Below are 57,671 nucleotides of genomic sequence, written 5' to 3'. Positions count from 1 at the left end.
GCGCGCCGCGCCGGTGAAGTAGCCGCCGGTCCGGGTATAGGTGGCGTTGCCGAGCACGTGGCCCCAGTCGCCGAGTGGCTGGCGGACATCCAGCAGCAGGCTGTACTTCACCTTGGGCGACGAGCCGAGGCGGTTGCCGGTGTTGTTGGCGCCGCCCGGAATGACGAAATCGTCGTAACGCGTGTCGAGGTAGCCGTAGTTCACCCCAAGGTCGACGCCCGGCAAGGGCGTGGCCGAGAGCTCGACCTCGAACCCCTTCGACGTGGCCTCGCTGGCGTTGACGATCGTCAGGATGCGCGTCAGGCCGTTGAACAGCAGCTCCTGCTTGTCGTCGTACTTCATGCGGAAGACCGATGCGTTCAACCGCAGGCGGCGGTCGAACCACTGCGACTTCAGCCCCGCCTCATAGTTGACCACCGTCTCCGGCGCGAACGGCGTCCGGAAGGCTGCGGCCGTCGCCGCCTCGGTGTTGAAACCGCCCGAGGTGAAGCCCTTGGCGAGGCTCGCATAGACCATGACGTCGGTCGTGGGGGTCCAGCTCAGCACGGCGCGCGGGGTGAACTCGCTCCAGCTCTCCTCGGCGCCTGCGACGTTGAAGCTGCCGACGGCGTTGATGCGGTCCAGCCGGTTGAGCGAGGCCTCCTTCTTGTCATGCGTATAGCGGCCGCCCACCGTCAGGCGCAGGTTGGCGGGCAGGTTGAGGTTGCCGTCCACGAAGACGCCCAGGCTGGTCGCCTCCACGGCCTGGGTCAGGAACAGGTTGCTGACCACGGCGCCCGTGGGGGCCGCCAGACCCACCTGGGACAGGCGGCGCGACGCCTCCTCGTCGAGGTAGTAGAGGCCGGCGACGAAATCCCCGAAGGCCCACTTGGGCGAGGCGTAGCGCACCTCCTGGCTGAACGTTTTCAGGGCGTCGGAGTCGTCGTTGACCTGCTGGCTGCCGCTCGTGAGGAAGGCGAAGTTTGCGCCCACGCCTGAATACAGCTCGCCCGACTGCGACTCCCGATAGGCGGTGATCGAGGTGATCTGGCCGAAGGGCGCATCCCAGGTCCCGCGCACCGAGGCGCCCCAGAGGGTGCGGTCGAAGCGCTGGCGCACCCCCAGCTCGGCGGTGCGGCGGTCGCCGTCGGAGCCCAGGGTCTTGGACGACAGGGTGCGACCGTTGGTGTGGTCCTCGGCGTAGTCGGCGCTGACCAGAAGATCGAGGCTCTCGGTCGGGACCAGCCGGACCTGGCCGCGGGCGTTGCGGCTCTCCAGGTCGTCCAGGGTCTGGCCGGTGAGGCGGTCGCGGCCGTAGCCATCGCGGTCGCGGATCGAGACGGTCAGGCGCGCGGCGGCGCGGTCGCCCAGCGGCGACGAAACCGAACCGCGCAGCTGCACTGCGTTGTGATTGCCGTAGCCGACCTGCGCCACGGCCGAGCGCTGGGTGAGGCTGGGGCTGCCCGTGTCGATGACGATCACGCCGCCGGTGACGTTGCGGCCGAAGAGCGTGCCCTGCGGCCCCTTGAGCACCTGCACCGACGCCAGGTCGAACAGCTCGGTGTCCGCCACCGTGTTGCGCGGCAGGAAGACGTCGTCGACAACGATGGACACCGGCTTGTTCACGCCGATCTGCTGGAAGGTGTTGCTGGCGCCGCGGATCGCGATCACCGGACTGTTGGCGCTGAACGTGGAGACCAGCAGGCCGGGCGTCACGCGCGAGACGTCACGCAGGCTGTCCAGCCGCAGGGCGTCGATCGAGGCGCCGTCGATGACGGTCATGGGGATCGGCACGTCCTGCGCCCGCTGGGCCCGCTTCTGCACGGTGACGATCACCTCGCCGATCACGCCCTCGTCCGTGGCGGCGACCGGGCCCGCAGCGGGACGCGGCGCGGCTGGCGCGGGCCGCGCCGGGACCGCCTCCGTCCGGCGCACGATGGTCACCGCGCCGCCGTCGCCCAGGCGATAGGTAAGCCCCGAGCCCTGCAGCATCTGGCCGAGCGCGGCTTCGACGCTGGCCGCCCCGCGGACGGGTGCGGAACGCCGCCCGGCGACCATCTCGGGCGTGAAGGCCACGTTGCGGTCGGCCTCCCGCGCGAGCTGCAACAGCGCCGCGTCCAGCGGCTGGCTGGCGATGGTGAAGGCGCGCGCCTGGGCGACGGCGGCGACCGGCGCCGACAGCGCGACCGCCAAAGTCGTGGCGGCGATGGTGCGGATCCTCATGAAACTCCCCCTGCGAGCGGTGCTGCTCTACGGGGGATGACGCGGAACAGGCGCGGCTTCCCCGCCCGTCGCGAAAATTTCACGGACGGGCCAGCCGCCAGGTGTCGCCCGACGGGCGTTCGAGCCCCAGGTCGTTGAGGTCGGCGACCGAGCGCAGGAAGGCCTCCCGGTCGGTGGTGCGGAACGAGCCCGACACGCGCAGGCTCTCCATCCACCGATCGCCGAAGACCACCGTCCCCGGCGCGTACGGCGCGAACCGTCCGACCGCGTCGGCCAGGCGGACGTCGCGCAGGACGATGCGGCCGCGGGTCCAGGCGAGGCTGGCTTCCGCGTCGGTCTTCGCCCGGATCAGGCCGCCGACGCCGGCCGATGCGCCTTCGCCGGGCGCAAGCTCGACCTTGCGGCCGCTGGCGCGATGCAGCACCTCGACGCGGCCCTGCAGCAGGTCGGTCTGGTCCCGCAGCGGCTGCTCGGAGACCGTGAAGCGGGTGCCGAGCGCGGTCACCTGCATCTGGTCCGTCTTCACCCGAAACGGCCGCCAGCGCGCCTTCGCCACATCGAAGACGGCCTGACCGGCCGACAGCTCGACGTCACGCGCCAGCAGCGTCTGCCGCACCCGGATCCGGGACATGGCGTCGAGGCGCACGGTGGAGCCGTCGGCAAGCGCGACTGTCCGCACCTCGCCGATCCCGGTGGCGTAGCTCTTCGTCTCGATCGAGCCGAACCATGCCCACGATCCAACCGCGACGCAGAGGGCGGCGGCCATGGGCGCGGCTGTGCGGCCGGCAACGGCGCCCGCCGCCGAGCGGCGCGTGCGCCGGGCGAGGGCGGGATCGGCGTCGAGGGCCGACCAGGCTTCGAGCGCGGCGTCCAGCGCTACGGGGTTCTCGGGCGCCGCCGTCAGCCAGCGGCGGAGCTGGGCCTGCGCCTCGGCGTCCAGGCCCCCGGACTGGCGGCGCACCAGCCAGGCCGAGGCCTCGGCGAGCGCTTCTGAGGTGGGCCGGGGGCCGTCAGCGTTCATCGTCGTCCACCTCCCGCGCCAGTGCAGCCAGGGCGCGCTCGAGCTGCCGCGTCACCGCCTTTTCCGTGAGACCGAGCCGCGCGGCGGCCTGGCGCGGCGTCAGGCCCTCGAAGCGGACGAGGTGGACACAGGCGCGCGCCTTCGGCGTGAGGTCGGCCAGGGCGCGTTCCAGGCGCTCCAGCCGCCCACGACCGATCAATCGCCGCTCGGGCGAGCCGACTCCATCGTCGCTCAGCACGGGGGCGAGCGGCCCGTCCCATCCGGCGTCCTCCTGCCGCGTCCGGCGTTTGCGGAACATGTCGGCTATCAGGTTAGACGCGATCCGGAACAGGAATCCCCGCGGGTTGCGTACGGCGCCGGTGTCGGGGCCGGCGCGCAGCAGGCGCAGGTAGGTGTCCTGCACCAGGTCCTCGGCCTGTGTCCGGTCCGCCACGCGCCGCGAGACGAACGCGCGCAGCGCCGCGTCGTGCTCGCCGACCCACCCGGCAAGCTCCTCCTTCCGCGTCTCACCGTCGGCCATGACGGCTATCTAGGACCGAACGATGACAGGACGCGCGCTCGATCTCGCGATCTTCCGTCGCCGCCGCGGCGAACCTGCGGTTTGCCGCAAGTTTGGCCTGAGGCGCGCGCGCTCAGCCCACGCCATCTCCAGGGACGCCTCGACCCAGGCCGGCGCCGGGCTGCAGGGCGGCCAGATCTTCGGGCGTATTGGCGTTGGCGAACGGGTCGCCGTCGGGACCTGGCTCCCACTCTACCTGGATCATGCCGCAATCGGCTGCAAAGCCCCGCAGGGACGCGCCCGTCGCCAGGTAGGCGGGCAGTCGGCGGGCGCAGTCGGTCCGCCAGAGCGCGCAGGTAGGGTGCAGCCAGCCCAGGCTGCTCGCCACCGCCACGCCTTCATCGCCGAGCGCCGCATCCAGGCGCTCCAGAAGGTCGTCCGGCAGCCACGGCGCGTCGCACGGCAGCGTGAGGAAGCGCGCCGTGTTCGCACCGGCGGCGAAGGCGAAGGCCGAGGCGAGGCCGGCCGCCGGGCCGGGGATCGAGGGATCGTCCAGCAGAACCGGTGCGTCGATATCGCCGGCGATCTGATCCCTGGCGCGCACGGCGACGGCGACGATGGGCGACCAGCGCCGGGCGCGGGCGATGGCCTGGCCCAGGAGGGTGGTCTGGCCGAAGGTCCGCAGCGGCTTGCCGCCGCCCATGCGGCGCCCCTCACCGCCCGCCAGGACCACCACGGCGACGGGGCCCCTCATCGCTTGCGTCCAGGCGAACGGCGGCGGACGGCGACGCGAGGCGCGATCAGCGCCTCCGGGGCGATTGGCAGGACCATCAATGTCGTTGTCGGGGCTCAGCCCACGAGGCGCAAGAGGACTTCGCCCCCACGGCGGACTTCGACGAACTCGGCGTTCTCCTGCGCCAGCATCTCGCGGGCGCGGCGCATGAGCTCGAGCTCCGACGCGCAGAGGACGGGCACGAAGCGCGGCGGCGAGTCTTTCTGGGCGATGTAGAACTCGTAGGTCGTCAGCATTGGCGCAGGTTGCGCGCCCGAGCCGGCCTCGCCATGACCTGTGTCAATCCGCGGCGGCGCCGAGCCGTCCAGGTCTCAGCGGGCGCGGCGGACGGCCAGGATCAGCAGGCCGCCGGTCGCGGCCGCCACGCCGGCGGCGAGGTAGAGCCACGCGTAGCCGGCGGTGATCTGCAGCAGCAGCGCGCCGAGGATCGGGGCGAACATCTGCGGCAGGGTGTTGGCCAGGTTGCTCACGCCCAGGTCGCGGCCGGCGTCGCGGTCCGACGGCAGCACCTCGGTGATCAGCGCCGCATCGACGGCGGTGAAGATCCCGTAGCCGGCGCCGAAGATGGCGAAGGCGACCGCCATCAGACGCCAATCGGCGCTGAAGGCGAGGAGCACGGCGGCGGCGGCCACCATCAAACCGGCCATGAGCACGAACGCCTTGCGACGCCGAAGGTGGTCCGACAGGAAGCCGCCGGCCAGGCTTGCGGCGATCTGGACTAGGCTTGCCCCGATCACGAGCAGGCCGAGCAGCGCCTCGGGCGCGAGGCCGCCGGGGGGCGCGGCGCGATCCTGGATGTTGAAGAGCGTGAACAGCGACACGATGGTGATCCCCGCCTGGATCAGCAGTCGCGAGAGCCACGCCACGGAGAAGTCGCGGGTCAGCCGGAGAGGCCGCCATTTCCCGGCGCGGTGAGGGCGGGCCAGACGAAAGACGTTGGGGCCGGTGGGCGTCTCGTGGGCCAGAAGCAGCACTGGGACCATGGCGACGAGCAGCAGGCCCGCGACGACGCCGTATCGGACGCTCTCCTGCGGCAAGGCCACGCCGACGAGCAGGGCGCCGGTCAACGCGCCGGCGGGCGGGGCGAGGCCGATGAATGCGGCCGCGCGGCCGCGCTGCGCCGGCGGGACTTCGTCCGCGAGCAGGGCCACCAGCGGCCCGAACATCAGGTTCAGGCAAAACTGGAACAGCAGGACCCCCGCCACCAGCTCGAACGCCGTATCTGCCCGCATGATGACGAAGCAGGACGCGGCCGTGCCCAAGCCGCCGACGATCAGCCAAGGCCGCCGTCGGCCGAAGCGCGAGCGGGTGCCGTCGCTGAGCGCGCCGGCCAGGATATTGGCCCCGCCCGCCACGAGCGCGCCCCAAAAGCCCACCTGCGCCAGGATCCAGGCCTTGCCGGCCGGGTCTATGGCGGCGGCCTTGAGCGGCGCGAGGATCGTGAGCAGGGGCATGAACGCCAGGAAGGCGCCCATCTGCGCGATCGCCAGCGCAGCCAGGAAGGCGCCGCTGGCGGCTTGCGGTCGTGGCGGGACATCTGCAAGGAAAGCGCTGGACACGAAGGGCATCCTGGTGCGGTCTGCGGCGCGGCGCAATCGCCGCGAGACGGCGCCGGCGGGCCTCCATTCTCACCCGGCGCGGGAGACCCGATGAGCGCGGTCACGATCTACGACGTTGCGGAGCGCGCCGGCGTCTCCATCAAGTCGGTCTCACGGGTCCTGAACGGCAAGCCCAATGTCACCGAGGCGTTGCGCCGGAAGGTGGAAGAGGCCGCCGAATCCCTGGGCTATCGCCCGAGCCTCTCGGCGCGCGGGCTGGCGGGGGCCAGATCCTACATCATCGCTGCGCTGGTCGACGCGGAGCTGACCATCGAACACTGGCGCTCGGGACGCGGCAACGACTACCTCAGCCGGATGGAGCTCGGGGCGCTGATGGAGTGTCGCCAGGCCGGCTGCCATCTGCTGATCGAGCTTGTGGACGTGGGCTCGGCCACGCTCAAGCGGGACATCCTGGCGATGGTGTCGTCGCTGCGTCCGGACGGGCTGATCCTAACGCCGCCGGTGTCGGACAGCGCCGTGGTCCTGAACGCTCTCGACAGCCGCGGTGTGGCCTATGTGCGTCTCGGCGCCGAGACGGAGCCGTCGCGCGGCCGGCGCGTGTACATGGACGACCACCGCGCGGCCTACGACATGACGGCCTATCTTGCGCGCATGGGGCACCGGGACATCGGCTTCGTCGTCGGCAGCCCGCGTTATGCGGCGAGCCGCGCGCGGCGCGAGGGCTTCGAGGCCGCGATGGCGCAGCACGGTCTGCAGATGCGACAAGAGTGGGTCGCCGAGGGTGACTTCGCCTTCCCATCGGGCCTGGAATGCGGCCTGCGGATCCTTTCGGCCGATCCGCGGCCCACGGCCATCTTCGCGAGCAACGACGACATGGCCTTCGGCGTGATCCAGGCGGCCAGGCGGCTGGGCCTGTCGATACCTGGCGACGTGTCGGTGGCGGGGTTCGACGATGCGCCCGGCGCCCAGTTCTCGGCGCCGCAGCTGACCACGGTACGGCAGCCCGTGGCCGAGATGGCCGAGGCTGCGGCGCGGATGATCATCGCCCATGCGCAGGATTCGACCCACGACGCTCCGCGAGTCCGCGAAGTGGCCTATGTCGTGATCGGGCGGGAATCGACCGCCCCGCCGCCGCCCGTGCGCCACGATCGCCCCTGAAAGACCGCTCCGTCGTCGGCGGTGACGCCGGCTTGCGATGTTAGCGTTATCGAAATTCATTGACAGCGCTGTCATTGCACGTAACGGTTTCAATATTGCAACGGCCGCGACCTGAGACGGCCGGGAGGAAACATCCATGGTCCCGCCTGGCATTCGCCTGGGCGCGCGGGCGTATGCCGCGGCCTTGTTCGTCCCCACCTGGCGCGGCGGCCAGACCGCCGCGCCGTCCTTTTCCCGCGGCTGAACGGGCGTCGGATGGGGCAGCGATTCCTTCGCGGCGCTTGCGTGGCCACCGTGGCCGCGCTGGGCTTCGCCGACGCACGGGCCGCAGCGCCCGCCGAGGCGGTGCATCCCGAGATCTGGCCGGCGTCCCAAAGCCGGGGTCTCAAGGACCCGCGCACCGAAGCCTTCGTCGACGAACTGATGGCGCGCATGAGCGTGGAGGAGAAGGTCGGCCAGTTGATCCAAGCCGACATCGGCTCGATCCGGCCCGAAGACCTACGCGAGTTCCCGCTGGGCTCAATCCTGGCCGGCGGCGACAGCCCGCCGCTGGGCGCGCCCGATCGTTCCGCCGCGGAGGCCTGGCTCGCCACGGCCCGCGCCTTCCGGGCGGCCGCGGCGGAGGCGCGCCCCGGCCGCCCGTCGATCCCCCTCATCTTCGGCATCGACGCCGTGCACGGGAACAACAACGTGGTGAGGGCCACGATCTTTCCGCACAACATCGGCCTGGGCGCGGCGCGCGATCCGGAGCTGATCCGGCGGATCGGCGCTGCGACCGCGCGCGAGACCGCCGCCGTGGGTATCGACTGGGCGTTCGGCCCGACCGTCGCCGTCGTCCGCGACGATCGTTGGGGACGGACCTACGAGGGGTATTCCGAGGACCCGGAGATCGTGGCCGCCTACGCCCGGGCCCTGGTGACGGGCCTGCAGGGGGCGCCTGCCGAATGGCCCGCGCTGCAGGGCGGACACGTGGCCGGTTCGGCCAAGCACTTTCTGGGCGACGGCGGCGCGGCGGACGGCCGCGACCAGGGCGACAACCGCGCGAGCGAGGCCGACCTCGCCCGCCTGAACGCCCCTGGCTACGCCTCGGCCATCGACGCCGGGGTCATGACGGTCATGGCGTCCTTCTCCAGCTGGCAGGGCGAGAAGCTGCACGGCCACCGGGGCCTGCTGACCGATGTGCTCAAGGGCCGGATGGGCTTCGACGGCTTCGTCGTCGGCGACTGGAACGCGCATGGGCAGGTGCCCGGCTGCGCCAACGAGAGCTGTCCCCAGGCCGTTAACGCGGGCGTCGACATGCTCATGGCTCCCGACAGCTGGAAGGGCCTCTACCGCAACACGCTGGCGCAGGTCCGGACGGGCGAGATCCCGATGAGCCGGCTGGACGACGCCGTGCGGCGCATCCTGCGGGTCAAGGCGAAGGCAGGCGTGTTCGGGCCGCGGCCTCTGGAAGGCCGGGTCGAGCTGATCGGGGCGTCGGAGCACCGCGCCCTGGCGCGTCGCGCCGTGGCCCAGTCCCTGGTGCTCCTGAAGAACAACGGCGGGGTGCTGCCCATCTCCGCGAAGGCGCGGGTCCTGGTGGCCGGCGACGGGGCGGACAATATCGGCAAGCAGACCGGCGGCTGGACCCTGAGCTGGCAGGGGACCGGCAACGGGCCCGCGGACTTCCCGAACGCCCAGTCCATCTGGACCGGCATCCGCGACGCCGTCGCCGCGGGCGGCGGCCAGGCTGAGCTCAGCCCGGACGGCCGGTTCGAGGTCCGTCCCGACGTGGCGATCGTGGTGTTCGGCGAGAACCCCTATGCCGAGTTCCAGGGCGACCGCGCCACGCTGGAGTACCAGCCGGGCGCGAAGGCGGACCTGGCTCTGCTACGGAAGCTGAAGGCGCAGGGGGTCCCGGTGGTGGCGGTCTTCCTGTCCGGCCGTCCGCTGTGGGTGAACCCGGAGATCAACGCCGCGGACGCCTTCGTCGCCGCCTGGCTGCCGGGCAGCGAAGGCGCCGGGGTGGCCGACGTCCTAGTCGGCGATGCGCGCGGCCGTCCGCGGACGGACTTCCGCGGCAAGCTCTCCTTCTCCTGGCCCAAGCGCGCCGACCAATTCAGCCTCAATCGCGGCGATCCGGGCTACGATCCCCTGTTCGCCTACGGCTATGGCCTGACCTATCGCACCGGCCGCGAGGTTCCGCGCCTTTCGGAGGTCTCCGGCGTCGCGGCCGTCGCCGAAAACGTCGATCGATACCTCGTGGGCGGACGGGTGGCGGAGCCCTGGCGGCTCGTGCTGCGGGACTCCGGCGGCGATGCGGTCGCGCCAGGAGCCGAGGCGGGCGCCTCGCCGGCCGGCGCCCTGGCCGTGCGCGTCGTGGACGCGGCGGGTCTGCAGGGGTCCGGGCGCGCCTTTGCCTGGGCCGGCGCAGGCCGAGCCGTTTTCGCCGGCCCCGCCGTCGACCTCCGGCGCCAGGCCAATGGGGACATGACCTTGCTGGCGACCTACCGGGTGGACCGGCGGCCCACAGGCGCCGTCCGCCTGGGAATAGGTGCGGCCAGCGTTCCCCTCCAGGACGTTCTTGGCGCGGCCCCGGCCGGCGCGTGGCGAACGATCAAGGTCAGGCTGTCGTGCTTCCGGGCGAATGGCGAGGACCTGGCTGCGGTGACCGCGCCGGCCTGGATCGAGGCCTCGGGCGGACTGGAGCTCGCCCTGGCCGAACTGCGGCTGGCGCCAAACCAGAACGACGCGGTCTGCCCATGAGACCAGGGGTCGACATGGCTGAATTTGACGTTTGCGCCGAATTCGCCGGCCGGTCGCCGCGCAATTGTGACGGCGGCGTGAAAAATCGTGATCTTCCGATTGACGGTCTTGGATGAGTAATGATAACGCTACCATAGATAGACGGTAAGTGTTCTGAGTTCCGCGATAGATGCGGAGCAGAAAGAATGCTGCGCTGCAATAATAACCAGGATCACATAGATCCTACAGATACGGGGGAATATCCATGAAACGGCGTAGTTTCCTGCGTACATCTTCATCTGCTCTTGCCATCTCGACGTCATTGTTTGCGGGTGTGGCCGTCGCTCAGCCCAGGGATCCAGCGCCGGGCGAGGTCGAAGAAATCGTCGTCACCGGCTTCCGCGCCTCCATCGAGCAAGCGATGGGCATCAAGCGCAACAGCAGCGGGGTGGTGGACGCGATCGTGGCCGAGGACATCGGCAAGTTCCCCGACACGAACCTGGCGGAGTCGCTGCAGCGGATCACCGGCGTGTCCATCGACCGCACCAACGGCGAAGGGTCGCGGGTGACCGTCCGGGGCTTCGGCAGCGGTTTCAACCTGGTGACCCTGAACGGACGTACGATGCCGACCGCCGACGTCCAGACGGTGGGCGGCGACCAGGACTCCGACAACTCGCGCGGCACCAGCCGCTCGTTCGATTTCTCGAATCTCGCCTCGGAAGGCGTGAGCGCGCTGGAGGTCTACAAGACCGGGCGGGCGGCCATCCCGTCCGGCGGCATCGGCGCCGCCATCAACGTGCGCACGCGTCGGCCGCTCGACGGCGACGAGGGCCTCACAGGCAGCGTAAGCCTCAAGGGGCTCTACGACACGGGCGTCGAGAAGAGCCTCGAGGATGCCGACAAGATCACGCCGGAGGTCTCAGGCCTGCTGAACTGGGCCGACCAGGACGACCGGTTCGGCGTTTCCATCTTCGGCAGCTACCAGAAGCGAAACTTCACGAGCAGGAGTGCGACCTCGAACGACTGGAACATCCGCACCTATGCGGACTTCCTCAATCCGTCCAACGGCTTCGTGAGAAACGACGGCACGACGCGGATCACCAACGCGCCGTCCAGTCCCAGCACCCTGGTCGCGATCCCCAACGACAGCCGCTATCACTTCTCCGAAGGCGAGCGGGAGCGTCTCAATGGCCAGGTCACCCTGCAATTCCGGCCGACCGAGAACTTCACCCTGACGGCCGATGCGCTGTACGCGCGCAACAAGGCGCACGAGGAGCGGAACGACCAGACCAACTGGTTCAACCGGCCGTTCAACCAGGTGACCTTCGACGACAATCCCACCGTCGCGACCGCGATCTTCCTGCAGGAGACGCTGAGCGGGGTGAAGGACGTCGGCTTCGAGCAGCAGTACCGGGCCAACACCGACAGCCTGCAGTCCTTCGGCCTGAACGGCGCCTGGCAGGCGACCGACCGGCTTTCGATCTCGGTGGACGGCCATCTGTCGCGCGCCCAGAGCAAGCCCGGCGGCTCGAACGGGGCGAGCGCAACCCTGGTGGCCATCGGCGCGCCGGTGATCGCCGCCCACTCGGTGGACTACAGCGGCCGGATTCCGGTCCAGAGCACGACGATCAACGACGCCGCCCCCCGCGGCAATGGCAACGGCGCGCTGGACGTGGGCGACCTGGGCAGCCAGGTGGCGCGGACCTTCGCCCACCGGCAGAGCCAGGACATCAAGGAAATCCGGGCCGACGTGACCTGGGACCTGGACGACGCCGGCAGCCGGCTGGACTTCGGCGCAAACTTCCGCGCGTCCCGCATGCGACAGTCGAACGTCAACACGCAGCAGGACCTCGGTAGCTGGGGCATCTCCAACCCGGGCGATGTGTCCAGGGTCGCGGGCAATCTGGTCAGCGAATTCTGCCTGGCCTGCAAGTTCGACGAGTTCGATCCCCAGCAGACCGGCCCCGGGCTGGTAGCCTTCCGCGCCAACGCCATCGACCTCTACGACGCCCTGTCGTCGTTCTACGCCCAGCGCGGCAACGCCGTCGGCATCACCGAACAGGGCGACAACCGCGTCGATGAGGACATCTTCTCGGTCTACGGCCAACTCACCTGGAAGGGTGAGGTTGCGGGACGGCCGGCGTCGATGGTGGCCGGCGTGCGCTACGAGCGGACCAAGGTGGAGTCCATCTCGCAGGTCCGTGTTCCCACGGGCATCGTGTGGACAGCCGACAACGACTTCCGCATCGACACCTCCAGCCAGTACCAGCCGATCGACGGAAAGGGGAAATACAACAACCTGCTGCCGGCGCTCGACTTCCAGATCGACCTGCGGGACGACCTGGTCGCCCGGGCCTCGTTCAGCCGCACGATCGCTCGGCCCGACTATGCGGACCTGTTCGCCGCGCTTGCGGCCGAGGCGCCGAACCGGCCCATCGCCAACGGCGCGATCCCGCTCGGGCGCTCCGGCAACCCCGACCTCTTGCCGCTGATCTCGGACAATTTCGACGTCTCGATCGAGTGGTACTACAAGCCGGGCAGCTTCGTTTCGGCGGGCGTGTTCGAGAAGCGGGTGAACAACTTCGTCGGCGTCGGCACCTTCGACCGGCCGCTTTTCGATCTGCGCGATCCCAGCTCCGGCGCCGCCGGGACCCGGTCGGGCCAGGCGCGGGACCTGCTCAATTCCGTCGGCGCCAACCAGACCGACGTGAACCTGTTCACCGCCACGGCGCTCATCGCCACGACCGGCTCGGTGGACGCGGCGAGGGCGCAGTTCCAGGCCAACCGGATCGCCGGCCCGGGCGGGACGCTGGGCGACCTGAACCAGGCCTTCGTCGACCAGATCCTGGCGGCCGTGGACATCAGCGCCAACGCCAGCGATCCGCTCCTGAGCTTCCAGGTGTCCCAGCCGATCAACAACCGGTCGGCGAAGATCTGGGGCTTCGAGGTGGCGGGCGCGCACTTCTTCGGGGAGACGGGCCTCGGCATCGCCGGCGCCTACACCTTCGTGGACGGCGACATCGGCTTCGATATCGGCGCGGACCCCGGGCAGGACCAATTCGCCCTCGTGGGGCTCAGCGACACGGCCAACGTGACGCTGATCTACGAGAAGTATGGCATCTCGGCGCGCTTGTCCTGGAACTGGCGCGACAAGTACCTCGCCCGGCTGAACCGCCAGGGATCGCGCAATCCCGTCTTCGTGGAGCCCTTCTCCCAGGTGGACTTCGCGATCAGCTACGACGTCAACGAACGCCTCGCCGTGACCTTCGAAGGGATCAATATCTTCGAGGAGAACCTGCGGACCTATGCCCGCGACAAGGACGAACCCTATTTCGCCCAGGAGCTGGACACGCGCTATCTGCTCGGCGCGCGGTACAAGTTCTGACCCGGGCAGCCGGGGTCGGAAAGGCCGCTGTTCGCAGCGGCCTTCTTCGCCCTAACCTGCGGCAGGCGAGGGCCGCCGGGGCCGACATGACGAACAAGGTGCTGCTCAACAATGTCGACCATGCCGACCTACGGGTGATCACCCGGCACGGGTCGGAGTTCGGCGACGGCGTCAACCAGGTGCTGGTCTTCCCGACCGAGTTCGAGGACCTGCAGCGCGAGTACCCGATCTTCTTCCGCAAGGACGCGAACGGGGACTACCAGGCGGTCGCCCTGCTGGGGCTCGACAAGGACGAGAATCTGTTTCTCGGCGCGGACGGCTGGAACGCCCGCTACGTGCCCGCCGCCCAGCAACGGGGGCCGTTCTCCATCGTCCTGCAGGCGCCGCGACCGGGGACCACGGGCGAGCCGGAGGCCATGATCCATATCGATCTCGACCACCCGCGCGTCAGCTGGACGGACGGCGAGCCGTTGTTCCTGCCGGCCGGGGGGAACACGCCCTACCTGCAGCACGTCTCGCGGCTGCTCGGGACGCTCTTCGACGGGCTGGAGGCCAGCGGCCCCTTCTTCGAGTCGCTGGACGGGCTCGGGCTCATCGAGCCGGTCGAGGTGGAAGCGACGCTGATGGACGGCACGGCCTACGTGATCCCTGGGCTTTTCACCGTCTCCGAGGCCCGGCTCGCGGCGGTGGCGGGCGAGAACCTGGAGCGCTTGCACCGGTCAGGGACGCTGCGGGCGGCCTACGCGGTCCTCGCTTCGCTCGGCAACGTCTCGTTCCTCATCGACGCCAAGCTGCGCAAGTCGGCGGGACGCTGATGGAGCCGGTCCGGTCGACGCAGGAGCTGGAGGGAGTACGGCCGGGCGATGTGCGGCTGAGCGAACTTCTCGACGCCCAGCGCCCGACGATCTTCCGGGGCATGGCGCGCCACTGGCCCCTGGTGCGGACGGGCCTGGAGTCGCCGCGCGGGTTGATTGCGGATTTGAAGGCCCGGGACAGCGGCCGCCCGGTGGTGGGTTTTACGGGCCCCCCTGAGATCCACGGCCGGTTCTTCTACGACGAGGGCCTGACCAGCCTGAACTTTCGGGCCGAGCCGGTCCGCCTGGACGCCTTCCTGGACCGGATTGCCGAGGGCCTGGACGATTCGACGGGGCCTTCGCTCTACATCGGCTCCACCGACATCGACACCTACCTGCCGGGCCTGCGGGCGGAGAACGACCTCGGCCTCGATGCGGCGGCGTTCGGCGGCGTCGCGCCGACGGTGAGCATCTGGATCGGCAACCGCACGGTGGCGGCCGCGCACTACGACATGTCGAACAACATCGCCTGCTGCGTCGCCGGCCGCCGGCGCTTCACGCTTTTCCCGCCGGACCAGGCGGCCAACCTCTATCCCGGCCCGCTGGAGCCGACGCCGGGCGGCCAGGTGGTGAGCCTGGTGGATATTCGCGCGCCCGACTTCGATCGGTTCCCCCGGTTCCGGGAGGCCCTCGCCGCGGCGCAGACCGCGGAGTTGGAGCCAGGCGACGTCCTGGTCTATCCCGCGCTCTGGTGGCATCAGGTCGAGGCGCTGGAGGCGTTCAACGTCCTGGTGAACTACTGGTGGAACCCCTCGCCGCGGTTCATCGACACGCCGCAGACCACACTGCTGCACGCCCTGCTCAGCCTGCGCGAGCGGCCCGAGCACGAGAAACAGGCCTGGAAGGCCCTCTTCGACTTCTACGTCTTCGGTCCTGCGGATCGCGCCCGAGAACACTTGCCTGAGCCGGCGCAGGGACCGCTGGGCCCGCTGGACGAGACGAAGGCCCGGCGTCTGCGCGCCCAACTGCTGAACCGGCTCAACAGATGAAGCCCGGACCCAAGGGGGAAACGATGCAAGGACAGGTCGTGAGGAAGGTCGTCGTGGCCGGCGGCGGGTCGGCGGGCTGGATGGCCGCAGCCGCGCTGTCCACCCAGCTCGGCGCCCTGCTGGACATCACCCTGGTGGAGTCCGACGCCATCGGCACGGTGGGCGTCGGTGAGTCCACCATCCCGACGGCCCGCACCTTCGTCCACCTGCTGGGGCTCGACGAGCGCGAGTTCATGCGGGAGACGGGGGCGACCTTCAAGCTGGGCATCCTGTTCGAGAACTGGGGCCAGGTCGGCGACCGCTACATCCACTCCTTCGGCCAGGTGGGAAAATCCACTCTGATGGCGCACTTCCATCACCTGTGGCTGCACGCCAACACCCAGGGATTCGGCGGCGATCTGGGGGACTACTGCCTCGAGCTGCGGGCGTCCGAGGAGGGCAAGTTCTACACGGCCGACGATGCGCCGGTGAACTACGCCTACCACATCGACGCCACCCGCTTCGGCCGCTACCTCCGCAGGCGCTGCGAGAACAAGGGCGTCCGCCGCGTCGAGGGCAAGATCCGAGAGGTCCAGCAGCACCCCGAGACCGGCGACATCACCGCCCTGGTGCTGGAGTCCGGCGAGCGGGTCGAGGGCGACCTGTTCATCGACTGCACCGGGTTCCGCGGCCTGCTGATCGAGCAGACGCTGAAGGCCGGCTTCGAGGACTGGGGCCAATGGCTGCCGAACGACCGGGCCGTGGCCGTACAGACCCGCACGCGCGACCCCGCCATGCCGCTCACCCGCGCCATCGCCCACACCGCCGGCTGGCAATGGGGAATCCCGCTGCAGCATCGCGAAGGGAACGGCTGGGTCTACTGCAGCGACTTCATGTCCGACGACGAGGCGGCCGGGAGCCTGCTGGGCCAGCTCAAGGGGGAGCAGCTCACCGACCCTTGGCAGCTGCGTTTCCGCCCGGGCCGCCGTCGCAAGGCCTGGGACAAGAACTGCGTGGCCATCGGCCTGGCCGCCGGCTTCATCGAGCCGCTGGAAGCCACGTCGCTGCACATGATCATGATCGCGGTGACGCGGCTGCTGCAGCTCTTCCCGTTCACCGGCGTCAACGACGCCCTGGTCAACCGGTTCAATTTCCTGGCGAACCAGGAGATCGAGCGGATCCGGGACTTCATCATCCTGCACTACAATGCGACGGAGCGGACCGACACGCCCTACTGGGACCGCTGTCGCACCATGGAGATCCCCGCCTCCCTGGCCGAGCGGATCCAGCTCTTCCGCGAAACGGCGCAGGTCTACCACGTGCCCGGCGAGCTGTTCCTGGTGGACTCCTGGCTGCAGGTGATGCTGGGCCAGAGGATCCGCCCGGCGAGCCACCACCTGATGGGCGCGCTCATGCCGCCGGAGCAGTTGCGCCGGGCCCTCGACGACCTGAAGGGCAACATCGCCCGCGCGGTGGCCCGCATGCCCAGCCATCAGGACTTCGTGGACCGCTACGCCGGCCTGGAATTGGCGGACTGAGGCGGACAGGGAACTCGGGCCGTGACCGAACTGGACGCCTTCGTGCTCGCCGCCGCGCTCCTGCTGCTGACACCGGGGCCGACCAACACCCTGCTGGCCGCCGCAGGGGCGATCCTGGGCGCGCGGCGGGCGGCTCCACTCATTGCCGCCGAGCTGCTGGGCTATGGCGCGGCGATCGTCGTCCTGGAGGCGTTCGTGGCGCCCGTGGTCGAGTCGCTCGCCTGGCTGCGGCCGCTCCTGCGGATCGCGGGCGCCCTGTACCTGGCCCATACAGCCTGGCGCATCTGGACCGCGCCGCCCGCGGACAGCCAGGGCGCGATCACCTGGCGCCGGGTCTTCCTCGCGACGCTCAGCAATCCGAAAGCGCTCGTCTTCGTCTTTGTGATCCTGCCGCCGCGGTCGATCGGGCTCGTCGACCTGCTCCAGCCCTACCTGATGATCCTGTCCGGCCTGATGGTCCTGGCGGGAAGCGTCTGGGTCGCGCTGGGCGTCGCCATCCGGGCGGGGGCTCGCGGTCGCGGCGGGCTGACGATCCGTCGGACGAGTTCGGTGATGGTGGCGCTGTTCAGCGCCCTTCTCCTCGCCTCGGCGGCGGCCCCAATCGCCTCCGCCGCTATCCCGGTCCGGGTGGCGCAGGGGCTCTGACCCGCGGACTGACCGCGACCAATTGGCCGCCGGCCTCGTTCCCCCCAATCAAACCACGTGTCGCGCAACCTGGGGCTACTACCTAGTGGCCGCTCCCGAATGTCGGACGGCCGGCCCGCCCGCTAGCGTCGCCGGCCTGTCGTCCCCGATCCGCGCCCATCCAGGCGGCGCGTCCGCCTGAGCCGAGCCATGTCCAGCCTCACCGCCGCGCAGCTGCGTCACGCGACCCGGAACCTGCCCCGCTACACGAGCTATCCCACGGCCCTGGCCTTCGAGGCTGCGGAGGGCGAGGAAGCGCCGCGTGACTGGTTCGCCGGGACCCGCGCGGGCGACGTCATCTCGGCCTATGTGCATGTGCCGTTCTGCCGGCGCCTCTGCTGGTACTGCGGCTGCCATACGACGGTGGCCCAGGAGTACGACCGGATCCAGGCGTTCTATGAGACGATCGAGCGCGAGATCGACCTCGTGGCGGACGCGCTGGGCCCTCATGCTGGCGCCGGTCACCTGCACTTCGGCGGCGGCAGTCCGAACGCCTTGTCGCCCGAGCATTTCGTCCGCCTGACGCGGCGGCTGGCGGGTCATTTCGGTCTTCGGCCTGGCGCCGAGGTGGCCGTTGAGCTCGATCCGGGCCTGCTGTCCGAGGCGTTCGTGGACGCCCTGGGCGAGGCCGGCGTCACCCGCGCGAGCCTGGGCGTGCAGACCTTCGATCCGGGGGTCCAGGAGAAGGTCCACCGGGTCCAGCCCTTCGAGCAGGTGGAGGCGGCCGTCGCCCGCCTGAGGGCCACGGGCGTCGGGGGCATCAACTTCGACCTGATGTACGGCTTGCCGGAGCAGACTCCGGAGAACGTGGCGGAGTCCACCCGCCAGGCGCTCGCCCTGCGACCCGACCGCATTGCGGTCTTCGGCTACGCCCATGTGCCCTGGATGAAGAAGCACCAGGTGATGATCAAGGACGCCGACCTCGCCGACGTCGAGGGGCGCTGGGCCCAGGCGGACGCCGCCGACGCCGTGCTTGCGGACGCGGGCTACGTTCGCATCGGACTCGACCACTACGCCCGGCCGGAGGACGCTTTGGCGCGGGCGGCGGCGGCGGCGGGGACCCTGCGGCGCAACTTCCAGGGCTACACCGACGACCCCGCGCCCGTGCTCGTGCCCATCGGCCCCTCGTCGATCGGGCAGTTCCGCGAGGGCTACGTCCAGAACGCCGTCGCCACGGATGTGTGGAGCGAGGCGGTCCAGGCCGGACGGCTGCCGCTGGCCCGCACGCTGGCCCTACGGCCGCAGGACCGCCTGAGGGCCGCCGTGATCGAGCGCCTGATGTGCGATCTCGAGGTCGACGTCGCCGCGCAGTGCCGGGCCCATGGCGCATCGCCCGACGCCCTGGACGACAGCCTCGAGCTTGCTCGTGAGCTGCAGTCCGATGGGTTATGCGAGGTCTCGGGGCGCCGGATCGTCGTGCCGGAAGCGGCGCGCCGGCTCCTGCGCGCGGTCGCCGCCTGCTTCGACGAGCGTCTGCCCGCCGCCCAGACCCGGCACGCCAAGGCGGTGTAGGGCGGTCCGATTTTCAGCCCGCGCGATCTGCGGCGCGGGCGTTGCAGATCTCGAGGAATCCCGCGGCCATGAAGCGCGCCATGCGCTGCTTTATGGCGGGGAAGTCTTCCGACTTGCACACGCCGCCCGACAGTTTGTCGATGCGCCCGGTGCGGGCGAGGGTCACCATCAGGGCGCCGGTCACGAAGTGATAGCCCCAGAAGATGTCCTCTTCGGCGCAGTCGGGGAGGGCCTTCTTGAGGAGCTCGATCAGCCGCAGCACGACCGGATCGAAGTGCTGGTCCATCAACTCGGCGCCCCACTCCGGGGTGTTGGCCACAAGCGCCCCCAGCGCGCCGTAGTTCTTCCACCCTTCGCCGCCCTGGATGTAGAGGTCGAGGTCGGTGTCGAGGAAGGCATGGAGGGCGCCCTCGACGGTGGGCTTGCCGCCCGTCGCCGCGTCGTAGGCGTCCAGGGCGTTCATACGCCGCTCGCTGGTGACGGCCGCGCGCCGGGCGAACACGGCGTCGAACAGCGTCTTCTTGTCCTCGAAATAGTAGTTCATCAGCGTGTGGTGCACGCCCACCCGCTGGGCCACGTCCTTCAGGGTGACGCCGTACAGGCCGTGCCGGGAAAACAGGTATTCCGCCGCGTCGAGGATCTGTTCGATGGACTCCGCGCGCTGCTCGGCCTTCTTCGATACGCGGCGGGGGCGGGACGTCTCGGGCACGTCGGGTTCTTTCCGCCGCACCGCCGCACCCGTCAAGTCGGCGCGCCCGGCGCGCCGCCGCCTCTCGGCGCGATCCTCGCCATCGATCACGCGCGCGCCTCTTCGCGCTTCAGCACGCGGGCCAGGGCGAGGAAGAGCGCCACCGCCACCAGATAGACCGGGGTGAGGGCATAGAAGGCGAGCTGCAGCGAGTTGTCCGGATGGTCGGGCCTCAAGAGGTCGCTGACTGCGCCGACGAAGGTGGGGCCGACGCCCATCCCGACCAGATTCATCACCAGCAGCAGCAGCGCGCCCGACAGCACCCGCTGCTCGGGCGCCACCTCCTCCTGCACCAGGGCCACGGCCGACGAGAGGTAGAAGTAGTTCAGGAAGGTAGGACCCAGGAGGAACGCCAGGGCCACGGGCCAGTTCGGCGCCCAGACGAACGCCAGATAGGGCAGGACGGCGAGCGACAGCGAGATCGCGGGCGCCAGGGCGTAGGCGGTCTTGGTGCGGCGCGTGAACCGGTCGATCACCCGGCCCGAGACGAAGATGCCCCCGCCCATGCCCACCGCCACCACCAGGGCGTACCAGAGCGAGACGTCCGGAAGGGTCATGCCCTTCTCCCGCATCAGGAAGAGAGTCGTGAAGTTGCCGGCCCCGTAGGTGACGATCTGCGTCGCCGCGCTGGCCAGGGCGACGAGCCGGAGGGCGGGGGTCGAGAAGAAGTTGCGCACCGTCGGCCAGAAGCGGGCCTGACCGCCCGTGGACTTCGGCGGGAGGCCCGCGGCGCGGTCGAGGCCGCCGCGCTCCGGCTCACGCACCCCGAACAGCACCACCAGCGCGGCCACGAGTCCCACCGCGCCCAGGATCAGGAACGCCATCCGCCAGCTGTAGGCCGCCGCGAGCGCCGCTCCGAACGCGACCCCCATGGCCTGCCCGATCGGCGGGCCGAGGTTGAAGAGGCCGAGAGCCGTGCCGCGGCGCCCAGGCGGGAAGTAGTCGGTGATGATGGCGTACGACGGCGGCACCCCGCCCGCCTCGCCGACGCCGACGGTCATCCGGGCCAGCACAAGCTGCGGATAGTTGGCCGAAAGCCCGCACGCCATGGTGGCCGCGCTCCACAGGCCGCAGGCGACCGCCAGCACGCGCACCCGATTGGTCCGGTCGGCGAGCCAGCCGACGGGGATCGAGATCAGGCAGTAGAACAGCGCGAAATAGAGGCCGCTGATCAGGCCGAGCTGGCCGTCGGTGACGCCGAGCTCGTCCTGAATGGGCTTGGCCAGGATCGACAGCAACTGCCGGTCCAGGAAATTGAGCACATAGACGAAGCAGAGGATCGCCAGGACCGGCCAGGCCCCGGCCGCCGGCCTGAGAGCCGCGGCGGAGCTCCCGTCCAGCTCCGCCGCGGCCGGCGCAAGGGGAGTCTGCGCCATGACCTAGAAGTCGTAGCCGACCCGCACGCCCACCGTGCGCGGCCGCTGTTCCGCGAACCGGCTGGCGAGGAACGCCTCGGGGTGCACGTAGGTGATCTTGCGGCTGTTGAAGAGGTTCTCGACGTAGGCCGCGACGGTCAGCTTCTCGAGGGCCACGGCGAAGGTCGCGTTCACGTTGGTGTAGGCCTGCGTATAGGCGTAGGTCGTCTGGAGCACGCCCGGCCGGCCGGGGATATATGGGAAGAGGCCCGGATACTTGCCCACCCGCTGGACTACGGCCGAGAGGTTGGCGCGGGCGTCGGGCGTCAGGTCGAAGCCGTAGTTGAAGTAGGCGGCGCCCTGGAAGCGGGGCGATGCGAGGCGCACGCCCTCGCCGGCGCCGGAAATGGCGGCCTCGGTCGGCGTGAGCTTGGTGACCTCGGCCTCGTTGAAGGCGCCGTTGACGCCCACGGTCAGGCCTTCGGCCGGCAGGGCGATGACCTCGAACTCGAGGCCCCGGCTGACCGCCTTGCCGATGTTCGTCGCGAACTGCACAGAGTCGGACACGCGGTTCGCCTGGACCTGGATGTTCTCCCAGTCGATCCAGTAGGCGGCGAGGTTGGTCGTCAGCCGTCCGTTCAGCCAGCGGCCTTTCAGGCCGATCTCGTAGTTCGTCAGGTCGTCGGAGTCGGCGCCCGCCGGGATGACGATGTCGTTGGGGTTCACCACGCTCACACGGCCCGCGAAGGCGTTCACCACAGGGGTCCGGAAGCCCGTCGAGAGGGTGGCGTAGGTGGTGATGGCCGAGCTCGGCTTGTACGAGAGGCTGATCTTGTACGAGGGTCCGGTCTCCTTCGCCTTCACGCCCACCGCTGGCGCCACCTGGGTGATGGTCAGCGGTCCGCGGAAGCCCGGGGTGAGCGCGGCGGTCAGGTAGTTGCTGTTGTAGCCGCCCTCGGTGATCGTTTGCGCCTCGAAGCCGCCGTAGCGCAGGCCGCCCGTCACCCAAAACTGCTCGTTGAAGCGGTAAGTCACCTCGCCGAAGCCAGCCAGCTCCTGCGAGTTCGTGTGGTTTCCGAAGCGCTGGTAGTATTCGTCCGGAAGGCCGGTGAAGCCGCGGAACGCCAGATAGTCGGGGCGTGAGCGGTAGTTGTAGTCAACGTCGATCCGGCGATCGAGGTAGAAGCCGCCGATCACCCAGTCCCACTTGCCGCCAGGATCGGAGGCCAGGCGCGCCTCCTCCACGAAGGTGTCCATGTAGGCGTCGGCGTCCAGGCCGAAGGCGATGCCGAGGGGGCTTCCGGTCGCGTTGCCGAACGTGCCCCCGAGATCCACGTAGAACTTCTGATTGAACTCGGACCAGGTGGTCGAGCTGGTGAACTGGGCGCCCTCGAACTGGTGCTCGACGGTGGCGTTGTAGCTGGTCAGCCAGCCCTGGAAGAGGTCCGGCCGGTCCGACACGCGCTTGTCGTGGCCCAGGGCCGGGCTGATCGTCGAGGCGTCGCGCGGCTTGCTCACCTCGCGCGAGACCAGCAGCTTCACCGAGGTCCGGTCCGTCGGCGTCCAGAGCAGCGCCACCCGGCCGCCCCAGGCGTCGAGGTCGTTGGAATTCTTCCTCGCGGTCAGGCCGACGTTGTCGATGTAGCCTTCCTCGTCGCGGTAGAAGCCCACCGCGCGCAGCGCCAGCTTCTGGTGCACCAGGGGCACATTGACCATGGCGTTGTAGCGCTGGCGTAGGGAATCCGAGCCCGTCAGCCCGTAATCGACCAGGACCGAGGCGTCGAACTCCCTGAGGTCGGGCTTGCGGGTCAGGATGCGCAGCGCCCCTGACAGCGACCCGGAGCCGAACAGCGTGCCCTGCGGCCCCCGCAGGAACTCGACCCGCTCCACATCGTAGAGGTTCGGGTCCAGCACTGTCGTATTGCCGATCGTGGAGATCGGAAGCTCGTCGATGTAGACCGCCACGGTGCTCTGCAGGTTGGCGCCGTAGCCGTTGGTCGCGATGCCGCGCGCGGTGAAGTTGTTGAAGTTGGCGCTGGGGCGGTTCAGCACCACGCCGGGCGTCTCCACCGCCAGGCCTTCGTAGCCGACGATGCCCTTGGCCGTGAGCGCCTCCTGCGAATAGGCCGTGACGCTCAGCGGCACGTCCTGCAGCCGCTCGCTGCGCCGAGTTGCGGTGACGATCACTTCCCCGACGTCTGTCGCCCTGGGGTTTGCGGGCGGGGTCTGAGCCAACGCAGGCACGGCCGCGCCGAGGGTCGCCGCGCAGGCCGACCCGAGTAGAAGCGCCTTCATCGTTTCCATCCCTCTCTCGTAGCCCCGGTCATTGGCGCCGGTGCTGTGGGAGGGAGCATGCGATCCGCCTCACATGCTGTCAATGTTCACTCTCTTGCGCGTGAGTATCTTGGGGCGAGACGCGCTCGTTCATCAATTCAGCTGATGAAACTCAACAGGTGAAATTATACTTGGCCGTGGATCGCGTATTCTTCTGTTGAGTGAAATAACCGCGAAACAATAAGGTATTCGGTTGACGCTGGCCGGTCGGGTTCGCCAGATGACACGCCGCCTGATGAGGGTTCGGTGCGGCTGTTCGTCCAAGGCGAAGGACGGCGCCTTGGACATCTGAAGAGGTCGGAATGCGGGACGGGTTCAGCGGCTTGACGATCGGCCTTGCGGCGCTGACGGCGCTCGGGATGGCGGGCCCCTTGCAGGCCGCGCCGGCGCCCGGACCCGTCACGGCGATCGTCGATGCCACCGTCTTCGACGGCACGGGGGCCGCGCCGCGGGTTGCGACGGTCATCATCCGCGACGGCCGCATCGCTGAGGTCGGGCCGGGGCTGAAGCCGCCGCGCGGCGCGGTGGTGGTGCCGGCCAAGGGCAAGGCCCTGCTGCCCGGCTTCTTCGACCTGCACACGCATTGGACGCCGGGCGGGGCGCCGGCTGTGGCGCCCAGGATCGCCGCCGCCTATGTGGCCGCCGGCGTCACCACGGTGAACGACTTCCACCAGCCGCCCGAAGCCTACGCGCCGCGCCGCCGCTGGCTGGACGGCCTGACCACGCCCCATGTCAACTTCACCGCGCGGATGAGCACGCCGGGCGGGCACGGCGCCGACTGGGCGGACGTGGCCACCACGAAGTGGGTGAGCACGGCGGAGGCGGCCCGCGCCGAGGTCCGCGCCCTGCTCCCGTACAAGCCCGACGCCATCAAGGCGTTCGCCGACGGCTGGCGCTATGGCAGCTCGCCCGACAACACCAGCATGGACTACTGGACCCTGTCGGCCCTGGCGGACGAGGCGCACAAGGCGGGTCTGAAGGTGCTGACGCACACCGTGACCGTCGATCGCGGCAAGGTCGCCGCCCGCGCCAAGGTCGACGTGATCGCCCACAGCCTGCAGGACCGCGAAGTCGACGACGAGGTCGTCGCGCTGATGAAGGCCAACGGCACGGTCTATGCCCCGACACTGGCAGTCTACGAGCCCGTGAAGCCGGGTCAGCCGCCGCCGGCCAATCGCGACGATCCGCGGGTGCAGCAGTCGTTCCGCAAGTTCGGCTACGCGCTGCACAACGTGAAGGCGCTGCACGACGCGGGCGTGCCGATCGCCGTCGGCACCGACGCCGGGATGCCCGGCACACCCCACGGCGCGGCCACGCTGCGCGAGATGGAGCTGCTGGTGCAGGCCGGGCTGACGCCGGCCGAGGCGCTGATGGCCGGCACGGCGAACGGCGCCCGGGCCATGAACGCGATCGCCGACCGGGGCACCATCGAGAAGGGCAAACGCGCCGACCTCGTGCTGGTCGCCGGCGAGCCCTGGGCGAACATCAGCGACATCCGCAAGACCGAGCGGGTGTTCATCGACGGCCGGCCGGTCTTCGGGCCGGGAGCCAAGCCGACGCCGGCCGACGGCCAGACTTCGATGCCGGCGATCAAAGTCGCGGCCCTGATCGACGATTTCGAAGGCGCGCCAGGCCGCACCCGCCTCGACACGCTGCGCCTGGACGACATGGACGGCGGCCACGATCGCACCGTCCAGGTCAGCCAGGTGGCCGTCCGGCAGGGCCGTGACCACGCCCTGCTGCTTGCCGCCCGCATGGCGACCAAGGAAGCGCCGAGCGCGGGCGTCATCCTGCCGCTCAGCCGCGGATCGGTGGAGCCGGTGGACGCGCGCGGGTTCAAGGGGATCCGCTTCGACGTCCGCGGCGACGGAGGCCCCTATGCGGTGACGGTGAATACACAGAGCGGCCGCTGGCGCGCGCCGGTGACGGCGGACGCCGAGTGGACCACCGTAGAGATTCCATTCTCGAGCCTGACCCGCGCGCCGGGCCGCGGCGGAGACGCCCCCTGGACCGGGGCGGACCTTCTGGATGTCGGCTTCAGCGGCGGCCGCGCGGCCGGCGAGCGCCTTTGGCTGCAGATCGACAATGTGAGCTTCTTCTAAAGCGTCGCGGCCGGCGCGCCTGCGCCGGCCGTACCGACCTGCGGGCGCAGCCCGCGTGATACCGAGGGGACCTCCAGTATGAGCTTGAACCGCGCGCTCAAAGGCGCCGCCGCAGCCCTCGCGCTGCTGTCGATGTCACTGGCGCCGCTCGCCCAGGCGGCCGGTCCCGTCACCTCGCCGAAGGAGGCGTTTGGCCACGACATCGGCGACGACTACTTCCTGGCGAACTACACCCAGCTCGAGGCCTATTTCAAAACCGTCGCCGGCCAGTCCGACCGCATGAAACTGGTCGACATCGGCCCCACGGAGGAAGGGCGGCGCGAGTACATGGCGATCGTCTCGTCGCCGGCCAACCTGGCCCGGCTGGACCGCTACCGCGAGATCGCCCGCAAGCTGGCCAAGGCCGAGGGCGTCAGCGAGACCGAGGCGAGGGCGCTGGCCGCCGAGGGCAAGGCCGTGATCTGGATCGATGGGGGGCTGCACGCCACCGAGGTGGTGCCACCGCAGGCGCTGATCGCCGCGTTGCACGAGATGCTGACCCGCGACGACGCCGAGACGAAGCGGATCCTGGACGACGTCATCATCCTGTTCGGGCAGGTCAACCCCGACGGCATGGAGCTGGTGTCGAACTGGTACATGCGCAACGCGGACGAGAAGAAGCGCGAGTTTTCCAGCCTGCCGCGGCTCTATCAAAAGTACATCGGTCACGACAACAATCGCGACTACTACATGTCCGCGATGAAGGAGACGACCAACGTCAACCGGATCTTCTTCCGGGAATGGTTCCCCCAGATCATCTACAACCACCACCAGACCGCGCCGGGTGGGACGGTGGTGTTCGTGCCGCCGTTCCGCGACCCCTTCAACTACAACTACGATCCCCTGGTGATGTCGACCCTGAGCGAGGTCGGCGCGACCATGCACAGCCGGCTGATCAGCGAGGGCAAGCCGGGGTCGACCATGCGCAGCGGCGCCACCTATTCCACCTGGAACAACGGGATGGAGCGGTCGGTCACCTACTTCCACAATGCCGTGGGCCTGCTGACCGAGATCACCGGCCACCCCACGCCCATGGCCATCCCGCTGGTGGCGCGGAACCAGATCGCGCGCAACGACCTGCCGGCGCCGATCGCGCCGCAGCCCTGGCGTTTCCGCCAGTCGATCGACTATTCGCTCAGCCTGAACCGTGCGGTGCTGGACTACGCCTCCCGTAACCGCGAGCGGCTGCTCCTCAACATCTGGCGCATGGGCGACAACTCGATCCGGCGCGGCCGCCAGGACAGCTGGACGATCACGCCGAGGCGGATCGAGGCCCTCGAGGCCGCCGCCAAGGGCAAGCCGCTGGTCGGCTCGGGCCGCACCGCCGGCCTGGACCCCGAACTCTACAAGACTGTGCTGCAGGATCCTGCCCGGCGCGACCCCCGCGGCTACATCATCCCGGCCGACCAGGCCGACCTGCCTACCGCGGTGAAGTTCCTGAACGCCCTGATCAAGACCGGCGTGGACGTCCATCGGGCGACCAAGTCGTTCACCGTCGCCGGCCGCGCCTATCCCGCTGGCTCCTATGTGGTGAAGGCCGACCAGGCCTACCGGCCCCACGTGCTCGACATGTTCGAGCCCCAGGACCACCCCCACGACTTCGCCTATCCGGGCGGCCCGCCGATCCCGCCGTACGATTCCACCGGCTATACGCTGGCGCTGCAGATGGGGGTGAAGTTCGACCGCGTGCTCGACGGCTTCGACGGCCCGTTCGAGCCGGTCGCGGAGGTCATGGCGCCGCCGCCGGGCCGGATCGTCGGCTCAGGCCGGGCGGGGTATCTGGTCAGCCACGAGACCAACGACAGCTTCATCCTGTCCAACCGCCTGCTGAAGGCGGGGCAGGGCGTCTACTGGCTGAAGGCGCCGGCCAAGGCTGGAGGCAAGACCCTGGCGCCCGGCGCGCTGTGGATTCCCGCCACCCCGGCCCACCGGGCCATCGTGCAGACGGCGGCCCACGACCTGGGTCTCACCGTCCACGCGATGTCCGCCGCGCCGGCGGGCGAGAAGCTCAAGCTGAAGCCGGTGCGGGTCGGCCTGGTGGACCGCTACGGCGGCAACATGCCGGCGGGCTGGACCCGCTGGCTGATGGAGCAGTACGAGTTCGACTACACGGTCGTCTATCCTCAGCGCCTCGATGCGGGCGACCTCGGCAAGGACTTCGACGTCCTGGTCTTCGCCAACAACGTCCTGGGCAGCGACGAAGGCGGCGGGCCCGGCCGGCAGCCGAAGCCCGACGAGATTCCGGCCGAATTCCGTTCCTGGCTGGGAGAGATCAGCAAGGACAAGACGGCGCCCCAGGTCGCGGCCTTCCTGCGAGCGGGCGGCGCGGTGGTGGCGATCGGGAATTCCACCCGCCTGGCCGAGATGGTGGGCGTCGCCGCGCCCAGCGCGCTGAACGGCGCCGACGGCAAGCCCTTGCCCCGCAACGACTTCTACATCCCCGGCTCGCTGCTGGAGGTCTCGGTCGACAACAGTCAGCCCCTGGCCTACGGCGCGCCCGCATCCATGGCCGTCTTCTTCGACCGCAGTCCGGCCTTCGCGGCCGGCGTCGGGACCCGCGCCGCCTGGTACCCGAAGGGCGACGTCCTGCGTAGCGGCTGGGCGGTCGGCCAGGAAAAGCTGGCGGGGGCCGGCGCGGTGGTGGATGTGGACGTGGGCAAGGGCAAGCTCTTCCTGATGGGTCCCGAAGTCGCCCAGCGCGCCCAGTCGCACGCCGCCTTCAAGTTCCTCTTCAATGGCCTGCAGTACGGCCCCGCCGCGGCGCAGGCCCGCTAGGGCCTTTCGAACCCGGGCGTCCGGCCGCATCCGCCTCTCCCTCTCGTGCGGATGTGGGCCCCCAAGCCGGATCGCCCGCCGCGTGGCGCGCCATCGCCGCGCGAGGCAGCTCTGCCTATTCCCCGGGCAGGGCTGCCGGCCGTTCGGGCAGGTTTTTGGGAGGCGCAGGTGAGGGTTCGCGCCGGGCGTCCGTCAGAAGAGTAGGCTGCATCCGCGCGATGCGACTTCCGAGGTTCCGGCGCGCCTGCCGGCCTCCTGGCGAAAGGGACGGCGTGAGCGAGACGGGCGGCGACAGCCTCGGAAGCGCGTGGCTCGATGAGGCGTCCGTCTGGGCCCTGCGCCTGCGCGAGGACCTCGGGGTCGATACGGTGGCGGCTTTCGGGGCGTGGCGCGCCAGCTCGCCCGCCGCGGACGCGGCATGGCGCGAGATCAGCCGCCTGTGGACCCTTGCGGGCGTGGCGCTCGCCGTGCAGCCGCGGCCGGCGTCCGACTGAAGCGGCGCGCTTAAGCGGCCTCCGCGCGGTCGCAACCCTCGCGCAGCGCCCGCAGCGCTCGCATGAGGTGCTTCTCGACCGCGCTCACGCTGATCTGGTGGCGGGCGGCCACGGCCTTCAGACTCTCCCCCTCGACCCGGACCGCGATGAGGATCTGGCGCGTCCGTTCAGGCAGCGTCCGGAGGATCCGCTGGGCGGCCTGGACGTCGTCGCGTGCGAACAGGAAGCGGTCGGGGGACAGTTCGTCCGGGGGAAGCTCCGTGTCGAGCAACTCGCAGTGCAAGGGGCCGCAGCGGCTCGTCGCGTGCCGATGCCGGTCGATGAGCGTCGCCGTCGCGACCTGGAAGATATACCGGCGCGGGTGCTGCACCACCTCGCCTTCGCGGTGCACGAGTCGCATGAAGATGTCCTGGACCACGTCGTCCACCTCGCTGGCGGGCAGCCGCCGCCGGAGATAGCCGCGCAGCTCGCCGACGTGCGGCCAGACCGAGGCGAGCAGGCTCTCGCCCCGTCGCGGCGCGGGCGAGGCCGGAGCGGCTGCGAGCGCGGTCACCTGCGCCGTCCTTGCGCCGCCGCCACTGCGCGCGACCTTGGTCGCAATCGTTTTCCTGCCGACATCGCGCCGCCCGTGCCCCCGTATTTCCGGTCATCAGGCTGTCACGGGATGTGGCGGGAAATCTTCACCGCTTTTACGCCCATTCAGGGACAAATTGGGATGAACGTCCACATGAACGGCCGCTTCGTAGGAGCGATCAGGCCAGTTTGTCGTTCCGATCAGTGGAGTTTGGCGAGGGGAGGGGGACCGCCGTCGTATGCTTCACCTCCTCCATGGCGAAGGCGGAGCTCACGTCCGTCAGGCGCACCGACCTGACCAGGCGCTTATAGACCGCGTCATAGTCGGCGATGCTGGAGACCTGCACCTTGAGCAGATAGTCCACCTCGCCGCTCATCCGATAGAACTCCACCACCTCCGGCAGGTCGCAGACAGCCTTGGAGAAGGCCTGAAACCACTCGTCCGTGTGCTCGCTGGCCCGCACGTTGACGAAGACCGTCACCCCCATGCCGATCGCCTCGGCGTCCACGAGGGCCACGCGGCGTTTGATCACGCCCTCGTCCTCCAGGCGTTTGATGCGGCGCCAGCAGGCATTGGACGACAGATTCACCCGCTCGGCGACGGCGGCGACAGACAAGGCGCCATCCTCCTGCAGCACGCCGAGAATCCGCAGATCGGCGGCGTCGAGGCTGACGGGCGTGCGGGGGCGCATGGCAAGGCTCCGAAATCAGGCGACGGCGTCCGAGCGTGTCGGCTCTCCCGGCATCGCGCTGAAACGCCTCGACACCCCGTCCATGCGCCGCGGGCCCCGGGTGCGCAAATGCGGGGCAGTGTCTGCGCGATTTTTTGGCGCCGCTTTGGCGGATACCGGTTTTTCTTCGCCTCCGGGTGAGGAATGCTGCCGCCATTCTCGTCACCGATCTGGGGAGCCGCGCCCGCGGGCCAACCCGCGGACGGACTGCCCGGAGTATGCTGATGACCAAATTTTCCCGATCTGCCGCCATGTGGACCCTATTGGCCGGTGTTCTCGGCGCAGGCGCCGTGGAGGCGCGGGTGGCGGAGCCGCAAAGGGCGCAGATCCTGGGCTTGGTCGACAAGGCCGGTCCCCGGATGGGCGATGTGGCGCAGCAGATCTGGGGCTTCGCAGAAGTCGGCTACCAGGAGACCAAGAGCTCGGCCCTGCTCCAGAAGGAATTGAAGGCCGCGGGTTTCACGGTCGAGCCGGGCGTGGCGGGCATGCCGACCGCCTTTGTCGCCCGCTTCCGCAACGGCGACGGGCCCGTGATCGCGATCCTGGCCGAGTTCGACGCGCTGCCCGGTCTGGCGCAGCGCGCGGAGCCGGCGCGCTCGCCGATCCCCGGGCAGGAGGCGGGCCATGGCTGCGGGCACCACATCTTCGGCGCGGCGTCCGTCGCCGCGGCCCAGGCGGTGAAGGCCTGGATGCAGGCCAACGACATCAAGGGCGAGGTTCGGGTCTACGGATCGCCGGCGGAGGAGGGCGGCTCGGGGAAGGTCTACCTCGTGCGCGCTGGGCTCTTCAGCGATGTGTCGGCCACGCTCCACTGGCATCCGTCGGACACGAACAGCGCCGCGCAGACGGTCTCGCTCGCCAACGTCAGCGGCAAGTTCCGGTTCGCCGGCCTCTCCGCCCATGCGTCCGCCTCGCCCGAGAAGGGGCGGTCCGCCTTGGACGGCGTGGAGATCCTGAACGTGGCGGTGAACTACATGCGCGAGCACGTGCCGTCGTCCGCGCGCATCCACTACGTGGTCACCGACGGCGGCAGCGCGCCGAACGTCGTGCCCGACAAGGCCGAGGTCTACTACTACGTCCGCCACGCCGATCCGCAGGTGGTGCGCGACGTCATGGGCCGCATCCAGAAGGCCGCCGAGGGGGCGGCCATGGCCAGCGAGACGAAGGTCAGCTTCGAGCAGACCGGCGGCGTCTACAACATGCTGCCCAACGACGCGCTGGGGCGGCTCATGGACATAAACCTGCGGGAGGTCGGCGGGCCCAAATGGGACGCCAAGGACACCGCCTTCGGCCAGGCCATGACGGCCCACCTGCCGCCCACCAAGCTCACCCTCGCCAGTGTCGGGGAGATCAGGCCGTACGAGGTGGGCGGCGGAGGCGGCGGCTCCACCGACGTCGCCGATGTGAGCTGGGTGACGCCCACGGCCGGCGTCACCGCCGCCACCTGGACGCCCGGCACGCCGGCGCACAGCTGGCAGGCCGTGGCCGCCGGCGGGACGCCGATCGCCACCAAGGGCGGGATCGTGGCCGCCAAGACCCTGGCGCTGACCGCCGCGGACCTGTTCACCGATCCTGCGACGATCGCCAAGGCGAAGGCCGAGCTGGATCAGCGCCGCGGCGAGGGCTTCGTCTACAAGGCCATGGTTGGCGATCGGCCGCCGCCGCTCGACTATCGCCGCAAGGCCACGGAGGCGAAGCCTTGATCCGTCGCCACCGTCGCCCCGGGCTCGCGGCCGCCGGCCTGCTGACCCTTGGTCTCGCCGCCGCGCCGCTCGCGGCGACGGCGGCCCCCTTCCGCTTCGAGCGGCTGGATATCCCGGCGCTCGACAAGCCCGGCGCCCTGGCGAACGCCTGGGCCGACTACGACGGCGATGGGGACCTCGACCTCGCCACGGGCTTCAAGGACGGCAGCGTCGTGCTGCTGCGCAACGATCGGGGCGCGCTGGTCCCCTCGGGCGTCCGGTTCGACGTGGGCGGCCGGGACGCGCGGGCTCTGGCCTGGGGCGACTACGACGCCGACGGCGATGTCGACCTCTACGTCGGGACCTCGCCCACGCCGCGGCATCGCAACCGGCTGTTTCGGAACGACCGGGGCGGCGTCTTCACCGAGGTCGGCGCCGAACTGGGGATCGCCCCGCCGGATGCTTCGACCCGGCAGGTCTCGTGGATCGACATCGACCGCGACGGCGATCTGGACCTCTTCGTCGCCCAGCGCGCGGCGGCGAACCAACTGTTCCGCAACGACGATGGCAAGTTCCGGGATGTCGCGTCGGAACTGGGCCTCGCCGACCCACGCAAGACGGTGGGCGCATGCTTCTTCGACGCCGACCAGGACGGCGACCTCGACGTGTTCGTCGCCAACCAGGCCGGCGACCGCGACGGCTATTTCCGGAACGACGACGGCCGGTTCGTCGATGTGGCCGAGGCGCTGGGCCTGACGCCGCTGCAGCGACCCGCCGACGAGGGCTCGGTCGGCTGCGCTGTCGGCGACTACGACAACGACGGCGACTTCGACCTGTTCGTGGCGGCCTACGGCAAGAACCGCCTGCACCGGAACGACGGCGGGACGTTCACGGAGGTCGCCGCGGCCGCGGGGCTGCTGGCCGACGACCATCACGTGGCCGGCGGCTGGGCCGACGTCGACCAGGACGGCTGGCTCGATCTCTACGTCACCACCTTCCGCACGCCCAATCCGACGCTGAAGGATCATCTCTACCGCAACCGTGCGGGCCAGTTCGTCGACGAACTGCCGGCCGGCCTCGACGTCGTTCCGGCCGACCATGGCGTGCAGTGGGCCGACCTGGACAGCGACGGCGACCTGGATCTGGCGCTGACCCACAACGACGACAAGGTCGGCGCCGGCCGGGTCTATCGCAACGACAGTCCGGACGCCGCGCATCGAGGGGCGCTGAAGGTGGCCGCGGTGGATTCGCGCGGCGTCGCGCTGGTCCCAGGCGCGGAGATCCGCCTTTTCGACGCCGCCGGCCGGCTCCTGGGCGCGCGGATGATGGACACCGGCGGCGGCTACGACTCCCAGAACGCCATGCCGGTCCACTTCGGGACCCTCGGCCTGCGGAAGGTCACGGTCAGCGTCACCTTCCTGACCCCCCAGGGCCGGCGCACGGTGACCCGGCGCGACGTCGATCCCGCGGCGCTCGCCGGCAAGACGCTGGTCGTGCGCCAGCCCGGCCGCTGACGTGAGCCCCATGGGAGAAACCGCTTGATGTTCGATCCCTCGCGGCCCGCGGTGGCAGGCGCCCTGCTGCTGATGCTCGCCGGCGCGCCGGTCGCAGCCCAGCCGCTGCGCAATGACCGCGAGGCGGTGTTGCCCCGGACGACGCCGACGTCCGATGACCCGCAGCGGATCCCGCGGCGTCCCGTGGCGGGGCCGGGCAAGCAGACGGTGCTGATGGGCGGCCGCGTCTTCGACGCTGTCCGCGCGGCGGCCTTCGAGGGAACGGTGGTGCTCGAGGATCGAACCATCAAGGCCGTCCTGCCCGCGGGGCGCACCGACTGGGCGGCGGACGCCGTGGTGATCGATGTGACCGGGAAGACCGTCATGCCGGGCCTCATCGATATGCACGTCCATATGACCTACCCCGACCCCGACACACCGATCGACGAGCAGGACACCGAAGGGTCCGGCGTGCTGCGCGGCGCGCGGAATCTCCGCTGGTTCCTGGAGTCGGGCTTCACCGCGGTCCGCGACCTCGGCGGCGTGTTGAACGCCCCGCACCAGCTCGCCCAATGGAGCGCGGCCGGGCAGATCCCGGCCCCCCGCGTCTTCGCCGCGGGTCACATCATCACCGGCACCGGAGGGCACGCCACCGAGCGGCCGATCACGCCCAACCATGGTCCCGCGTACCAGTGGGAGCGCGACGGGGCGGACGCCTGGCGCGCGGCGGTCCGCACCGCCTTCAAGGAGGGGGCCAGCGTCATCAAGATCGCCAGCCACTTCACGCCCGAGGAAGCCGCCGCCGCCGTGGACGAGGCCCATACGCTGGGCCTGCCGGTGACGTGCGATTGCGAGACCATCTATATCGACCGGGCGGTGGCCGCCGGCGTCGACATGATCGAGCATCCGCTGCCGCGGACCGACGCGGCCGTCGCGGCCATGGGGAAGCGCAGGATAGCTTCCGTCCCGACCCTGCAGGTCTACCAGAATGTGCTCGACACCGCGGGCGGCTTCTACGGCTCGACGTCGCGGCGGTTCGTCATGACCAGCCAGTCGAACTTCGACATGTTCAAGAAACTGAAGGCCGCCGGCGTGGTCATGGGCGTGGGGACCGACACCATCGGGCGGGTCAACCAGATGATCCCCAACCCCTACATCGCCGAGCTCAAGTGGTTCGTGAAGGGCGGCTACACCCCCGCCCAGGCCCTGATCGCCGCGACCAGGACCAACGCCGAGCTCCTGGCCATGGGCGACAAGCTGGGCACGCTGGAGGCCGGCAAGCTCGCCGATGTGATCGTGGTCGACGGCCGGCCCGACGAGGTGCTCGACGACCTCGCCCGGGTCGTCCACGTGTTCAAGGACGGGCGGCAGTGGGTGGCCGATGGTCAGGTGCGGCTGCCGCGCCATCCGTCCGCCCCGCTGGCCAAACCCTCGCCGCCGGCCGACACGAAATGAGGCGGGCGGAGGCGGCGTCGCCCGGGCGCGCCGACGCCGCCCAGAGCCCGCGCCCCCGGGACGTCGCCCGCGCCCTCGGCTCGGTGATGGTCGGCAACTGGTTCGAGCTCTTCGATTTCATGGTCTACGGCTATTTCGCGGCCCAGATCGGCCGGGCGATGTTCCCGGCGGCCGATCCGCTCACCAGCCTCCTGGCGAGCTTCGCCACCTACGGCGTCGGCTTCTTCATGCGGCCCGTGGGAGCGGTCGTGATCGGCAGCTACGGCGACCGGCGCGGCCGCAAGGCGGCCCTGGTCCTGACGATGGTGCTGATGGCCGTGGCGACGGGGCTGACCGGGCTGGTCCCGGCCTACGAGTCGATCGGGCTGGCTGCGCCGATCCTGCTCGTAGCCTGCCGGCTCGTGCAGGGGTTTGCGACCGGCGGGGAGTGGGGCGGGGCGACGACCTTCCTGGTGGAATACGCCCCTCCGCATCGCCGCGGGTTCTTCGGTAGCCTGCAGCAGCTGAGCACCAGCCTCGCCATCCTCTCGGCGGTCGGCGTCGCCTTGCTGCTGAACAGTGTGCTGTCCGCGGACGACCTGGCCGATTGGGGATGGCGATTGCCCTTCCTGCTCGGCCTCCTCGTCGCGCCAGTGGGGTTCTGGCTCCGCGCGCACGTGGACGAGACGCCGGCGTTCCGGGCCGAGGCGGGGCCGCCCGCCGCGCCGCTGCGCGAGGCGCTGGCCCATCACGGCGGGGCGGTGCTGCAGGTCTTCGGCGTGACGGTCGTCTGGACGGTGGGCAGCTATATCTTCGGCGCCTTCACGGCGAGCTTCGCGGCCCAGACGCTGAAGATCCCCGCCTCGCTGGTGCTCACGGGAACGCTGATCGGAACCCTCGCGAACATCTGCACGATCCCGTTGGTCGGCTGGCTTTCCGACCGCTTCGGCCGCTGGCCGTTCCTGGTCGCCAGCGCGGCGGCCTGCCTCGTCCTGGGCGTGCCGCTCTTCATGCAGCTCGACGCCGCGCCAGGCCTGTGGAGCGTGGTCGCGCTCACGACCGTCGGCGGGGTGCTCACGGGCCTCTACAGCGGCGCCGCGCCCACCTTCATCTGCGAGCTGCTGCCGACCCGGGTCCGCTACACGGCCATGTCCGTCGGGTTCAACGGCGCGGTGATGGTGTTTGGCGGCTTCGGGCCCTTCATCGCCACCCTGCTCGTGCGCGAGACCGGCCTCAATATCGCGCCCGGCTTCTACGTCATGGCCGCTGCGGCCATTTCGCTGGGCGCCCTGCTGGTCGTTCCGCGCCGGCCGAGTTTCGAGGCGGCCGAGCTCCGTCCGATCCCGCGGCGAAATTTCCTCCAGAGGGCGTGAGGGTTTTCGTCCGTGCTTCGTCTCTGGAAGTGCGGGCGGGGGCGCACGGGGATCGGTTCGATCCTCCAACCCTGCCGTTCGCCGCGCTTCCGTCCGCACACCACCAAGGCTGAAAGAACCATGACCAAGTCCGCCCTGCTTCTCTGCACCGCGCTTGCGGGCGTCGCCATGGCCGGCGCCGCCGCCGCCCAGACCGGTAGCGGCGAGGCGCTGGAGGAGGTGGTGGTCACCGGCAGCCGCGGGCAGGCGCGGACGGTGGTCTCCAGCCCCGCGCCCATCGACGTGATCAGCGGCGAGCAGTTGGAACGCCTGGGCGGGGCGGCGCCGCTGCGCGACGCGCTCACCCAGCTGATCCCTTCGTTCCAGGCGCAGACCGTGGGGTCGTCCTCGTGGGACAGCCTGGCGCGACCGGCCGGCCTGCGCGGCCTGGGCGGGGTCCATGTGCTGGTCCTGGTGGACGGCAAGCGCCGCCACAACAGTTCCCTGCTCAACCTCAACACCGGCAACCTGTCCAACGGCGGCAACCCGGTGGACCTGGACCTGATCCCCTCCAGCGCCATCGCCCGCGTGGAGGTGCTGCGCGACGGCGCAGCGGCGCAGTACGGGTCGGACGCGATCGCCGGCGTGATCAACGTGATCCTGCGCAAGGACAGCGAGGGCGGCAGGCTGAACGTCAACGCGGGCCGCCGCTTCGAATACAACGGCGTCTCCGATGGCGAGACCGTCCAGGCGGACATGTTCCACGGCTTCCGCTTCGGCGAGGACGGCTTCGTCACCCTGGCGGTCGACGCCAAGACGCAGCACGACGCCCTGCGCGGCGTGGACCTGACGGGGCAGCTCTACTTCACCCTGCCGGGCGGCGTCGCCGACCCGCGGGAGACGACCGCGCACCGCTACCAGCTCTACAGGGGCGGCCTGCCCAAGACCAAGTCCGCCGCCCTCTCCGTGAACGCCGGCCAGACGCTTGGCGGCGCGGAGGTCTATGCCGCCGCGACCCTCAGCTTCCGCGACGCCGTCGTGGGGCAGGGCTTCCGCCGACCCAACAGCAACCAGAACCTGATCCAGGTCTATCCGGACGGCTTCGCGCCCAACTACACGCTGGACGAATTGGATCATCAGGTAACGGGCGGCGTCCGCTGGACCGCCAGCGACTGGGATTTCGACCTCAGCACCACCTACGGCCGCAACCGGGTCGATCACGGGTCCAGCAACAGCCTGAACGCCTCGCTGGGACCGGCTAGCCCCACCGAGTTCCACACCTTCCGCTCCACGTTCGAGCAGTGGACGACCAACCTGGACGTGACCCGTGAGTTCGCCGTGTTCGGCGGCCGCCCGCTCACGGTCGCCGCGGGGGCCGAGTACCGCTGGGAGCACTATGAGACGAAGGCCGGCGATCCGGCGGCCTATGTGGCCGGCGGCTACGTCTATCCCACCGGCTACGGCAACCTGGCCGGGCGAGCCGCGACCGTGGGGGCCCAGGGCGCCGTGATCCTGACGCCGGCGGACGAGGCGGACGTCTCGCGCGCCAACTACGCCGCCTATATCGACCTCAGCCTCGACGTGACCGACAAGTTCCTGATCGCGGCGGCCGGCCGCTACGAGGATTACGACGACGCGGCGGGCGACGTGCTGAGCGGCAAGGTCTCGGCCCGCTACGAGTTCAACGACGCCGTCGCCCTGCGCGCCACCGTCAGCAATGGCTTCCGCGCCCCGTCGCTGTCGCAGTCGGGCTACGCCCAGACGGCCAACCAGGCCAACATCATCAACGGCGTCTTCACCTTCGTGGAATCGAAGACGGTGCGGCCGGACTCGGCTGTCGGCGAAGCGCTGGGCGCCCAGCCGCTAAAGCCCGAGAAGTCCACCAACTACAGCGTCGGCCTGGCCCTCACGCCGTTCTCCGGCTTCTCCGCCACGGTGGACGCCTATCGTATCGAACTGCGCGACCGGATTGCGCTTACCGGCCTCCTGTCGGGGAGCGGGGTCGCGGCCGTCCTGGCTCGCAACGGGCTGCCGACGAACCTCTCGGTCCGCTACTTCGCCAACGCGATCGACACCAACACCAAGGGCGTGGACATCGTCGCCTCCTATAGCCACGACATTGGCGACCTGGGTCGCCTGCGCTACACCCTGGGCTTCAACTACAACAAGACGACCATCGCCGGCATCGCGCCCAACCCCCCGGAACTGGCAGGCCTGGGGCTGACCCTGTTCGACCGCCAGCAGCGGGGTTCGGCGACGGTCTCGACGCCGCGGACCAAGCTGCTCCTGGGCGCGGAATGGACCTACGACAAGTGGCGGGTGAACCTGCGCGAGAGCCGCTACGGCAAGTGGCAGAGCCTCAACAACAACGCCGCCTTCGACCAGCGCTACGGCGCCAAATGGCTCACCGATCTCGAGGTGGGCTACCAGGTCAGCGAGCGGCTGGCCCTGGCGGTCGGGGCGAACAACCTGTTCGACGTCTATCCCGATCGCAACACGGTGGCGGACACCAATGGCTTCGCGCCCTTTGGCGGCAACTCGCCGTTCGGCGTCTACGGCGGCTACTACTACGCGCGCGTGACGGTGAACTTCTGAGCGGAGGGCTGGCGGCGACCCGGCCGCCGAGGATCGGTCAGGGCGCGGCTCGATGCTCGCCCACCAGCCCCATCCGCGCCGCGATGGTCGCGGCGCCGGCCTTGACCGCCGCGACCACGCGTTCGCGCTTGTCGTCGAAGCGGCTCGTCACGCACCCGATGTTCAGCGCCCCGAGCGCGCGGCCGCTAGCGCCGAGGATCGGGGCGGCGACACCGGTGCCGCCCAGGGCGAACTCCTCCATCACGATCGCGTAGCCGTCGGCGCGTGCGTGCGCGATGATCCGCAGGATGTCCTCCCGGTCGGTGACCGTATGGCGTGTCAGGGCCGCAAAAGGGCCCTCGCCGAGCAGGGCCGCCCGGGCGTCTTCGCCTTCCCGGGAGAGAAGGACGCGGCCGATCGCGGTGCAGAAGAGCGGGATCGGTCGGCCGAGCGCGGCCGTGTAGCGGACCTCGACGTCCGCCTCGACCTGGCTCAGCAGCTGCGCGGCTCCCTGCTTGTCGTAGGCGCCGAGGGTGACGGATTCCCCCAGCTCCGCGCTGACTTCCTCCATGACCGGGCGGGCGACCGCGATCAGGCGTGCATGCGGATCGGGGGTCCAGCCGAAGCTTCCGGCCCGATATTCGTCGCTGAGCCTGTAGCGCTCCGAAACGGAGTCCCGATAGGCGTAGCCCCGGTTCACCAGCGTTCGAAGCAGCATCAGGGTGCTGCTCTTCGGTGCGTTCAGGCGGGCCGTCGCTTCGCGCAGGAGGACGCCGTCCTCGCTGCCGGCGATCAGTTCCACAAGGTCCAGCACGCGCGCAGCCGAGAGGACATTTTCGCTCATCTATATGAACGCCGTTCCCATGTTTGAACGCATTGTCGTCTCCAGCTCAGGTTTACGTCAATCGCGCCCGTTGAGAAGCTGGGCATCGCGCGGGGCCGCGTCAGGCGTCGCTCGGCCGTGGCGCAGTCCCGTGCAGGCGGACCGAACGGGGGCCGAAAGGATCCCAACGTCGTGCAGTTGAGGCTTGGGTAACCATTGTCTTGAGTCGGTCGGGTGGGGAGCGTCGATGCGCTGGGCCTCGATAGCGCGCTACGTCGTTCACGTCGCTGGCAAGAACCTCATGCGCCGGAGTCTTGTCTGGATCGGTCGGCGACCTGAGACGGTGCAGATGCCGTCCTTCGGTGACTTCGCGCTGGGCGCCGCGATCTCGAACGATCAGCAGGGCTTGTTGAACGCCCCAAGAACATTTGTTGGACGCGCGGGCCGCGAATTGGCCAAATCCTGCCACAGGCGCAGCAAAGCGCCGGGGGTAGTTTGAGGGGATTTCCAAGATGATCGGGAAGGGGTTGCGCGGCCGGTCCGCACTGCTCGCCACCAGCGCGTTGTGCGCGTTCGGGCTGGCGACGCCCGGCTGGGCGCAGGACGGCGCCGAAGCGCAGACCGTCGACGAGATCGTCGTGGTCGGCTCCCAGATCCAGGGCTCCAAGGTGACGGCGGCGCTGCCGGTGACGGTGGTGGACGCGACCCAGATCCAGGCGACGGCGGCCGGCTCGGGCGACGAACTGTTCCGGACCATCCCGCAGGCCGGCAACGTGACGTTCAACTCGAGCTTCCTGCCGGGCTCGTCCAACTCGGCGCGCGGCGACGTGAACTCCGTCAGCCTGCGAAACCTCGGCGCCGGCAACACCCTGGTGCTGATCAACGGCCGCCGGACGGTCTACCACCCGACGACCCAGGCCGAGTCCCTGGTGCCCACCTTCACCTACAACACCAACGCCATCCCGGTGGCGGGCCTGCGCAGCATCGAAGTGCTGCGCGACGGCGCGGCCGCCATCTACGGCACCGACGCGGTGGCCGGGGTGATCAACACCGTCCTGCGGGACGACGTCGACGGCGGCCAGCTGGAGTTCCAGTACGGCACGGCGCCGGGGACGAACCTGCGTGAAGGCCGGCTCACGGGCCTGTTCGGCGACAACTTCCAGGACGGCCGCGGCAACATCACCCTCTTCGGCTCGCTGGAGAAGCGCTCGGCCCTGCTCGCCTCGGACCAGGACTACACATCCATGTCCGACCGCCGGCCGCTGTTCGCCGGCACGGAATTCGCCAACACGGTCAGCCTCGACACCCGTTCCACCGTGACCGGCTTCGGCGCCTTCCAGGCGGCGGGCGTGACGAGCGCGATCCGCCAGGGTACGACGGCGATCACGGGCTCCACCGGCATCTTCCACTTCTCGCCGCAGTCCGTAAGCTGCACGGTGACCGTGAGCCCGGGCCTCTGCATCGTGCCGGGCGCCATCAATACGACGACGGATCGCGCCTTCCGCGTCGACAACCTGGCTTCGAGCAAGTCGTCGGTCATCCCGCAAGCGGACCGGACCAACCTGTTCCTGACCGGGCACTACGACATCACCGAGGACGTGACCTTCTTCGGCGAGGCGGGCTACTATCATGCCCGCACTGAGGGCAACGTCGCTGGCAGCCAGGGCGTCACCACCTCGCCGACCATCTCCATCGGACCAAACGCCTACTATAACCCCTTCGGCGCCGCGACCCTCGCGAATGGCCAGCCGAACCCCAACCGCCTTCCGAACCTGGTGGGTGTGCCCGCCAGCGGTCTGCGGCTGACCTTCAACGCCTACGGCCTTCTGGACCTTGGCCCGTCGCAGGTCATCGTGACCAACGACCAGTATCGGGTGCTGGGTGGGTTCAAGGGCAAGAAGTTCGGCTTCAATTGGGAGACCGCCGCCCTCTACTCGGAAGCGACGGTGGACGACCTCTCGTACGCCCTGGACGGCACGGCCTTCTCGGCGGCGGTCAACCGCACGACACCCGACGCCTACAATCCCTTCAACGGCATCGGCACGTCGAACCTGACCACCGGGGGCGACCAGACGCCGTCGAACGCGGCGGCGCTTGCTGGGCTGCTCATCCCGATCACCCGCTCGAACAAGACCACGCTCGCCCTCTGGGACTTCAAGGTGAACCGCCCGGATCTGCTCTCGATGTGGGCGGGCGACATCGGGGTCGCGGCGGGCGTCGAGGTGCGGCGCGAGACCTATCGCGACAATCGCGACGACAACGTCGACGGGACCATCCCGTACATCGACGCGATCACCGGCCCGATCGTCGGGGGCGCCGTCGCGCTCAGCAATATCCCCGGCACCTCGGTGTCGCCGGACGTGAGCGGTCATCGGACGGTGATGTCGGCCTATGCCGAGCTTGCCATCCCCCTGGTCTCGCCGGAGATGAACATCCCGTTCGTCGATCGGTTTGAAATGCAGCTCGCCGGGCGCGCCGAGGACTACAGCGACGTCGGCAGCGTGGCGAAGCCGAAGGTGGCGGCCGCCTGGGACATCATCCCCGGCTTCCGGCTGCGCGGATCCTGGTCCAAGGGCTTCAAGGCGCCGAACCTGGAGCAGATCAACGTCAGCCAGGTCAGCCGCACGAACAACCGCCAGGACTACTACTTCTGCGAGGCCGACCTGCGCGCCGGCCGGATCACCAGCTTTACTCAGTGCACCCAGTCGCGGACCACCCGCGCCGTGCGCGCCGGCAACCCGGACCTGAAGCCGGAGACGTCGGAAAACCTGTCCTACGGCATCGTCTTCCAGCCGGAATTCCTGCCGCCGGAGATGGGCCGCCTGATCTTCACCGTCGACGTCTGGAAGATCAAACAGAAGGGCATCGTCGGCCTGTTCGGCGAGGGCAACGCGGTGATCCTCGACTATCTGATGCGTCTGCAGGGCTCGTCGAACCCGGCGGTCCACCGCCTGCCGCCGACGCCCGACAACATCGCCGTGTTCGCTGGCACGGGCCTGACGCCCGTCGGCTTCGTGGAGTATGCGGACGACAAGTACGTCAACCAGCTGCCGCAGGTGGCCCAGGGCGTCGACGTCGGCGTCAACTATCGGCTGACCACCGACACCTTCGGCGACTTCACCTTCGACGTGAACGTGGCCCGCCTGGACAAGCTCTACCAGTCCCCGACCGAAGGCCTGGCCGCGCTGCTCGAGGCGCGGGCGGCGGGCCAGATCAACGCCGGCACGATCATCACCGGCGGCCAGGACATCGTCGGCCAGAACGGCACGCCCGAGTGGCGCGGTAGCGGGTCGCTGAACTGGCGCTACGGCAATTTCACGGCCAACTGGTTCACGACCTACACGGGCAAGTTCTACTCCACCGGGCTGACCTATGCCGCGGGCGGGTTCTACAAGGTGCCGGACACCTGGGTGCACAATGTCTCGCTCTCCTACACCTTCGAAGAGGGCAACCGGTACATCAAGGACACCCGCATCCTGATCGGCGCACGCAACGTCTTCGACAAGGACCCGCCGCTGACGCCCGACGGCTATCAGGCCTCGGTCTACAACCCCTACGGCCGGTACCTCTACTTCAACATCCGCAAGAGCTTCTAAGCCGGACGGCCAGAGCCCCTCCCGCCACGCGGGAGGGGCTTTTCTGTGGGGAAACAGTCATGAGTAAAGTCGTCCGCGGCGCCTTCAACGTCGCCCTCGCCAGTGTCCTGGCGGTCTCGGTCGCCGTCGCGCCGCCCGCATGGGCGCAGGACGAGGGACCGCCCTCGGCGGCCCGCGCCCTGGCCCAGACCGGCGGCGACCTGATCGGCTACCGGTCCATCCACCACCCGGTGATCGGACGTGACGGGATGGTGGTCTCGCAGAACAAGATCGCCTCGCGGATCGGCGCCGACATCCTGGCCAAGGGGGGCAACGCCGTGGACGCCGCCGTGGCGGTGGGGATCGCCGAGACCCTGACGCTGCCGCGGGCCGGCAACATCGGCGGCGGCGGCTACATGCTGATCCATGACGCCGCCAGCGCGAAGACGATCGCGATCGAGTACTACGGCCAGGCGCCTCTCGGGGTGACGCCGGACTTCCTGCTCGGGGCCGACGGCCGGGTCTCGGGCGAAAAGGTCCAGTCCATGAAGGGCGTGACCGTCCCGGGCACCGTGGCCGGGCTCTGGGAAGCGCACAGGCGGTACGGGAAGCTGCCGTGGGCCAAGCTGATCCAGCCCACCATCGACCTGGCCGCCAAGGGCGTCGTCATGAGCGACGACGAAGCGACCGCCCTGGCCCAGCGCCAGGCGGCGATGGCCAAGGATCCGGGCGGGGCGTTCAAGGTCTATTTCAAGAAGGACGGCTCGGCCTACAAGCCGGGCGAGGTCTTCCGCAATCCCGACCTGGTCTGGACCCTGAAACACATCCAGTCGCGCGGCGCCGACGGCTTCTACAAGGGGCCAGTGGCCGAGCGGCTGGTGGCGGGGATCAAGGCCGGCGGCGGCATCATCACCCTGCAGGACCTGGCCGCCTATCGCGCCAACGTCCTGGAGCCGATCTGGTCGGACTATCGCGGCCACCGGATCGCCTACATGCCGCCCACCTCGGCCGCCTCAAGCGTCGCCGAGGCCATGAACATCATCGAGCAGTTCCCGGTCAGCGAGATGGGGGCCGGCAACGTGGCGACCATGCACCTGGTGGCCGAGACGCTGAAGATCGTGACGATGGATCGCCGCTATTCCGGCGGCGGCCCGCAGTGGAAGACGCCGGCGACGGGAATCGCCAGCAAGGAATTCGCTAAGGAGCGGGCCAAGCTCATCTCCATGTACCGCTCGCTGGACAGCAAGACGCTGCCCGCCCTCGATCCGCACCCCTACGAGAGCCCGGACACGACCCACTTTTCCATCGCCGACAAGGATGGGAACGTGGTGTCAAACACCTATACGCTCACCGCTTCGTTCGGCGCTCACGTGGTCGCGCCGGGAACGGGCTTCCTGCTGAACAACTCGCTCGGCAACTTCGACTGGAATCCCCGCCCGACGAGCCTCGGGAACAAGATCGAACCCGGCAAGCGCGCCCAATCGACCATCTCGCCGGTGATCGTATTCAAGGACGGCAAGCCCTGGGTCGCCACCGGCACACCGGGCGGCGGCACGATCATCGGCACCATGGTGCAGATGCTGATGAACGTGATCGACTTCAGGCTGAACGTAGCCGAGGCGGCCCAGCGCCCGAGGATTTACCAGGCGGGGATCGACGGGCCGCTGCAGCTCGAGGAATCGATCCCCGAAGACCAGGTCGCCGGCCTCATCGCCAAGGGGCACAAGGTCGAACGCTCGCAGATTCTCGGGAGCACCCAGTCGATCATGATCGGCCCTGACGGCGTCATGTACGGCGCCGCCGATACGCGCCGGCCGGACGCGGCCGCCGTGGCCGTGCGGCAGTTCTGACGCCGCGGCGGCTCAGGCGCCCGCCACCAGGCGCAGCCCCGCGGAATCCAGCCGCCGCGGGGCGGGGAGGGCTTTCACGAACATCTCGGCGGCGCGGCTGAGCCGGCGTTCGCTGTGCTGGAGCAGGCGAAACGGGCGGCGGGGCAGGTCGAGCGGCACCCGGACGAGCGCGCCGCTCTGAAGCCACTCGCGGACGACCAGGTCGGACAGGGCGCCGGGGCCCGCGCCGGCCATGACCGCGGAGCGCACCGACTCGTTGGTGGGCAACTCCATGCGGATCTCGAGGTCTCCGCCGTCCAGCCCCATCGCCTCCAGCGCGCGGAGGAATTCCGAACGCGTCCCCGAGCCATCCTCGCGGAGCACCCATCCGCCGCGCAGCAGGCCTTCGGCGGTCGGGCGCCTGGCGGCCCAGGCGTGTCCGGGCGGGACGAAGACGCAGAGCCGATCACCCTCGACCTCGGCCGAGACCAGCGCCGGATCAGAAAATCCGCCCTCCACGAAGCCGAGGTCGGCCTCGCCCTCCCGGACCATGCGTCCGACCGCGGCGGTGTTGGCGATGTGCAGGTCGACGGCGAGGTGAGGGAAGCGGTCGTGGAAGTCCGCCAGCAGCGGGGGCAGCCAGTAGTTGCCAATCGTCTGGCTGGCGCAGATCGAGACCGTTCCGCGACGCAGGTTGCTTAGGTCCGAGAGGGTCCGCTGCGCAGCGCGCACTTGGCTGAGGACCTTTTCCGCCTCCACCAGAAACGCCTGGCCGGCCGCCGACAACTCGATCCGCCGGCCGACCCTGTCGAAGAGTGGCGTGCCGTAGGCGTTTTCAAGCGCGCTGATCGAGGCGCTGACGCCCGACTGGGTGATGTGCAGGGCCTCGGCCGCCCGGGTCATGTTCAAGCGCTCGGCGACGCAGACGAAGATCCGAAGTTGCTCAAGCGTCATGGCCACCCCCCTGGCGTCCTTGTCACAACCTATTCACAAGCCGGAATGTTCATCAAGCAGAACGACGTTCACGATATCGAACGACGCAATCGCGGAAGATGTGGTCGCTGGCCTGGGCGCCGCTGGCGCAAGGGCGCTCAATTTCCAGGCGCCGCCAGTTCGCCGTTCATCCCGTAGTCGGAGCGGGCGCATCGCGTCCGCTGTAACCGACAAGTGCAGCTTGTTGAAGATAAAACTCCAGTTAATGCAAAGTGTTCAAAAGAATATCGCGTTGCGAACACTGTAGAATTGCGCAATCTCTTGCCTGCGGTTTGACTATTGTGGCGGCCAGATGGGCGAAGGACAGGCGAGGGTCGCGGTGGTGACAGGCGGGGCGCGCGGCATAGGCCGCGCCTGCGCCCTGGCGCTCGCCGACGCAGGGTTGGACCTGGTGCTCGTGGACGTGCTCGAATCCGAAATGAAGGCCACCGCCCGGGAGATCGAGGCGTCCGGGCGACGGGTCGCCCTTCACCATGCCGACGTCGGCGACTTCGGACGCGCCCAGGCCATAGCGGCGGCGGTCAATAGGCAGTTCGGCCGGGTGGACGTGCTGGTCAACAATGCCGGCCGGTCAGAGCCGAAGGGCATCCTTGAGATCGCCGAGGCGGAGTTCGACGCGGCGATCGCCACGAACCTCAAGAGCTGCTTCAACTACGTCCATGCCATTGCCCCCATCATGCTGGCGCAGGGCGCGGGCCGGATCATCAGCATGTCGTCGCTGAACGCCCATTCCGGCGGGGTCACGGCGGCGGTCAGCCGGTTCGCCTATGCCGCCGCGAAGGCCGGCATCCTGGGCATGACCCGGGCGCTGGCGAAGGAACTCGGGCCGGACATCCTGGTGAACGCCATCTGCCCGGGGCTGATCCAGACGGAGGTGAACGGCAATTCGGTCATCCGCGAGCGCGGCGACCGGATCGCCCGCGACGGCATCGCCCTGCGGCGCGTCGGGACGCCGGCCGACATCGCCCAGCTAGTGCGGTTCCTGGCGGTCTCGGAGCCCTGCTTCATCACCGGCCAGGACTTCGTGGTCGATGGCTTCCAGTTCCAGGCCTGACGGGCGCGGGGCGAGCCGCAGAGTTGCGTACATCACGGTCGAGGGGTTGCCATGAGCGGGGGTTGGTTCGGGCGCATAGCGGCGCTCTTCATGCTGGCGGCGGTATCGGGCGGCGCGGCGCCCGGCTTTGCCGCGCCGGCCGCCGGCGACGAATGGGCCAAGGCCGCGGGCGGGGCCGAGGTCCGCGAGGGCCTGCTTCGCGCCTTCGTCGACCGCAAGGCCAACCGCATCCACCTGCGCCTCCCGCCGCCCGATGCGGAGGGGGTCTCGGGCCGGTTCATCTATCAGGCCAGCCTCACGACGGGCCTGGGCTCGACGCCCATCGGCCTTGACCGGGCCGAGAGCGGCCGCGCGCTGGTGGTCGCCTTCCGCCGGGCCGGCCGCAGGGTGATCCTGCAGGCGGAGAACCCCACCTTCCGGGCCGGCAACGGCGACGCCGACGAGGCCCGTGCGGTTCGCCACTCGTTCGCCGTCTCCAACCTGTGGGCCGGCGACATTGCGGCGGAAGGGCCCGACGGCGCCATGCTGATCGACATCACCAGCTTCCTGACCCAGGACACCCTGGACATCGCCGCGCGGTTGAAGGCGCGGCGGCAGGGAACGTTCCGCGCCTCGGCGCCGCTCAGCTACGCGGACGCCGGCAGGGTGGGCGTGTTTCCGGAGAACCTCGAGTTCGAGGCGGTGCAGACCTTCGTCAGCGATGAGCCCGGCGCGGAGGTCCGCGCCGTCACGCCCGATCCCCGCGCCGTGACCCTGACGGTCCACCATTCCTTCGTGAAGCTGCCCGGTCCAGGGTTCCAGCCACGCCGGCACGACCCGCGCACGGGCACCTCGGTGCAGGTGCTTGTCAACGACTACGCCACCGCCCTGGACGCCCCGTCCGTCTATCGCCTGGTGCGGCGGTTTCGGCTCGAGAAGGTGGACCCCTCGGCGGCGCGCTCGCGGGTGAAGAAGCCCATCGTGTTCTACGTCGACCGCGCCGCGCCCGAGCCGATCCGTAGCGCCTTGGTCGAGGGGGCGGGATGGTGGAACCAGGCTTTCGAGGCCGCCGGCTTTATCGACGCCTTCCGCGTCGAAGTGCTGCCCGAGGGCGCGGACCCCATGGACGCCCGGTACAACGTCATAAACTGGGTCCACCGGCAGACGCGGGGCTGGTCGACCGGCCAGACGATCGTCGATCCGCGCACCGGCGAGATCGTGCGCGGCGTGGTGCAGCTGGGCTCGCTGCGGATCCGCCAGGACCGGCTGATCTTCGAAGGGCTGGTCGGCGCGGACAAGTCCGGCAAGGGCGGCCCGGACGATCCGGTGGAGATCGCCCTCAGCCGGATCCGTCAGCTCGGCATGCACGAGACCGGCCACGCGCTGGGTTTTTCGCACAACTTCGCCGGCAGCACCTTTGGCGGCCGCGCCTCGACGCTCGACTATCCCGCGCCGCTGATCCACGTGCGGAACGGAAAGCTCGACTTCAGCGACGCCTACGTGCGCGGCGCGGGCGCCTGGGACAGGTTCTCGGTGCGGTGGCTCTACAGCCAGGTCCCGCCGGGCGCCGACGAGGCGCGCTATCTGGACGGGATCGCCCGCGAGGCGACGGCCCAGGGTATGCGCTTCATCGCCGACGACGAGCATCCGGCCAGCACCCAGTGGGACAACGGGTCCGATCCGGTCGCGGGGCTGGCCGACGTGCTGGCGGTCCGCAAGATCGCCCTCGACCGCTTCGGGCTGAACAACATTCCCAAGGGCGCCGCGGTCGCCGACCTGCGCCGGGTGTTCGCGCCGATCTACCTGTTCCATCGCTATCAGGTGGACGCCGTAGTGAAGCAGGTGGGCGGGGTGGACTATGCCTACGCCGTCAATGGCGACGGCCGAGAGCAAGCCGAGCCGATCCCGGCCGCGGACCAGCGGCGGGCGCTGAAGGCGCTGGGCGAGACGTTGTCGCCAGCGCGCCTGGACGTTTCGGACGCGCTTGTCGGGCTGCTGTCGCAGGCCCAGTCGGGCACGCCGGACCGGCAGTTCGAGATCGAGGTGTTCGAGACGCTGGGCGGGCCGGTGTTCGATCCCGTCGCCGTCGCCGTCGTCGCCTCGGATCTGACGCTTCGCCAGCTGGTGGAAGCGCCGCGTCTGAACCGCGTGCTCGAGCAGCACCGGCGCGATCCCGGCCAGGTGAGCGTCGGCGAACTGCTCTCGTGGCTGTTCGGCGCCGTGCAAGGTCAGGCCGGTGAACCCCCGCGCGCCGCCGAGATCCGCCGACGCCAACAGGCGAGGCTGGTGGGGAACCTGGTGGACACGCTGGGGGACAAGGCCCTCTCGCCGACCGTCGCGGGCCTGATCGACCAGCACCTCAAGGCCTTCGGCGCCTCGCTCGACACGGCGACCGGCGCCCCCGAGGCCGTGGCCTTCAACCGGCGCCTGGCACGCCTGATCGGCGACGAGGATCGCGACGCCCTGGCGCGCCTCGCGTCGGATATGGCGCCGGCGCCCCGCACGCCTCCAGGCAGCCCGATCGGGGAGGCGTGCTGGTTCTGCGCGGCCGACCTTCCTCCTCCAGGGGCGTGACCGCGGCTCAGTGCATCTTGAAGCGGATGGGCACCGACTTGGGGCCGCAGACGAAGCTGGCGGCCGTCCGTGTCGGCTCGCCGTCGAGCTCGACGCTTTCGAGGCGCGGCAGCAGCTCCTCCCAGAGGATCCGCATCTCCATCCGCGCCAGGTGCTGGCCCAGACAGACGTGGGCGCCGTAGCCGAAGGCGACGTGCTTGTTGGGGCTGCGCTCGATGTCGTACCGGAACGGGTCGGTGAAGTGCGCCTCGTCCCGGTTGCCGGACGGGTAGCACAGCATCAGCCAGTCGCCCTTGGCGATCTTCTGGCCGGCGAGCTCGGTGTCGTCCGCGGCGGTCCGCATGAAGTGCTTTACCGGCGTCTCCCAGCGGATCGATTCCTCCACATGGCCCGGGATCAGCGACAGATCCGCCTTCAGCTTGCGGAACTGCTCGGGGTGCTCGCAGAGGGCCCACAGGGCGCCCGCCGTGGTGTTGGAGGTGGTGTCGTGGCCGGCGGTGGCGGCGATGATGTAGTAGCTCATCGCCTCCAGGTGCCCGAGCGGCTGGCCCTCGATGGCGCCGTTGGCGATCACGCTGGCCAGGTCGTTGCGCGGGTTGCGCCGGCGATCCTCGGTGACGGCGTTGAAGTAGGTCATGAAGTCCATGACCGTGGCCTGCAGTGAGGCCAGCGCCTGGTCGGTGTCGGTGAGGGACTGACCTGACCGGTTCACGTCCGGGTCGGCGCTGCCGAACAGCTCCTGGGTGAGCTTCAGCATCCGGGGCTCGTCGACCTCCGGGACGCCCAGGACCTCCATGATCACGTGCAGCGGATAGAGAAAGGCCACGTCGCGGGCGAAGTCGCAGCGCCCTCCGTGTGCGGCCATCCGGTCGACGAAGCCCTTGGCGATCTCGCGGATGCGGGCCTCAAGGCCCCGCAGGTTCTGCGGCAGGAACCAGGCCTGCGTCAGGCGCCGGTAGGCGAAGTGATCGGGGTTGTCCATCTGGACCAGCGAGCGCACCAGGTGCGGCGAGCCGCCCATCATGGCGCGCACCTTCTTGTCCGCCTCGATGGTGGTGACGACGGTCGAGCGGTCGCCGTTGTGGAACAGCTCGTTCTGCTTCTCGACGGCCTGGATGTCGTCGAAGCGCGTGACGGCCCAGAAAGGATCGAATCCGTCCGGTTGGGCGACCGCCAGCGGCGCCTCGGCGCGCAGGCGGCGGAACGCCTCGTCACTGCGACGGCGATCCTGATAGGCCCGCGGGTCGACGATCGTTTCGGCCAGGTCCTGGGGGATCATCATCGCTTCGTTTCCTCGCCATGCGCCTTTGTGAAGCGCTTGCGGAAACCGATATCACCTAGTTAATATACGGCCAACAATTAACTGATTGCAGGTGGCATGGACCAGCTCTCGCCCGCGCGGCCGGCCCGCCGGACCCAGGCCGAACGGCGCGACGAATCCGGCCGTAGCCTCGTGGAGGCGGCCATCGCCGTCGTGGCGCGGGAGGGCGTCAGCGCCGCCACCTTCGACGCCATCGGGCGTGAGGCCGGCTACAGCCGGGGCCTCGCGACCCAGCGGTTCGGCTCCAAGCAGGGCCTGATCGAAGCGGTCATCCGCCACCTTCACGAACAGCAGGAAGCGGCGCTGCTTGCGCACGACATCGACGGCCTCCCGGGCCTGGAGTCGGTGCTGGCGTTCGTCGACGTCTACCTTCGCGGCCTGTCGGGCGAACGGGGCGGGCGGGCCTACTTCATGCTGCTGTCCGCGGCCGTCGCCGACGTCTCCGAACTTCGCGTCGCGTTCGCCGACGAGCACAGCCGCATCGAGCAGCGTCTGGAGGCGCTGGTCTGCAAGGGACAGGCCGAGGGGGCGATCCGGCGCGAGATCGACGCAGACGCCGCGGCCCTGATGATCGGCAGCCTGCTGTTCGGCCTGTCGATGCAGCTACTGGTGGATCCGCATCTCAACCTCGATCCCATCCGGGAGACCAGCCTCGCGACGCTGCGCCTCAGCTTCGGGACGGAAGGACGGCCATGACCGACGCCCCCTACAAGACGTGGCAATGCCGGACCTGTGGCTACCTCTACGACGAGGAGGCGGGCGACCCGGCCGAGGGCCTCGCCCCGGGAACGCGATGGGCCGATATCCCCGACGACTGGGAATGTCCCATGTGCGGGACGGCCAAGGCCGATTTCGACATGGTCGAGCTGTGACCTGCCGCGGCGTCACCTTCTGTCAGGGCGCGCCGCCAAACGAGTGGACACGGCGGCGAAAACGCCACAATGAGGCCCAGTGGCGAACCCGCCTTGGCGGGTCGTCCGACTTAGCGCGCCGGAGCCTTCGGGCTTAATCGGGAATGCAGTAGGGGCTTCGCCCCGATCTGCAGCTGTCCCTGCAACTGTGAGCGGTGAGCGCAGACGATTTGGCGGTTTTGCCGCCAGCCACTGGGCCTTCGGGCCTGGGAAGGTGTCCGTCTGACGCTGTGACCCGCGAGCCAGGAAACCGGCCGGTGCGCGTCGCTCGAGCTCTTGGGGCAGTGGACCTCCAAGGCGCGGAACTCCGTCTGAGCGACGACGAAGAAGCGGCGGAGGCCGTTTCGACCGACCGGCGGCGCCTGCCAGGCGTCCATGCCCGCCGGCCTGTCGACCCGCGGCGCGGTGGCGCGGCGGGAGGTTCTCCGCATGTCGTTGGACGCCGGACAGAGGGGGCCGCTTGATGGCCAGGAGATATTTCACGGGCGCCGGGATCGCGGCGCTGTTGCTGGGCCAGCCGGTGGCGGCCTGGTCCGACGAGGCGGGAGCCGACGTCGAAGGCGTCATCGTCACCGCCACCCGCGGGGCCAACGGCGTCGAGGCCGACAAGCTCGGCTCGTCCGTCACATTGATCACGCCGACACAGATGGAGGACCGACAGGTCCGCATCGTCTCCGACGTGCTGCGGGACGTGCCCGGCTTCGCCGTCAGCCGCACCGGCGCGATCGGGGGCCAGACCCAGGTGCGGGTGCGCGGGGCCGAGGGCAACCACGTCCTCACGCTCATCGACGGCGTGGAGGCGTCGGATCCGTTCCTGGGCGAGTTCGACTTCGCCACCCTGCTGGGCGACGAAGTGGCCCGCATCGAGATCCTGCGCGGCGCCCAGAGCGCGCTCTATGGCTCCGACGCCGTGGCGGGCGTGATCAACTACATCACCCCGACGGCGGCCGAGGCGCCCGGCGGGCGGATGCGGGTCGAGTTCGGCTCGCAGGACACCCTGGGCGGCTCGGCCCGCTACGCCGTCGTGGCGGGGCCGCTGGACCTGGTCCTGAACGCCGGCGTCCAGCGCACCGACGGCTACGTCGGCCAGACCCTGCCGGGCGGGACCCGCAAGCTAGGGTCGGAACTGCAGTCGTTCTCGGCGAAGGCTGGCTACCAGGTCACCGAGGCGCTCAGGCTGCGCGGGGTGCTACGCTACACCGACACCCATGCCGAGACGAACAGTTCGGCCTTCGGGCGCGGCCAAGTCGACAGTCCCGGGAGCTATTTCGACGCCGTCAGCCTCTACTACCTGGCGGGCGCGGACTTGGCGCTCTTGGACGGCGCGTGGACCCATAGCGTGTCGCTGCAGGGCGTCGACGCCGAGCGGAAGGGCTACGCCCGCAACGCCCAGGCCAGCGGCGACGACGGCGTACGCACCAAGGCGTCCTACGTCACCGCCTACCGCCTGCAGACCGGCGCGCTGACCCACCGGATCACCGGCGCCTTCGACTGGGAGAAGGAGACCTACCAGAACACCTCGCCGCCCAGCGCCGGCGCCGACACCACGCGGCGCTCGATCGAGAACAGGGGCTTCGTCGGCCAGTACGACCTGGAGATCGGCGAGACGGCCGGCGTGGGCGGGGCGGTGCGCCACGACGGCAACGACCTCTTCGAGGACGCGACCACCTGGAAGGCGCAGGGCTTCTACCGCTTCAACGAGATGCTGCGGGTGCGGGCGGCGGGCGGCACGGGGATCAAGAACCCCAGCCAGACCGAGCTCTTCGGGTTCAACGCCACCGGCCCGTTCCCGTTCGTCGGCAACCCCAACCTCAAGCCGGAGACATCGCGAGGCTGGGAGATCGGCGCCGACCTGTCGTTGGGCGGTGGGCGAGCGACCGTGGGGGCGACCTATTTCGACGCCCGGCTGAAGAACGAGATCTTCTCGTACTTCGGTGGCCCGGGGCTGCCCGCGGCGTGCCCGGCCCCGCCGGCGGGGACCAGCACCACCTGCAACCGCACCTCCAAGTCCAAGCAGACGGGCGTGGAGCTGTTCGGGACGTTCGAGATCTCGCGGGAGCTGTCCCTGACGGCCAGCTACACCCACCTCGACGCCGACGAGAATGGCCTGGAGGAAATCCGGCGGGCCCCGGACATCGCCAGCGCCAATCTGACTTGGAGACCGCTGGCGGGGCGGGCCAGGGTCAATCTCAACGTGCGCTACAACGGCAAGCAGCTGGACTCGAACTTCTCGGGAATCGCCGCGCCGTTCCCCGCCTCGCTACCGGACGTGCGGCCGGCCACCAGCGCCAATGCCGGCAGGGTGGTGCTACCCGCCTTCACCCTGGTCAATCTGGCGGCCGCCTACGACCTGTCGGAGAGCGTCGAGGTGTTCGGGCGGGTCGAGAACCTGGCCGACGAGGACTACTACGAAGTCTTCGGCTTCCCGTCGCAAGGCCGCACCGCCACACTCGGCGCGCGGATCAAGTTCTGAGGACCAGCCGGCATCGATGAGACGCGCCCTGCGCATCGCTGCGATCGCCCTCGCCGCGGCCCTCTCCTCGGAGACGGTCGCGGCGAAACCGCAGCGCATCCTGTCGATGAACCAGTGCACCGACCTGCTGGTGCTGCAGCTTGTTCCGAAGGCGCGGATCGCCGGTGTGACCTACCTCGCCCGTGACGGAGCCCGGTCGCTGTTTCCCGGCGCGGCCGACGGTATTGCGGTGAACTACGGGACACCGGAGGACATCATCCGGTTCCGCCCCGACCTGATCCTGTCCGGCGACTTCTCGCTGGCGGTGACCCGTCGCCTCGCCCGCGAGGTGGGGGCGCCGATCGTGGAGGTGAAGGGGGCCCGCAGCTTCGACGACGTCCGCCAGGCCCTGCGGCAGGTCGGTGCGGCGGTGGGAGAGCCGGCGCGGGCCGAGGCCCTGGTCCGCCGGATGGACGCGCAACTCGCCAGCCTCGCCGCCCATCCGCCGCCGAGGCCCGTGCGGGTGGTGGCGTGGGACGGCGGCGCCACCGTCCCGGGGACGGACACCTTCGCCAACCGCATCTTCGCGGCGGCCGGCGCGGTCAACATCGCCGCGCGGCCGGGGGCCATCTACACGAGCTTCGACGTCGAGCGGCTGCTGGCGGCGAACCCCGAGGCCCTTCTGTTCGGCGGCGACGGGCGGCCGCTGCTGCAGAACGACGAGGCGCAGCACCGCGTGGTTCGCCGCATCTTCGCGGGCCGGCGGATCCCCTACCCGGAGGCGGCCTTCAACTGCGGCCTGCCGCAGTCGGCTGCCGCCGCCGTGGAACTGCGCCGCCGCCTCGACGCCTTGCCGCCGCGCCATGGGAGCTCCCGGTGAAGGCGCGCAGCCTACCCATGAACGCCATCGCCTTGGGGCTTCTCGCGGCCGCGTCGATCGCCTCGCTATTCCTCGGCCGCGTCAACGTCAGCCCCCAGGCGCTACTGGAGGGGCTATTCTCCAGCGATGCGAACCTTGCGCACCTGGTGATCACCGAGCTTCGCTTGCCGCGAACGATCCTGGCCGTGCTGGTTGGAGGCGCGCTCGGCCTGTCCGGGGCGGTGCTGCAAGGGCTGCTGCGCAATCCGCTGGCCGAGCCGGGTCTGCTGGGCGTTTCCAGCGGGGCGGCCGTGGGGGCGGTGATCTCGATCTACTTCGGTCTCGCCGCCGCCTTCAGCCTGGCGACGCCGCTCCTGGGCTTGGCGGGGGCGCTGGGGGCCGGGGCGCTGACCTTCGCGCTGGGGCGTGGCGGCACGCTCAGCCTGATCCTGGCCGGCGCGGCCGTCTCCGGCCTGATGGCCGCCTTTCTGGCCATGGCGCTCAACTTCGCCCCCAACCCCTACGCCGCCTTCGAGATGAGCATCTGGATGCTGGGCTCGCTGTCGCAGAAGAGCTGGGACCACATCCTGCTGGCCGGCCCGTTCATCGTGGCAGGGATCCTGGTGCTCTCGACCCTGGGCCGCTCCATCGACGCCCTGGCGCTAGGCGAGGAGCAGGCGGCGAGCCTCGGCGTCGATCTCGACCGGACGCGGGTGCTGGCCCTGCTGGGGGTCGGCCTTGCGGCGGGCGCCGCCACCTCGGTCACGGGCTCCATTGGGTTCATCGGCCTGATCGCGCCGCACCTGGTGCGCCCGTTCGTGGGCTATGAGCCCCGCCGCACCATGCTGCCCTCGGCGCTGTTCGGCGCGGCGCTGCTGCTGCTGGCCGACATCGGCACGCGGGTGCTGCACACCAGTTCTGAGCTGCGCCTGGGCGTCATCACCAGCCTGCTGGGGACGCCGTTCTTCTTCTGGCTCGTGGTCCGGTTGCGCAGGATGGCGCCATGACCGAACTCGCGGCCCGGAACGTCAGCGTCCTGCGCGGGGGACGCGCGATCGTGGACGGCGTCACGGTCGCCCTGCGCTCGGGCATGTTCGTGGCGCTGATCGGCGCGAACGGGGCCGGCAAGTCGACGCTGCTGAACGGCCTGGCCGGACTTCTCAAACCCGAAATGGGCGAGGTCGCGCTCGACGGCCGGCCGGTCCTGCATTTCGCCGGCCGGGACCTGGCGCAGCGGCGGGCCTACCTCCCCCAGCGCCTGCGCGCAGAATGGCCGATCTCCGTCGAGAGCCTGGTGGCCCTGGGCCTGACGCCCCAGCTTCCCGCGCTCGGCGGCTTGCCGGGCGGGCTTGAGCCCCGGCTCACCCAGGCCATCGAGGCCTGCGACCTGCAGGCGCACCGTTTCCAAGCCGCCACCACGCTCTCGGGCGGGGAACTGGCGCGCGCCATGCTGGCCCGGGCGCTCATCAGTGATCCGGATGTGCTGCTGGCCGACGAGCCGGTCTCGGGCCTGGATCCGCGCCACCGCCTCGACACCGTCGCCCGTCTGCGGCGCCTCGCGTCGGACGAGGGGCGGCTGGTGGTGGCGACCATCCACGACCTGACCCTGGCGGCGCGGCACGCCACCCACATCATGGCGCTGCGCCAGGGGCGCATGACGGCCTTCGGCCCGACCGCCGAGGTCCTGAGCTCCGCCTTGCTGCGCGAGGTGTTCGACGTCGAAGCCACGATCCTGGGCTCCGGGCGCGAGGTGATTGTCGACTACGTCGGGCCGGCTTGAGATGGCGGCGCTGATGCTACAGGGCTGCGGCTCGGACGTGGGGAAGTCCGTGCTGGTCGCCGGCCTCTGCCGCCTGTTCGCGAACCGGGGCCTGCGCGTGCGTCCATTCAAGCCGCAGAACATGTCCAACAATGCCGCCGTCACGGCGGAGGGCGGGGAGATCGGCCGTGCCCAGGCGCTTCAGGCGCTGGCGTGCCGCGCCGCCCCCAGCGTCCATATGAACCCGGTGCTGCTGAAGCCCCAGTCCGACGTCGGGGCCCAGCTCGTCGTCCGGGGAAAGGTCGAAGGGACCTGGCAGGCGCGGGCCTACCAGGGCCGCAAGGCCAGCCTGCTGCCGACCGTCGTGGAGAGCTTCCGGCGGCTCCAGGCCGAAGCCGACCTCATCCTGGTCGAGGGCGCCGGCAGCCCGGCCGAGACCAACCTGCGCGCAGGCGATATCGCCAACATGGGCTTCGCGCAGGCAGCCGATGTGCCGGTGGTGCTGGTGGGCGACATCGACCGCGGCCACGTGATCGCCAGCCTGGTCGGCGCCCATGCCGTGCTGGACGACGCCGACCGGGACCGCATCCACGGCTTCCTGATCAACAAGTTCCGGGGCGACCCTGCCCTGTTCGACGATGGACGGGCCGAGATCGTCGCCAGGACCGGCTGGCGGGACCTGGGCATGGCGCCCTGGCTGGCCGCCGCGGCGCGCCTGCCGGCGGAAGATGCGGTGGTGCTGCAGCGTCCCAGGGACGGGGGCGACCGACGGGTCCGGATCGCCGTGCCCATGCTCTCCCGCATCGCCAACTTCGACGACTTCGACCCGCTTCGCGCGGAGCCCGACGTGGACCTGTTTTTCGTCCCGCCGGGACAGCCTCTGCCGGGCGACGCCGAGCTCGTGATCCTGCCCGGGACCAAGGCCACGCTCGCCGACCTGGCCTTCCTGCGCGGCCAGG

The 57,671-nt window shown here is 69.8% G+C and carries 42 protein-coding genes and 1 riboswitch (1 of these 43 running past the window's edge); of the genes, 28 read left to right on the top strand and 14 right to left on the bottom strand.

The features are described from left to right. The 6 genes from AX721_RS01995 to AX721_RS01970 form a co-directional block, all read right to left on the bottom strand. Positions 1-2,202: the 5' portion of a TonB-dependent receptor gene (locus AX721_RS01995; RefSeq protein WP_068874261.1), read on the bottom strand. 204 nt of this gene lie to the left of the window's left edge; only the first 2,202 of its 2,406 coding nucleotides appear in the window; the start codon lies at positions 2,200-2,202; its stop codon lies off the left edge, out of view. Positions 2,203-2,281: 79 nt separating this feature from the next. Continuing rightward, entirely contained in the window at positions 2,282-3,223 is a 942-nt protein-coding gene (locus AX721_RS01990) for a FecR domain-containing protein (RefSeq protein ID WP_068874259.1), read from the bottom strand. Then, a complete protein-coding gene (locus tag AX721_RS01985) occupies positions 3,213-3,743 on the bottom strand; it encodes an RNA polymerase sigma factor (RefSeq protein ID WP_068874257.1) in 531 nt (176 codons plus the stop codon). Before AX721_RS01985 ends, AX721_RS01990 begins: the two co-directional genes overlap by 11 nt. Before the next feature lie 112 nt (positions 3,744-3,855). Then, positions 3,856-4,476: a molybdenum cofactor guanylyltransferase gene (locus AX721_RS01980; protein WP_068874256.1), complete on the bottom strand. Its 621-nt coding sequence runs from the start codon at positions 4,474-4,476 to the stop codon at positions 3,856-3,858. Positions 4,477-4,571: 95 nt separating this feature from the next. Further along, a complete protein-coding gene (locus tag AX721_RS01975) occupies positions 4,572-4,751 on the bottom strand; it encodes a hypothetical protein (RefSeq protein WP_068874255.1) in 180 nt (59 codons plus the stop codon). Between the two features lie 75 nt (positions 4,752-4,826). Next, entirely contained in the window at positions 4,827-6,074 is a 1,248-nt protein-coding gene (locus AX721_RS01970; protein ID WP_197422434.1) for an MFS transporter, read from the bottom strand. Positions 6,075-6,164: 90 nt separating this feature from the next. On the opposite strand from AX721_RS01970, the gene AX721_RS01965 reads away from it, so the two are divergent. The 8 genes from AX721_RS01965 (at position 6,165) to hemN (ending at position 18,897) form a co-directional block, all read left to right on the top strand. Then, complete coding sequence (locus AX721_RS01965) at positions 6,165-7,232, top strand: LacI family DNA-binding transcriptional regulator (RefSeq protein WP_068874253.1); 1,068 nt, start codon at positions 6,165-6,167, stop codon at positions 7,230-7,232. 255 nt (positions 7,233-7,487) lie between these two features. Next, positions 7,488-9,977: a glycoside hydrolase family 3 protein gene (locus AX721_RS01960; protein WP_068874251.1), complete on the top strand. Its 2,490-nt coding sequence runs from the start codon at positions 7,488-7,490 to the stop codon at positions 9,975-9,977. Positions 9,978-10,221: 244 nt separating this feature from the next. Next, the gene (locus AX721_RS01955; protein WP_156466959.1) at positions 10,222-13,341 is read left to right on the top strand and encodes a TonB-dependent receptor; all 3,120 of its coding nucleotides are present in this window, start codon (positions 10,222-10,224) and stop codon (positions 13,339-13,341) included. 86 nt (positions 13,342-13,427) lie between these two features. Next, positions 13,428-14,156 (top strand): SapC family protein, encoded by a 729-nt coding sequence (locus AX721_RS01950; protein WP_068874247.1) that lies wholly within the window; start codon positions 13,428-13,430, stop codon positions 14,154-14,156. Then, entirely contained in the window at positions 14,156-15,184 is a 1,029-nt protein-coding gene (locus AX721_RS01945; RefSeq protein ID WP_082765543.1) for a cupin-like domain-containing protein, read from the top strand. The genes AX721_RS01950 and AX721_RS01945 overlap by 1 nt, the downstream gene beginning before the upstream one ends. 23 nt (positions 15,185-15,207) lie before the next feature. After that, entirely contained in the window at positions 15,208-16,701 is a 1,494-nt protein-coding gene (locus AX721_RS01940; RefSeq protein ID WP_068874245.1) for a tryptophan halogenase family protein, read from the top strand. Between the two features lie 21 nt (positions 16,702-16,722). Further along, positions 16,723-17,346, top strand: coding sequence for a LysE family translocator (locus tag AX721_RS01935; protein ID WP_068874244.1), 624 nt, complete (start codon positions 16,723-16,725; stop codon positions 17,344-17,346). Between the two features lie 189 nt (positions 17,347-17,535). Continuing rightward, entirely contained in the window at positions 17,536-18,897 is a 1,362-nt protein-coding gene (gene hemN / locus AX721_RS01930) for an oxygen-independent coproporphyrinogen III oxidase (protein WP_068874243.1), read from the top strand. A gap of 13 nt (positions 18,898-18,910) precedes the next feature. Here the strand turns inward: hemN and AX721_RS01925 are convergent, their stop codons facing one another. From AX721_RS01925 to AX721_RS01915, 3 genes are all read right to left on the bottom strand, one after another. Beyond that, positions 18,911-19,606 (bottom strand): TetR/AcrR family transcriptional regulator, encoded by a 696-nt coding sequence (locus AX721_RS01925; RefSeq protein ID WP_068874314.1) that lies wholly within the window; start codon positions 19,604-19,606, stop codon positions 18,911-18,913. A gap of 86 nt (positions 19,607-19,692) precedes the next feature. Continuing rightward, entirely contained in the window at positions 19,693-21,021 is a 1,329-nt protein-coding gene (locus tag AX721_RS01920; RefSeq protein WP_068874242.1) for an MFS transporter, read from the bottom strand. A gap of 3 nt (positions 21,022-21,024) precedes the next feature. Continuing rightward, positions 21,025-23,295: a TonB-dependent receptor gene (locus AX721_RS01915; RefSeq protein ID WP_068874312.1), complete on the bottom strand. Its 2,271-nt coding sequence runs from the start codon at positions 23,293-23,295 to the stop codon at positions 21,025-21,027. Between the two features lie 341 nt (positions 23,296-23,636). Between AX721_RS01915 and AX721_RS01910 the strand changes: the two genes are divergently transcribed. The 3 genes from AX721_RS01910 (at position 23,637) to AX721_RS01900 (ending at position 28,744) form a co-directional block, all read left to right on the top strand. Beyond that, on the top strand, positions 23,637-25,436 hold the full coding sequence (locus AX721_RS01910) for a CIA30 family protein (RefSeq protein ID WP_068874241.1): 1,800 nt from the start codon (positions 23,637-23,639) through the stop codon (positions 25,434-25,436). Positions 25,437-25,514: 78 nt separating this feature from the next. Further along, positions 25,515-28,250 carry a M14 metallopeptidase family protein gene (locus tag AX721_RS01905; RefSeq protein WP_068874240.1) on the top strand — a complete coding sequence of 912 codons (2,736 nt, stop codon included), beginning with the start codon at positions 25,515-25,517 and terminating at the stop codon, positions 28,248-28,250. Between the two features lie 272 nt (positions 28,251-28,522). Further along, the gene (locus tag AX721_RS01900; protein ID WP_068874238.1) at positions 28,523-28,744 is read left to right on the top strand and encodes a DUF4880 domain-containing protein; all 222 of its coding nucleotides are present in this window, start codon (positions 28,523-28,525) and stop codon (positions 28,742-28,744) included. Between the two features lie 10 nt (positions 28,745-28,754). Here the strand turns inward: AX721_RS01900 and AX721_RS01895 are convergent, their stop codons facing one another. After that, positions 28,755-29,297 carry an RNA polymerase sigma factor gene (locus AX721_RS01895; protein ID WP_068874236.1) on the bottom strand — a complete coding sequence of 181 codons (543 nt, stop codon included), beginning with the start codon at positions 29,295-29,297 and terminating at the stop codon, positions 28,755-28,757. Between the two features lie 199 nt (positions 29,298-29,496). Further along, complete coding sequence (locus tag AX721_RS01890; protein ID WP_068874233.1) at positions 29,497-30,009, bottom strand: Lrp/AsnC family transcriptional regulator; 513 nt, start codon at positions 30,007-30,009, stop codon at positions 29,497-29,499. 263 nt (positions 30,010-30,272) lie between these two features. Here AX721_RS01890 and AX721_RS01885 point away from each other — a divergent pair, with 263 nt between their 5' ends. The 5 genes from AX721_RS01885 (at position 30,273) to AX721_RS01865 (ending at position 38,604) form a co-directional block, all read left to right on the top strand. Then, the gene (locus AX721_RS01885; RefSeq protein ID WP_068874311.1) at positions 30,273-31,751 is read left to right on the top strand and encodes an amidohydrolase; all 1,479 of its coding nucleotides are present in this window, start codon (positions 30,273-30,275) and stop codon (positions 31,749-31,751) included. Next, entirely contained in the window at positions 31,748-33,244 is a 1,497-nt protein-coding gene (locus AX721_RS01880) for a CRTAC1 family protein (protein WP_068874230.1), read from the top strand. Before AX721_RS01885 ends, AX721_RS01880 begins: the two co-directional genes overlap by 4 nt. Positions 33,245-33,271: 27 nt before the next feature. After that, complete coding sequence (locus AX721_RS01875) at positions 33,272-34,678, top strand: amidohydrolase family protein (protein ID WP_231733321.1); 1,407 nt, start codon at positions 33,272-33,274, stop codon at positions 34,676-34,678. Beyond that, positions 34,675-36,030, top strand: a complete 1,356-nt coding sequence (locus AX721_RS01870; RefSeq protein ID WP_082765541.1) for an MFS transporter — start codon at positions 34,675-34,677, stop codon at positions 36,028-36,030. Before AX721_RS01875 ends, AX721_RS01870 begins: the two co-directional genes overlap by 4 nt. Positions 36,031-36,150: 120 nt before the next feature. Next, positions 36,151-38,604 (top strand): TonB-dependent siderophore receptor, encoded by a 2,454-nt coding sequence (locus AX721_RS01865; RefSeq protein WP_068874228.1) that lies wholly within the window; start codon positions 36,151-36,153, stop codon positions 38,602-38,604. Positions 38,605-38,641: 37 nt separating this feature from the next. Here AX721_RS01865 and AX721_RS01860 read toward each other — a convergent pair whose 3' ends face one another. Further along, positions 38,642-39,427 carry an IclR family transcriptional regulator gene (locus tag AX721_RS01860; RefSeq protein ID WP_068874227.1) on the bottom strand — a complete coding sequence of 262 codons (786 nt, stop codon included), beginning with the start codon at positions 39,425-39,427 and terminating at the stop codon, positions 38,642-38,644. A 226-nt stretch (positions 39,428-39,653) separates the two neighbouring features. On the opposite strand from AX721_RS01860, the gene AX721_RS27200 reads away from it, so the two are divergent. Genes AX721_RS27200 through ggt form a run of 3 tightly spaced genes read left to right on the top strand, consistent with a single transcriptional unit; the run spans position 39,654 to position 44,831 of the window. Continuing rightward, positions 39,654-39,905, top strand: coding sequence for a hypothetical protein (locus AX721_RS27200; protein ID WP_156466957.1), 252 nt, complete (start codon positions 39,654-39,656; stop codon positions 39,903-39,905). A 13-nt stretch (positions 39,906-39,918) separates the two neighbouring features. Next, a complete protein-coding gene (locus AX721_RS01855) occupies positions 39,919-43,002 on the top strand; it encodes a TonB-dependent receptor domain-containing protein (protein ID WP_068874225.1) in 3,084 nt (1,027 codons plus the stop codon). Between the two features lie 59 nt (positions 43,003-43,061). Beyond that, entirely contained in the window at positions 43,062-44,831 is a 1,770-nt protein-coding gene (ggt, locus tag AX721_RS01850) for a gamma-glutamyltransferase (RefSeq protein ID WP_068874224.1), read from the top strand. 12 nt (positions 44,832-44,843) lie between these two features. On the opposite strand, the gene AX721_RS01845 is transcribed toward ggt, so the two are convergent. Then, complete coding sequence (locus tag AX721_RS01845) at positions 44,844-45,764, bottom strand: LysR family transcriptional regulator (protein WP_068874223.1); 921 nt, start codon at positions 45,762-45,764, stop codon at positions 44,844-44,846. A 331-nt stretch (positions 45,765-46,095) separates the two neighbouring features. On the opposite strand from AX721_RS01845, the gene AX721_RS01840 reads away from it, so the two are divergent. Both AX721_RS01840 and AX721_RS01835 read left to right on the top strand, forming a co-directional pair. After that, on the top strand, positions 46,096-46,857 hold the full coding sequence (locus AX721_RS01840) for an SDR family NAD(P)-dependent oxidoreductase (RefSeq protein ID WP_068874222.1): 762 nt from the start codon (positions 46,096-46,098) through the stop codon (positions 46,855-46,857). A 51-nt stretch (positions 46,858-46,908) separates the two neighbouring features. Continuing rightward, positions 46,909-49,410 (top strand): zinc-dependent metalloprotease, encoded by a 2,502-nt coding sequence (locus tag AX721_RS01835; RefSeq protein WP_068874221.1) that lies wholly within the window; start codon positions 46,909-46,911, stop codon positions 49,408-49,410. A gap of 7 nt (positions 49,411-49,417) precedes the next feature. Here the strand turns inward: AX721_RS01835 and AX721_RS01830 are convergent, their stop codons facing one another. Further along, positions 49,418-50,692 (bottom strand): cytochrome P450, encoded by a 1,275-nt coding sequence (locus AX721_RS01830; protein ID WP_068874220.1) that lies wholly within the window; start codon positions 50,690-50,692, stop codon positions 49,418-49,420. Positions 50,693-50,788: 96 nt separating this feature from the next. Between AX721_RS01830 and AX721_RS01825 the strand changes: the two genes are divergently transcribed. From AX721_RS01825 to AX721_RS01795, 7 genes are all read left to right on the top strand, one after another. After that, entirely contained in the window at positions 50,789-51,427 is a 639-nt protein-coding gene (locus tag AX721_RS01825; protein WP_068874219.1) for a TetR/AcrR family transcriptional regulator, read from the top strand. Then, on the top strand, positions 51,424-51,603 hold the full coding sequence (locus AX721_RS01820) for a rubredoxin (RefSeq protein ID WP_068874218.1): 180 nt from the start codon (positions 51,424-51,426) through the stop codon (positions 51,601-51,603). Before AX721_RS01825 ends, AX721_RS01820 begins: the two co-directional genes overlap by 4 nt. Positions 51,604-51,705: 102 nt before the next feature. Next, positions 51,706-51,916, top strand: a riboswitch (cobalamin riboswitch). Between the two features lie 189 nt (positions 51,917-52,105). Continuing rightward, positions 52,106-54,115, top strand: coding sequence for a TonB-dependent siderophore receptor (locus AX721_RS01815; protein WP_068874217.1), 2,010 nt, complete (start codon positions 52,106-52,108; stop codon positions 54,113-54,115). 16 nt (positions 54,116-54,131) lie between these two features. Beyond that, the gene (locus AX721_RS01810) at positions 54,132-54,974 is read left to right on the top strand and encodes an ABC transporter substrate-binding protein (RefSeq protein WP_068874216.1); all 843 of its coding nucleotides are present in this window, start codon (positions 54,132-54,134) and stop codon (positions 54,972-54,974) included. Beyond that, positions 54,971-55,960: an iron ABC transporter permease gene (locus tag AX721_RS01805; protein WP_231733320.1), complete on the top strand. Its 990-nt coding sequence runs from the start codon at positions 54,971-54,973 to the stop codon at positions 55,958-55,960. Before AX721_RS01810 ends, AX721_RS01805 begins: the two co-directional genes overlap by 4 nt. Then, complete coding sequence (locus tag AX721_RS01800) at positions 55,957-56,733, top strand: ABC transporter ATP-binding protein (protein ID WP_068874214.1); 777 nt, start codon at positions 55,957-55,959, stop codon at positions 56,731-56,733. Before AX721_RS01805 ends, AX721_RS01800 begins: the two co-directional genes overlap by 4 nt. 1 nt (position 56,734) lies before the next feature. Continuing rightward, on the top strand, positions 56,735-57,671 hold a 937-nt coding region (locus tag AX721_RS01795; protein WP_082769817.1), incomplete at its 3' end, for a cobyric acid synthase.

It is taken from the genome of Phenylobacterium sp. CCH9-H3, from assembly GCF_001557235.1.
Classification (GTDB): domain Bacteria; phylum Pseudomonadota; class Alphaproteobacteria; order Caulobacterales; family Caulobacteraceae; genus Phenylobacterium.
Note: the sequence above shows the minus strand (reverse complement) of the source record. Positions and strands in the feature narration are given on the sequence as shown.

Bases quoted from the DNA above. Each gene is read 5' to 3' on its own strand.
- AX721_RS01825 (WP_068874219.1), top strand. From the start codon at position 50,789: ATGGACCAGCTCTCGCCCGCGCGGCCGGCCCGCCGGACCCAGGCCGAA.
- hemN (WP_068874243.1), top strand. From the start codon at position 17,536: ATGTCCAGCCTCACCGCCGCGCAGCTGCGTCACGCGACCCGGAACCTG.
- AX721_RS01875 (WP_231733321.1), top strand. From the start codon at position 33,272: ATGTTCGATCCCTCGCGGCCCGCGGTGGCAGGCGCCCTGCTGCTGATG.
- AX721_RS01950 (WP_068874247.1), top strand. From the start codon at position 13,428: ATGACGAACAAGGTGCTGCTCAACAATGTCGACCATGCCGACCTACGG.
- AX721_RS01960 (WP_068874251.1), top strand. From the start codon at position 7,488: ATGGGGCAGCGATTCCTTCGCGGCGCTTGCGTGGCCACCGTGGCCGCG.
- AX721_RS01835 (WP_068874221.1), top strand. From the start codon at position 46,909: ATGAGCGGGGGTTGGTTCGGGCGCATAGCGGCGCTCTTCATGCTGGCG.
- AX721_RS01890 (WP_068874233.1), bottom strand. From the start codon at position 30,009: ATGCGCCCCCGCACGCCCGTCAGCCTCGACGCCGCCGATCTGCGGATT.
- AX721_RS01865 (WP_068874228.1), top strand. From the start codon at position 36,151: ATGACCAAGTCCGCCCTGCTTCTCTGCACCGCGCTTGCGGGCGTCGCC.
- AX721_RS01910 (WP_068874241.1), top strand. From the start codon at position 23,637: ATGCGGGACGGGTTCAGCGGCTTGACGATCGGCCTTGCGGCGCTGACG.
- AX721_RS01885 (WP_068874311.1), top strand. From the start codon at position 30,273: ATGACCAAATTTTCCCGATCTGCCGCCATGTGGACCCTATTGGCCGGT.
- AX721_RS01810 (WP_068874216.1), top strand. From the start codon at position 54,132: ATGAGACGCGCCCTGCGCATCGCTGCGATCGCCCTCGCCGCGGCCCTC.
- AX721_RS01920 (WP_068874242.1), bottom strand. From the start codon at position 21,021: ATGGCGCAGACTCCCCTTGCGCCGGCCGCGGCGGAGCTGGACGGGAGC.
- AX721_RS01830 (WP_068874220.1), bottom strand. From the start codon at position 50,692: ATGATGATCCCCCAGGACCTGGCCGAAACGATCGTCGACCCGCGGGCC.
- AX721_RS01940 (WP_068874245.1), top strand. From the start codon at position 15,208: ATGCAAGGACAGGTCGTGAGGAAGGTCGTCGTGGCCGGCGGCGGGTCG.
- AX721_RS01975 (WP_068874255.1), bottom strand. From the start codon at position 4,751: ATGCTGACGACCTACGAGTTCTACATCGCCCAGAAAGACTCGCCGCCG.
- ggt (WP_068874224.1), top strand. From the start codon at position 43,062: ATGAGTAAAGTCGTCCGCGGCGCCTTCAACGTCGCCCTCGCCAGTGTC.
- AX721_RS01815 (WP_068874217.1), top strand. From the start codon at position 52,106: ATGGCCAGGAGATATTTCACGGGCGCCGGGATCGCGGCGCTGTTGCTG.
- AX721_RS01905 (WP_068874240.1), top strand. From the start codon at position 25,515: ATGAGCTTGAACCGCGCGCTCAAAGGCGCCGCCGCAGCCCTCGCGCTG.
- AX721_RS01840 (WP_068874222.1), top strand. From the start codon at position 46,096: ATGGGCGAAGGACAGGCGAGGGTCGCGGTGGTGACAGGCGGGGCGCGC.
- AX721_RS01915 (WP_068874312.1), bottom strand. From the start codon at position 23,295: ATGAAGGCGCTTCTACTCGGGTCGGCCTGCGCGGCGACCCTCGGCGCG.
- AX721_RS01980 (WP_068874256.1), bottom strand. From the start codon at position 4,476: ATGAGGGGCCCCGTCGCCGTGGTGGTCCTGGCGGGCGGTGAGGGGCGC.
- AX721_RS01945 (WP_082765543.1), top strand. From the start codon at position 14,156: ATGGAGCCGGTCCGGTCGACGCAGGAGCTGGAGGGAGTACGGCCGGGC.
- AX721_RS01820 (WP_068874218.1), top strand. From the start codon at position 51,424: ATGACCGACGCCCCCTACAAGACGTGGCAATGCCGGACCTGTGGCTAC.
- AX721_RS01965 (WP_068874253.1), top strand. From the start codon at position 6,165: ATGAGCGCGGTCACGATCTACGACGTTGCGGAGCGCGCCGGCGTCTCC.
- AX721_RS01870 (WP_082765541.1), top strand. From the start codon at position 34,675: ATGAGGCGGGCGGAGGCGGCGTCGCCCGGGCGCGCCGACGCCGCCCAG.
- AX721_RS01990 (WP_068874259.1), bottom strand. From the start codon at position 3,223: ATGAACGCTGACGGCCCCCGGCCCACCTCAGAAGCGCTCGCCGAGGCC.
- AX721_RS27200 (WP_156466957.1), top strand. From the start codon at position 39,654: ATGCGCTGGGCCTCGATAGCGCGCTACGTCGTTCACGTCGCTGGCAAG.
- AX721_RS01800 (WP_068874214.1), top strand. From the start codon at position 55,957: ATGACCGAACTCGCGGCCCGGAACGTCAGCGTCCTGCGCGGGGGACGC.
- AX721_RS01955 (WP_156466959.1), top strand. From the start codon at position 10,222: ATGAAACGGCGTAGTTTCCTGCGTACATCTTCATCTGCTCTTGCCATC.
- AX721_RS01855 (WP_068874225.1), top strand. From the start codon at position 39,919: ATGATCGGGAAGGGGTTGCGCGGCCGGTCCGCACTGCTCGCCACCAGC.
- AX721_RS01860 (WP_068874227.1), bottom strand. From the start codon at position 39,427: ATGAGCGAAAATGTCCTCTCGGCTGCGCGCGTGCTGGACCTTGTGGAA.
- AX721_RS01985 (WP_068874257.1), bottom strand. From the start codon at position 3,743: ATGGCCGACGGTGAGACGCGGAAGGAGGAGCTTGCCGGGTGGGTCGGC.
- AX721_RS01845 (WP_068874223.1), bottom strand. From the start codon at position 45,764: ATGACGCTTGAGCAACTTCGGATCTTCGTCTGCGTCGCCGAGCGCTTG.